At 56.0% G+C, this 57,671-nt stretch carries 52 protein-coding genes, 2 tRNA genes and 2 pseudogenes (2 of these 56 running past the window's edge); 30 read left to right on the plus strand and 26 right to left on the minus strand.

Annotated features, from left to right (window positions below; all coding sequences use genetic code 11):
* A protein-coding gene (locus tag ACQY4M_RS16105; protein WP_428539245.1) for an IS3 family transposase occupies positions 1-403 on the minus strand; the annotation gives its coding sequence in 2 pieces (ribosomal slippage) (positions 1-151 and positions 151-403; 1,134 coding nt in all); it reaches 730 nt to the left of the window's first position.
* Between the two features lie 108 nt (positions 404-511).
* Between ACQY4M_RS16105 and ACQY4M_RS16110 the strand changes: the two genes are divergently transcribed.
* A tRNA-Ile gene (locus ACQY4M_RS16110) sits at positions 512-588 on the plus strand.
* 200 nt (positions 589-788) lie between these two features.
* Positions 789-864, plus strand: a tRNA-Ala gene (locus ACQY4M_RS16115).
* A 542-nt stretch (positions 865-1,406) separates the two neighbouring features.
* Here ACQY4M_RS16115 and ACQY4M_RS16120 read toward each other — a convergent pair.
* The 11 genes and pseudogenes from ACQY4M_RS16120 to ACQY4M_RS16170 form a co-directional block, all read right to left on the minus strand.
* A complete protein-coding gene (locus ACQY4M_RS16120; protein ID WP_428539582.1) occupies positions 1,407-2,633 on the minus strand; it encodes an IS256 family transposase in 1,227 nt (408 codons plus the stop codon).
* A gap of 94 nt (positions 2,634-2,727) precedes the next feature.
* A pseudogene (locus ACQY4M_RS16125) lies at positions 2,728-3,359 on the minus strand (triose-phosphate isomerase).
* A gap of 11 nt (positions 3,360-3,370) precedes the next feature.
* Positions 3,371-4,303, minus strand: coding sequence for a sugar phosphate isomerase/epimerase family protein (locus ACQY4M_RS16130; protein ID WP_428546164.1), 933 nt, complete (start codon positions 4,301-4,303; stop codon positions 3,371-3,373).
* A gap of 126 nt (positions 4,304-4,429) precedes the next feature.
* Entirely contained in the window at positions 4,430-5,512 is a 1,083-nt protein-coding gene (locus ACQY4M_RS16135; RefSeq protein WP_428546167.1) for an FGGY-family carbohydrate kinase, read from the minus strand.
* Entirely contained in the window at positions 5,505-6,548 is a 1,044-nt protein-coding gene (locus ACQY4M_RS16140) for a class II aldolase/adducin family protein (RefSeq protein ID WP_428546170.1), read from the minus strand. Before ACQY4M_RS16140 ends, ACQY4M_RS16135 begins: the two co-directional genes overlap by 8 nt.
* Before the next feature lie 79 nt (positions 6,549-6,627).
* Positions 6,628-7,317 (minus strand): MBL fold metallo-hydrolase, encoded by a 690-nt coding sequence (locus ACQY4M_RS16145; RefSeq protein WP_428546173.1) that lies wholly within the window; start codon positions 7,315-7,317, stop codon positions 6,628-6,630.
* Positions 7,318-7,463: 146 nt separating this feature from the next.
* Positions 7,464-8,480 (minus strand): IS110 family transposase, encoded by a 1,017-nt coding sequence (locus tag ACQY4M_RS16150; protein ID WP_428542502.1) that lies wholly within the window; start codon positions 8,478-8,480, stop codon positions 7,464-7,466.
* Positions 8,481-8,652: 172 nt separating this feature from the next.
* Positions 8,653-9,057 carry a hypothetical protein gene (locus ACQY4M_RS16155; protein WP_428546176.1) on the minus strand — a complete coding sequence of 135 codons (405 nt, stop codon included), beginning with the start codon at positions 9,055-9,057 and terminating at the stop codon, positions 8,653-8,655.
* Complete coding sequence (locus ACQY4M_RS16160; protein ID WP_428546179.1) at positions 9,054-11,051, minus strand: FAD-dependent oxidoreductase; 1,998 nt, start codon at positions 11,049-11,051, stop codon at positions 9,054-9,056. Before ACQY4M_RS16160 ends, ACQY4M_RS16155 begins: the two co-directional genes overlap by 4 nt.
* A gap of 62 nt (positions 11,052-11,113) precedes the next feature.
* The gene (locus ACQY4M_RS16165; RefSeq protein ID WP_428546182.1) at positions 11,114-11,668 is read right to left on the minus strand and encodes an ActR/PrrA/RegA family redox response regulator transcription factor; all 555 of its coding nucleotides are present in this window, start codon (positions 11,666-11,668) and stop codon (positions 11,114-11,116) included.
* A gap of 60 nt (positions 11,669-11,728) precedes the next feature.
* Positions 11,729-12,361, minus strand: coding sequence for an SCO family protein (locus ACQY4M_RS16170; protein WP_428546185.1), 633 nt, complete (start codon positions 12,359-12,361; stop codon positions 11,729-11,731).
* Between the two features lie 99 nt (positions 12,362-12,460).
* Between ACQY4M_RS16170 and regB the strand changes: the two genes are divergently transcribed.
* The 13 genes from regB (at position 12,461) to ACQY4M_RS16235 (ending at position 29,932) form a co-directional block, all read left to right on the plus strand.
* The gene (gene regB / locus ACQY4M_RS16175; protein WP_428546188.1) at positions 12,461-13,861 is read left to right on the plus strand and encodes a sensor histidine kinase RegB; all 1,401 of its coding nucleotides are present in this window, start codon (positions 12,461-12,463) and stop codon (positions 13,859-13,861) included.
* A gap of 216 nt (positions 13,862-14,077) precedes the next feature.
* On the plus strand, positions 14,078-15,304 hold the full coding sequence (locus ACQY4M_RS16180) for an IS256 family transposase (RefSeq protein WP_428539582.1): 1,227 nt from the start codon (positions 14,078-14,080) through the stop codon (positions 15,302-15,304).
* 353 nt (positions 15,305-15,657) lie between these two features.
* Positions 15,658-16,935 carry a PAS-domain containing protein gene (locus tag ACQY4M_RS16185; RefSeq protein ID WP_428546191.1) on the plus strand — a complete coding sequence of 426 codons (1,278 nt, stop codon included), beginning with the start codon at positions 15,658-15,660 and terminating at the stop codon, positions 16,933-16,935.
* Positions 16,936-16,975: 40 nt separating this feature from the next.
* Complete coding sequence (gene tsaE / locus ACQY4M_RS16190; protein ID WP_428546194.1) at positions 16,976-17,449, plus strand: tRNA (adenosine(37)-N6)-threonylcarbamoyltransferase complex ATPase subunit type 1 TsaE; 474 nt, start codon at positions 16,976-16,978, stop codon at positions 17,447-17,449.
* Positions 17,442-18,440 (plus strand): aminoglycoside phosphotransferase family protein, encoded by a 999-nt coding sequence (locus ACQY4M_RS16195; protein ID WP_428546197.1) that lies wholly within the window; start codon positions 17,442-17,444, stop codon positions 18,438-18,440. The genes tsaE and ACQY4M_RS16195 overlap by 8 nt, the downstream gene beginning before the upstream one ends.
* Positions 18,416-19,105 carry a nucleotidyltransferase family protein gene (locus ACQY4M_RS16200; protein ID WP_428546200.1) on the plus strand — a complete coding sequence of 230 codons (690 nt, stop codon included), beginning with the start codon at positions 18,416-18,418 and terminating at the stop codon, positions 19,103-19,105. The genes ACQY4M_RS16195 and ACQY4M_RS16200 overlap by 25 nt, the downstream gene beginning before the upstream one ends.
* Positions 19,098-22,043: a double-strand break repair protein AddB gene (addB, locus tag ACQY4M_RS16205; protein ID WP_428546203.1), complete on the plus strand. Its 2,946-nt coding sequence runs from the start codon at positions 19,098-19,100 to the stop codon at positions 22,041-22,043. Before ACQY4M_RS16200 ends, addB begins: the two co-directional genes overlap by 8 nt.
* A complete protein-coding gene (gene addA, locus ACQY4M_RS16210; protein ID WP_428546206.1) occupies positions 22,040-25,396 on the plus strand; it encodes a double-strand break repair helicase AddA in 3,357 nt (1,118 codons plus the stop codon). Before addB ends, addA begins: the two co-directional genes overlap by 4 nt.
* Positions 25,397-25,453: 57 nt before the next feature.
* Positions 25,454-25,774, plus strand: coding sequence for a thioredoxin (gene trxA / locus ACQY4M_RS16215; RefSeq protein WP_428546209.1), 321 nt, complete (start codon positions 25,454-25,456; stop codon positions 25,772-25,774).
* Positions 25,775-25,884: 110 nt separating this feature from the next.
* Positions 25,885-26,442 carry an ATP-dependent protease subunit HslV gene (hslV, locus tag ACQY4M_RS16220; RefSeq protein ID WP_428546212.1) on the plus strand — a complete coding sequence of 186 codons (558 nt, stop codon included), beginning with the start codon at positions 25,885-25,887 and terminating at the stop codon, positions 26,440-26,442.
* Positions 26,443-26,448: 6 nt separating this feature from the next.
* A complete protein-coding gene (locus ACQY4M_RS16225) occupies positions 26,449-27,513 on the plus strand; it encodes a hypothetical protein (RefSeq protein ID WP_428546215.1) in 1,065 nt (354 codons plus the stop codon).
* Positions 27,506-28,813, plus strand: a complete 1,308-nt coding sequence (gene hslU / locus ACQY4M_RS16230) for an ATP-dependent protease ATPase subunit HslU (RefSeq protein ID WP_428546218.1) — start codon at positions 27,506-27,508, stop codon at positions 28,811-28,813. The genes ACQY4M_RS16225 and hslU overlap by 8 nt, the downstream gene beginning before the upstream one ends.
* Before the next feature lie 126 nt (positions 28,814-28,939).
* Complete coding sequence (locus tag ACQY4M_RS16235; RefSeq protein ID WP_428546221.1) at positions 28,940-29,932, plus strand: alpha/beta hydrolase; 993 nt, start codon at positions 28,940-28,942, stop codon at positions 29,930-29,932.
* Positions 29,933-29,937: 5 nt separating this feature from the next.
* On the opposite strand, the gene ACQY4M_RS16240 is transcribed toward ACQY4M_RS16235, so the two are convergent.
* From ACQY4M_RS16240 to ACQY4M_RS16250, 3 genes are read right to left on the minus strand one after another with little or no spacing between them, the layout of a single operon-like run.
* Positions 29,938-30,528, minus strand: coding sequence for a Smr/MutS family protein (locus ACQY4M_RS16240; RefSeq protein ID WP_428546224.1), 591 nt, complete (start codon positions 30,526-30,528; stop codon positions 29,938-29,940).
* Positions 30,525-31,565, minus strand: coding sequence for a murein transglycosylase A (gene mltA, locus ACQY4M_RS16245; protein WP_428546227.1), 1,041 nt, complete (start codon positions 31,563-31,565; stop codon positions 30,525-30,527). Before mltA ends, ACQY4M_RS16240 begins: the two co-directional genes overlap by 4 nt.
* Positions 31,562-32,224: a Tim44/TimA family putative adaptor protein gene (locus tag ACQY4M_RS16250; RefSeq protein WP_428546230.1), complete on the minus strand. Its 663-nt coding sequence runs from the start codon at positions 32,222-32,224 to the stop codon at positions 31,562-31,564. Before ACQY4M_RS16250 ends, mltA begins: the two co-directional genes overlap by 4 nt.
* Before the next feature lie 108 nt (positions 32,225-32,332).
* Here ACQY4M_RS16250 and ACQY4M_RS16255 point away from each other — a divergent pair, with 108 nt between their 5' ends.
* Together ACQY4M_RS16255 and secB are read left to right on the plus strand one after the other, a co-directional pair.
* Positions 32,333-32,800 carry an FxsA family protein gene (locus tag ACQY4M_RS16255; RefSeq protein ID WP_428546233.1) on the plus strand — a complete coding sequence of 156 codons (468 nt, stop codon included), beginning with the start codon at positions 32,333-32,335 and terminating at the stop codon, positions 32,798-32,800.
* A 59-nt stretch (positions 32,801-32,859) separates the two neighbouring features.
* The gene (gene secB, locus ACQY4M_RS16260; protein WP_428546236.1) at positions 32,860-33,351 is read left to right on the plus strand and encodes a protein-export chaperone SecB; all 492 of its coding nucleotides are present in this window, start codon (positions 32,860-32,862) and stop codon (positions 33,349-33,351) included.
* Here secB and dnaQ read toward each other — a convergent pair.
* The 4 genes from dnaQ to ACQY4M_RS16280 are packed head-to-tail and all read right to left on the minus strand — an operon-like array spanning position 33,348 to position 36,046.
* The gene (dnaQ, locus tag ACQY4M_RS16265) at positions 33,348-34,037 is read right to left on the minus strand and encodes a DNA polymerase III subunit epsilon (protein WP_428546239.1); all 690 of its coding nucleotides are present in this window, start codon (positions 34,035-34,037) and stop codon (positions 33,348-33,350) included. The genes secB and dnaQ overlap by 4 nt on opposite strands.
* Positions 34,030-34,617 (minus strand): dephospho-CoA kinase, encoded by a 588-nt coding sequence (gene coaE, locus ACQY4M_RS16270; protein ID WP_428546242.1) that lies wholly within the window; start codon positions 34,615-34,617, stop codon positions 34,030-34,032. Before coaE ends, dnaQ begins: the two co-directional genes overlap by 8 nt.
* Positions 34,614-35,450, minus strand: coding sequence for a shikimate dehydrogenase (locus tag ACQY4M_RS16275; RefSeq protein WP_428546245.1), 837 nt, complete (start codon positions 35,448-35,450; stop codon positions 34,614-34,616). Before ACQY4M_RS16275 ends, coaE begins: the two co-directional genes overlap by 4 nt.
* Positions 35,447-36,046 (minus strand): Maf family protein, encoded by a 600-nt coding sequence (locus ACQY4M_RS16280; protein WP_428546248.1) that lies wholly within the window; start codon positions 36,044-36,046, stop codon positions 35,447-35,449. Before ACQY4M_RS16280 ends, ACQY4M_RS16275 begins: the two co-directional genes overlap by 4 nt.
* Before the next feature lie 372 nt (positions 36,047-36,418).
* Here ACQY4M_RS16280 and ACQY4M_RS16285 point away from each other — a divergent pair, with 372 nt between their 5' ends.
* The 7 genes from ACQY4M_RS16285 to ACQY4M_RS16315 all read left to right on the plus strand — a co-directional run bounded on the left by ACQY4M_RS16285 (position 36,419) and on the right by ACQY4M_RS16315 (position 43,820).
* Positions 36,419-36,880 (plus strand): CopD family protein, encoded by a 462-nt coding sequence (locus ACQY4M_RS16285; RefSeq protein WP_428546251.1) that lies wholly within the window; start codon positions 36,419-36,421, stop codon positions 36,878-36,880.
* 120 nt (positions 36,881-37,000) lie between these two features.
* Positions 37,001-38,272 (plus strand): transcription termination factor Rho, encoded by a 1,272-nt coding sequence (rho, locus tag ACQY4M_RS16290; RefSeq protein WP_428546254.1) that lies wholly within the window; start codon positions 37,001-37,003, stop codon positions 38,270-38,272.
* 33 nt (positions 38,273-38,305) lie between these two features.
* A complete protein-coding gene (mnmE, locus tag ACQY4M_RS16295; RefSeq protein WP_428546257.1) occupies positions 38,306-39,595 on the plus strand; it encodes a tRNA uridine-5-carboxymethylaminomethyl(34) synthesis GTPase MnmE in 1,290 nt (429 codons plus the stop codon).
* Positions 39,596-39,598: 3 nt separating this feature from the next.
* Positions 39,599-41,488, plus strand: a complete 1,890-nt coding sequence (gene mnmG, locus ACQY4M_RS16300) for a tRNA uridine-5-carboxymethylaminomethyl(34) synthesis enzyme MnmG (protein ID WP_428546260.1) — start codon at positions 39,599-39,601, stop codon at positions 41,486-41,488.
* Positions 41,489-41,493: 5 nt separating this feature from the next.
* A complete protein-coding gene (rsmG, locus tag ACQY4M_RS16305) occupies positions 41,494-42,117 on the plus strand; it encodes a 16S rRNA (guanine(527)-N(7))-methyltransferase RsmG (RefSeq protein ID WP_428546263.1) in 624 nt (207 codons plus the stop codon).
* On the plus strand, positions 42,110-42,931 hold the full coding sequence (locus ACQY4M_RS16310) for a ParA family protein (RefSeq protein WP_428546266.1): 822 nt from the start codon (positions 42,110-42,112) through the stop codon (positions 42,929-42,931). The genes rsmG and ACQY4M_RS16310 overlap by 8 nt, the downstream gene beginning before the upstream one ends.
* Position 42,932: 1 nt before the next feature.
* Positions 42,933-43,820 (plus strand): ParB/RepB/Spo0J family partition protein, encoded by an 888-nt coding sequence (locus tag ACQY4M_RS16315; protein WP_428546269.1) that lies wholly within the window; start codon positions 42,933-42,935, stop codon positions 43,818-43,820.
* Here the strand turns inward: ACQY4M_RS16315 and ACQY4M_RS16320 are convergent.
* The 4 genes from ACQY4M_RS16320 to rph are packed head-to-tail and all read right to left on the minus strand — an operon-like array spanning position 43,810 to position 46,641.
* Complete coding sequence (locus tag ACQY4M_RS16320; protein WP_428546272.1) at positions 43,810-44,163, minus strand: YbaN family protein; 354 nt, start codon at positions 44,161-44,163, stop codon at positions 43,810-43,812. The genes ACQY4M_RS16315 and ACQY4M_RS16320 overlap by 11 nt on opposite strands.
* Positions 44,164-44,167: 4 nt before the next feature.
* Positions 44,168-45,358 (minus strand): radical SAM family heme chaperone HemW, encoded by a 1,191-nt coding sequence (gene hemW / locus ACQY4M_RS16325; protein ID WP_428546275.1) that lies wholly within the window; start codon positions 45,356-45,358, stop codon positions 44,168-44,170.
* Positions 45,321-45,929, minus strand: a complete 609-nt coding sequence (rdgB, locus tag ACQY4M_RS16330) for an RdgB/HAM1 family non-canonical purine NTP pyrophosphatase (RefSeq protein ID WP_428548220.1) — start codon at positions 45,927-45,929, stop codon at positions 45,321-45,323. Before rdgB ends, hemW begins: the two co-directional genes overlap by 38 nt.
* Position 45,930: 1 nt before the next feature.
* Positions 45,931-46,641, minus strand: a complete 711-nt coding sequence (gene rph / locus ACQY4M_RS16335; protein WP_118944187.1) for a ribonuclease PH — start codon at positions 46,639-46,641, stop codon at positions 45,931-45,933.
* A 72-nt stretch (positions 46,642-46,713) separates the two neighbouring features.
* On the opposite strand from rph, the gene hrcA reads away from it, so the two are divergent.
* Positions 46,714-47,772 (plus strand): heat-inducible transcriptional repressor HrcA, encoded by a 1,059-nt coding sequence (gene hrcA / locus ACQY4M_RS16340; protein ID WP_428546278.1) that lies wholly within the window; start codon positions 46,714-46,716, stop codon positions 47,770-47,772.
* A gap of 10 nt (positions 47,773-47,782) precedes the next feature.
* On the plus strand, positions 47,783-48,346 hold the full coding sequence (locus tag ACQY4M_RS16345; RefSeq protein ID WP_428546281.1) for a nucleotide exchange factor GrpE: 564 nt from the start codon (positions 47,783-47,785) through the stop codon (positions 48,344-48,346).
* Here the strand turns inward: ACQY4M_RS16345 and mutS are convergent.
* Positions 48,343-50,994, minus strand: coding sequence for a DNA mismatch repair protein MutS (gene mutS, locus ACQY4M_RS16350; protein ID WP_428546284.1), 2,652 nt, complete (start codon positions 50,992-50,994; stop codon positions 48,343-48,345). The genes ACQY4M_RS16345 and mutS overlap by 4 nt on opposite strands.
* A 129-nt stretch (positions 50,995-51,123) precedes the next feature.
* On the opposite strand from mutS, the gene ACQY4M_RS16355 reads away from it, so the two are divergent.
* Positions 51,124-53,382 (plus strand): NADP-dependent malic enzyme, encoded by a 2,259-nt coding sequence (locus tag ACQY4M_RS16355; RefSeq protein ID WP_428546287.1) that lies wholly within the window; start codon positions 51,124-51,126, stop codon positions 53,380-53,382.
* Positions 53,383-54,267, plus strand: coding sequence for a ribokinase (locus ACQY4M_RS16360; RefSeq protein WP_428546290.1), 885 nt, complete (start codon positions 53,383-53,385; stop codon positions 54,265-54,267). It abuts the gene before it with no gap.
* Here the strand turns inward: ACQY4M_RS16360 and msrA are convergent.
* On the minus strand, positions 54,254-54,919 hold the full coding sequence (gene msrA / locus ACQY4M_RS16365) for a peptide-methionine (S)-S-oxide reductase MsrA (RefSeq protein ID WP_428546293.1): 666 nt from the start codon (positions 54,917-54,919) through the stop codon (positions 54,254-54,256). The two genes, ACQY4M_RS16360 and msrA, sit on opposite strands and share 14 nt — an antisense overlap.
* 138 nt (positions 54,920-55,057) lie before the next feature.
* Here msrA and ACQY4M_RS16370 point away from each other — a divergent pair.
* Both ACQY4M_RS16370 and ACQY4M_RS16375 read left to right on the plus strand, forming a co-directional pair.
* A pseudogene (locus ACQY4M_RS16370) lies at positions 55,058-55,950 on the plus strand (aminotransferase class IV).
* A complete protein-coding gene (locus ACQY4M_RS16375) occupies positions 55,947-56,654 on the plus strand; it encodes an HAD family hydrolase (protein WP_428546296.1) in 708 nt (235 codons plus the stop codon). The pseudogene ACQY4M_RS16370 and the gene ACQY4M_RS16375 overlap by 4 nt, the downstream one beginning before the upstream one ends.
* Here the strand turns inward: ACQY4M_RS16375 and ACQY4M_RS16380 are convergent.
* Positions 56,644-57,671, minus strand: the 3' portion of a protein-coding gene (locus tag ACQY4M_RS16380) for an argininosuccinate synthase (RefSeq protein ID WP_428546299.1). 199 nt of this gene lie beyond the right edge of the window; the window shows 1,028 of its 1,227 coding nt (coding positions 200-1,227); its start codon lies beyond the right edge, outside the window; it ends in the stop codon at positions 56,644-56,646. The genes ACQY4M_RS16375 and ACQY4M_RS16380 overlap by 11 nt on opposite strands.

A 57,671-nucleotide genomic window follows, 5' to 3' on the forward strand; every position in this document is an offset into this window, starting at 1 on the left:
TCAGCACTTTCGCCTTTTGGCTGGTAATACAGGTTCGAGCGCGCCAGAGAAAGTAGCCCGCATTGTCGTCGCACACTCAGATCATGCTCACGGCTCACCATTTTTTGCCTCGCTTCCCGAGCAACTGTTGCGAGGCGTTGGCTAAAAAATCCCGTTCCACGACCAGCTGACCAATCTTGGAGTGCAGCTTCTCAATCTGGGCTTCATCAACCCGATCAGGATCACGGCCCCGTCTGGAAAATGCCGTGGCCATGTTTTCAATCGCTGCTCGTTTCCATGTGCCAATCTGGGTTGGATGCACACCATACTTCTTCGACAGCTCCGCCATCGTCATTTCCTCGCGGATTGCTTCAAGCGCAACGCGGGCTTTGAATTCGGGAGAATGGTTCTTTCGTTTCGTCATTTTGAATCGTCTTTCTCATAAGTCGATCCACCTTAACAACTGGTCCGAATTTCCGCGACCACCTCTCCCTGCCAGCGCGACGTCGATTTTGCGTATGCAAAATCAACTGGGTCGGTAGCTCAGGTGGTTAGAGCGCACGCCTGATAAGCGTGAGGTCGGAGGTTCAAGTCCTCCTCGACCCACCATCGTCCTCTTTGCGCAAGCAAAGATGACGGAGGCACGCACAATATTTGCAGAGCGGCAGTTGTTTTTGCGCAAGCAAAAGCAATGAGAGCGTGAACGCCAATATGGACGCCAAGCCTTACTAAGTGCCTTTCGGTAACTTTCCTTCGGAAAGTGACCTTGCGGCGCAACCCGCCAGTTTTTGCTTTGCAAAAACTCGCTCGGGGCGTTAGCTCAGCTGGGAGAGCACCTGCTTTGCAAGCAGGGGGTCATCGGTTCGATCCCGATACGCTCCACCATCGTTCTATTCACTTGCGAATTGAACGTCCGCGACAGCGATTGGCGCAGCCAATTGCGTGCGGTTCTGCCTGCAAAAGCAATGAGAGCGCACACCAAGCCTTTTCGATTAGATCGCTAAGCACTGTCAGTGTTTAGCCGTCCAATCGGACGAACTCCGCAAATTCCCTTCGGGAATGCGCGGGAATTGACATCGTATAGAGAGATACAAACATCAGTTTTTATGCTGATTACCCGAGTAAGGGTAATCTTGGGCCTTGAGCCTAAAGCATGAAAAACTACAAGTATGTTGTATGGGTTTTGGTCTTCCCGACTAAAATCCACAGGTTCAATCCTGAAATACAACCTACAATCCAAGTCAAGTACACTAACCCGGTTCAGTTCTAGCGAATTGAACCAACATGTTCCAAATCCGCACGGGTTTGGAGCGGGAAAAATAGTATGCTTTGATCTCAGAAGAAGGCCCTATCGCTGGGGCGGTTGTGTCTCGAAAGTGGTGGAAATTGATTTCAGGCACCTCCGAGCGGGTTGAGTTATGCGCCGGTCAGGCGGCTTGGTCAAGGGTTGCGTCGGCGACGGGCTGAGCGAGCGTTTCCCAGCCATCGACCTTTCGCATGACGATCTGCCCCGAGGCCATCAGAGCCCAAAGCAGCATCGGCACGGTCTCGGCGCATGGCAGCACGGTCTGGGTCTTGATGCGGCGGCGGAATTCCTCGTTCAGGCGTTCGATCGCATTTGTCGTTCTGGCCGATTTCCACTGGCCTTGTGGCAGACGCGTGAAGGTGAAAAGCTTATCTCCTGCTTCTTCCAAGCTGTCAGCGACGGCCTTGCATTTCAGCCGCCATTTTCGCAGAAATGCCTTGCGGCGGGTGGCGATTTCCTCGGGTGTTTTGGCGTAGATCATGTCGCGGTAATCTTCTGTCAACTCATCATGCATACGCTTGGGTGCCTTGGCCAGAAGGTTGCGGTGCTTGTGCACCGTGCACCTCTGGATCGGCAGATCTTCACCCCAGAGGGCAATGAGAGCGACCTCAAGTCCCGGTGCCCCGTCCACGATGACAAATTCGGGCCGTTTCAACCCGCGCGCATCCAGATCGTTGATGAACTGACGCCAGGCGGAGGTGCTTTCGCCGCCCATGTTCATCAGTGATAACAAGACCTTCTGCCCATCCCGGCGCACGCCAATCGCGGCCAGAACCGAGATATTGGTGGCCTTCCTGTCAATCCGCGTTTTGATCACGGTGCCGTCCAGGATCAGCCGCACGATGTCTTCATCCGCAAGGCTGCGGGCGCACCACGCCTGCCAGTCCACCTTCACCTTGCGCCAGGCGCGGCTCACCACATCCTTGCTGACCGCCCCCTGAAACAGGCCGAACAGGGCGCGTTTTACCCGCCGTGTGTTGGTGCCCGAAAGGTAGACAGCAGCGATCAGCGCCTCGGCCTTCTTCGTCAGCCGCTGGTAGCGGGGCAATGCCTTCGAGCGCCATTCTCTGGCCTTGCCGGCCTCGCCTGTGATCCGCGCACGCGGCACGCGCACCGTTTCGGTTCCAAATGTTCCGACCAGTTGCCGCTCGCGATGCCCGTGGCGGTATCCGGCCTTTGCCCCGCCGCTGCGGCCATACCGGCAACGGCCCAGAAACTGCTCCAGCTCCTCTTCGAAAACCGCCTCGATCGTCGCGCGGATGTTCTGGCGCAGCCGGTCTTCAATCGGGTCATAGCCTGCTTCATTGGCCAGTAGCGCGGATGTCGATGTTGCTGTATTCTTTGTCATGGCGTGATCTCCTTGGCGGTTCCAGCCGCCGGTTGGGTGGCTTCGATGCACCCGGAGATTACGCCGTCCTCGAATTTCCACCAAACTCGCGACACTACCCGCTGCCGCCGTACAGGCACAGTGTGCGCTGGCCCAGAATGTCGCTGGCCTGTTCAATGATTTTGGCGTGGCGCGCGTCGGCGTAATTCGAACTGGCAGGGGTGCCGCCCGCGCCAATTGCCCAGACGGGCTCATAGGCCAGCAATACGGTTGCGGATTTCTGATTGCCGGTCAGCCGGCCCAATGCGCCAGCACTGCGTCTGCTTGCCCCGCGTCGCGTTGCTCGCGGGTTTCGCCGATGCAGATCAGCGGGATCAACCTGTGCCGCACCGCAGATTCAACCTTTAGCCCCACCGTTTCATCGGTTTCGCCAAAATGCGCACGGCGTTCCGAATGACCCAGTTCAACCAGATCCAGCCCGCAATCGGTCAGCATCGGTGCCGAGATTTCGCCGGTCCACGCGCCTGCGTCCTCCCAATGCATATTCTGCGCACCCACCTTGACCGAGGTTCCTGCCAGCACCTCCTTGACCTGCCGTGTGGCGGTAAACGGAGGCACGACAAAGCGCTGGATGCGGGCGTCCGCGCCACTATCGGCTGCCGCCAGCGCATTGGCAAATTCCAGCGCCTCGGGCAGGGTCTTGTTCATCTTCCAACTGGTGCCAATCCAGAAATCCGCAGTGCCCATTGTGTTACTCCCTATATGTTCAGATCGGCCGCGCCGGTGTCGATATGCGGCGCCCAGAAGGCCACGGATTCCGCGATATGCGACACCACCTGACGGTCATTCGGCTCGCGTTCCTTGAACGACAGTTCCAGACAGATTTCGTTATCGGTTCCCCCACCCTGCCGGATCGCGGCCAGCAGGGGTTCAGGCTGAATTTTACCCACCTCGTTAAACTCGGCGATGAAGGGGCGGTGGCCGCCCTTGTCCATCAAGGATTGCTTGATATGGATGATCGGCGAATATTTCGGAACCGCACGGGCCCATGCGTAGGGGTCGTAATCATCGGGGTTCGGGCTGGCGACATCGCCGTGGTCAATATCGGCCATCATCCACATCGGGATCGCCATTTTGCGGGCCGTAATCCGTTCCTGCAGGGCCAACGCCCCGTCGATGGTTTCGCCAAATTCGCGACCCACCGACATCGGTTCCCAGAACAGGAATTGCAACCCCGCCGCCTTGGCGTGTTCGGCCACTTCGGCCCAACAATCCAGCGCGATGTCGATCAGTTCCTCGCGGCGCTGCAGATCGTCAAAATCCTTTAGGGTAAAGATGGCAAACTGCGTCCCCACGGTGCGTGCGCCCAAATCCCCCACAATATCGGCAAAAGTTTTGAACCAGTCGACATAATAGCGCCGCACATCGCGGTCCGGATGGCCAAAATGGTTCAGCCGCCCATAAGGCCCCGTCATCCCCGAGGTAATCCGCACACCTGTCCGCGTGCAGGCCGCCTGCATCTGCCGCGTCATCCGGCGGATCAATTGCGCGGGCCAACTTGGATTGATAAACTCGTGCGTCAACTGCACATCCCGCAGCTTTATATCGTGCGCGATGGTGTCGATCAGATCGTCAGGTTCGGCAAAGCGGTTCACAAGCGGGTTTGTGTTTAGCGACAGGGTAAAGGGCATATTCCGGCCTCCTGTTCTTCAAATACGATTGCGGGCAAAGGTGATCTCATCTTCCCACCCCGTAACGTGCCAGCCGCGCCGCGCCATATGCGGCCTGATTATGGGCGGGAGGTTGCATATCGGTGTTCAGATAACGATTGCGGATGCGGCTCCAGACAGGGTTGTTCGCCCCGCCGCCAACCGTGCGCGGTCATCCGGTACGGGTATCATGACGGGGGGGCGATCAGGATCGGCAACAGGAAAGCGTTCGCCGGGTTTGGTCAGAGGGTAATAATCCAGTCCGCTGTCCTGAGTCGGATCAATGCAGTTTGATAGCTCTACAAGTTCCTCATTGGTGAAATACGCTGCCAGAACCTTGCCACCGGTATTTGACGCGCCACCAGCCAGCCATTTACCCAGTATGTGGTGACTGTAAACACCGCTGGCCGGATCAAACACCGGCACATCCGACAGGATTTTCAGCGTCAGCGTGGTTCCTAGCGCGGTAACGCCGTCGCCCACCTGCTCGGCCCCCGTTGCCAGAAACGATGCGCAGCCATCCGTAGTTCCTGCCACGATCTGCACGGCTTCGGGCAGGTCAAATTCTGCGGCAATTGCAGGCTGCAGGCGGCCCACCGGCGTGCCTGGCTGGTGCACAACGGGCAATAGCGCCATATCCAGACCGGTGTTTGCCATCCAGTCGGGCCAGCGTCCGGCCACCGGATCATATCCGGTTTTCAGCGCGTTGTTGTCATCGCTGGAATAGATGCCGCACAGGTTTCCCGCCAGCCAATCGGCCTGATGCACCACCTTATACGGGGCATAATCACGTTGGAATATCAGCGCTTTGGCCAATCCGCTACTGGCCCCGTGCGCAGCACTTTCCTGCGGGGCGTGGCGGGCAATGATGTCCAGCAGTGCAGCATCCTCGCAAGCATCATTATACATACGCCCCTGCGCCAGCGGGGTGCCGGATGCATCTATCGGCAACATGGTGCCCGAGGTGCCGTCAATGCAAATGGCCACCACATTTTCGCGATCAATCTGTGCCAGAACGCCCATAAGGGCCGCATCTGTAACCTGTTTCCAGACGGCGGGGTCGCGGTGGTTGCTGCCAAAACCGGCCATCACAAATGCGGCCTCGCCCGCGACAATGCCATCCCCGTCCATCGCGATTGCGCGCGCGCCCGATGTGCCCAGATCGATCCCGATATAAAGCGGCTCAGCCATTCAGCGTGCTCCGGTACTTTTCGGCGTCCCAGTTCAACAATTCGAAATTCTGCGCGTCCGACAGGTAATTCAGTTCGGCATTGGCAGGCACCCGCAACAAGACATCCACCAGACAGCGCATAAGGGCATGATTGGCCTTGGTGGCATCACGGCGCACCACAACGCCTTTGCCCGGCACGATCAGAAATGCAGGGGCGGGGGCGCCAGCATTTTTCAGTTTGGCCGCTGCCTTATCAGGGGTTTCACCGTCTTGCAGGGCGGTCGCACCGATGCCGCAGAAGATTACATGGTCGGGATAGAGGCTCCCTCCGGTGACCTGTTTCAGTCGCGTATTGTCCAATGCCAATTGGTGCAGCAGCGCGTAATCCGGCAGGGTGTAGTCGCTGCCCATAGTCAGTGCTGCAAGCGCGGTAAGGTCGGGCGCCACAGTTGCCGCCGGATCAACCCGCAACCGTTCATGTACATCCATCATAAGGGCATGGGTTTGCGTAACAGTATCACCCGCCACAATGACCCCGTGGTTTTGCAACACCACCACGTTGACCGGCCCTTTGGCTACGGCCAAAACCAGGCGCGCCAGATTGGCGCCCGGTTTAACATAATCGACAATACCCCAGTTCAACCCGTCAAGCGGCACCTGCATCAGCGCCTTGCAATCCTTGCGAACCGCATGGGCCAGCGTGTGCACAGAATGGACGTGCATCACCACCTTTTGCCCGAACACCGCATGCAGGCTGGTTTCAATCGAGGGACGCAGGCCCCCCTGCACCAGCGCAAATTCCGCAGGCTTGTCGGCGCGGTCCTCGCCGCTAACAACCGCGCGGCGCATATCGGGCAGGTCGACCGCAACAAAGATATCCTTGTCCTGCGCATCGGCCAGCAGAGTGCCCGATGCCTTGATCCACATCACATCGCCATCCTTGATCGAGGTATTCCCCCCGGCTGCCTGAATCAGCATCGGATCCGCTCCAATTTTGGCCGAAGCACGGCACAGGGCGCCGTATTCGGGTTCTGGCGGGGACGATGGATCGGGCATATCGGATGCTCCACATCAAATATCAGGTCGTAAAGCGAAAAGGGAATGCGCCTGTAATCGGTGCACTCCCGTTTTTGTATTAGTCTTCGTGCGAGTCTTCGGACGCCCGCGCTGTGCCCGGCGGCATATCACCAAAGTAGAAGTTATACCCCGGAATAAACTTGCGCCGGTCGCGTTTTTTCATGCCGTCAAAGGGATAGACTTCGTGATCGCCACATTCGATGTCGTGGCAAGGCAGAACATAATCCGCGCGCTTGTCGATTTCCTCGACCGATTTCCAGCCCTCGTAGGAATTGACAAAACGGGCCGGAACCCAATAGCGCCATTTTTCGTCCTCGTTAGGCTCCAGATTGCGGGCCTCAAAGATCGCATCGCCGCAAATCACGATGTCGCCGCCAGTGGTGGCAACTGTCACGCACATATACCCGACGGAATGGCCGGGGGTCGGGAACATGGTGATGCCCGGCAGAACCTCTGTTTCTTTGTCGATCATCTCAAAGGCACACCCGTTATAGGCCGGCTCGATTCCCAGAACGGGGCTTTCATAGGTGCGGTAGTATAGCGGCAGCGGGTTGTAGGCCATTTCGATTTCGGCCTTGGGTGCAATGTAACGTGCGTTTTTGAATTCCTTCATGTTCTGCACATGGTCCCATGTATGGATGGCCCCTGCTGGGCAAGTACAAAATTGGTACTGCAACTGGCGTTTCGCGGCCATGTATTCGGCGTCTGTTTGCAGATGTATTTCTGCGCGCCTTGATGAAGTCCGCATGTATCAGGTCCAATCAGTGGAACGCGATCGTATCGCTTGGGGCCACACGGGGTGTCCTGATACGTTTATTGCCTTTTGCCATCACCTCACTTTGCGCCTTGCCGTCTCGGAAGCCGGGCGGGCCCGGCTATTGTGTTTTGGTCAATTTATGCGGGCCGGTAGCTTTGGCCGGATTTCAACAACGCCCAGATCGTTCGGGCCATTTTGTTCGCAATGGCAATCGCCACCACCTTCACCGGCTTTCTCTTCAGCAATTGCCAGATCCAATCATCGCCTTCCCCACGCCGGCGTCGTGTGCGGATACGCGCCAGAGCGCCAAGATAAAGTAACCGTCGAATATACCGGTCACCCATTTTCGATATGCCACCCATCCGTTCCCGACCGCCGCTTGAATTCTGTTTGGGGGTAAGGCCGATCCATGCCGCATAGTCGCGTGCTGAGCGGAACTGCGACACATCCGGCGTTGTCGCGGTAATCGCGCTGGAAGTCAGCACCCCGACACCGGGGATCGTGGTCAGGCGACGTGCAGTTGGGTCTTGCCGTTGGGAAATCTCAATTTGGCGGGTGATTTCGGCAACCCGATCACGGGTCTCATGGAACTGCCGGGAAAGGAGATCGAATGCAACGCCAGCTTGTTCTGGAAGCTCTGCGGCTGCCTCAAGCAGACGGTCGACATTTTGTACGCCAACAGGCGCAACAATTCCGAATTCAGCCAGATGCGAGCGGATGGCATTGACGATCTGCGTGACCTGCCGGACCAGAATATCGCGGGTGCGGTGTTGCATCAAGATGGCTTGGTGTTCTTCGGTCTTGGCTGGCACAAAGCGCATGGTCGGCCGGGTTACAGCCTCGCATATTGCTTCCGCATCTGCGGCATCCGTCTTTTGACGCTTGATGTAGGGCTTGACATAAGAAGGTGGCATCAGACGCACATTATGGCCCAGACGTGTCAGCTCACGCGCCCAGAAGTGGGCTCCGGCGCAGGCCTCAATGCCAATCAGACAGGAATTCAGCAGCCTAAAGAATGAAAGAACCTGGCTGCGGCGCAACTGGCGTCGGACAATCACTTGCCCTTGTATATCAATGCCGTGCACCTGAAAAACATTCTTGGCAATGTCGAGGCCGACGGTGACGATAGCCTCTGCTTGTAGTTTCTTGTTCATGATCCTCTCCTTGTGAAGCACTTCTACGGCCCTCACTTTGCCATAGTGAGTTGACGGAAGCAGGGGCCATCCACGCCATCAGTGGGGCCGCGTAAGCCTGATGAACGGCGCTGTCATTTTTGCAAAATGACGGGCAATCTGACAGCAAAATTCACCTCACTCTGCCCAGTTCCTAACCCCAACCGCAAGTATTCCCCGCCGAGCGTTTCGGCGCTGGCCATGTGGGTGGCCCCGCGATCCAGCCGACGAACGCGCCTTTGTCAAAGATCAGCGACAATCCCGTGCCCGACCAGCTTCTCAACTCGCAACCGGCGCCATCATCCACCCCGTCAATTATCCTTGGGCCAACCAGCCGGTCAATCGCCTTTTCCACGCCTTCCTGCGTACGGCCAAAGCTGATTTCCAACCCGCCGCTGTCGGCAATCTTCAGCCCGCCGGAGTAGGGGATGATCCGTTGCGGCAATGGGGCCGAAGCCGGTTGCGGTGAAACGCATCCTGACAGGGCAAATACAGTCAGCGCCAAGCCCCGTATCACCGCGGGCTGCGTTTGGCCATAATTCAGTTTGTATTTTCTCATAAATACACCGCCAAACGGTATGCCTCCAACAATGCCGCATGGATAGATCGCGATGTTACCGCGTCACCCAATCGGTGCAATGTATAACCCTGCGGTCTGGTCTGTGGCTGTGGTGCCCAGCTTGCCATCGCCTCCACATCGGTGATCCCTTTGTTGGTAGCAGCATCAGCCAGTTCATCAAACACTTCGGCAAGTGGAGCCGTGCCCGTTTCCAATACAACCTGATCAGCAATAATCTCTTGCGTCTGCCCCGTCAGATCGTGGGTTAAGGTTGCCACCAAACGATTACCATCTTTGCGTAACGTGCTGAGCTTCAGATAGGCCAGAGTATTAACACCCTGCTCCGCCAGTCGTTTGTGAAAAACAATCCGGTCGGGATAGCCCATTTCGGTGGCACTGTGGGCATCAATGGTCGCCAGTGTCACCTTGTGACCCTTCTCTGACAGCATATCAGCCGTTGCGACCGCCTCATAACGGCCGGTATGGTCGCATATCAGAACGTCCTGCTCGGCACGCACATCACCGGACAATATATCCCAACTGGATACGAGCAGTTCAGCCCCCGGCAGGGTTTGCTCGGCGGGCATACCGCCTGTCGCTACAAACACATGATCGGGGCTTTCCGCCAAAACATCCGCAGCCTCAGCATAGACATTGCAACGCACATCGATGCCCAGCTTGTCCAGTTCCGCCTCCCGCCAGTCAACAATCTGGATCAAATCCTTGCGCCAGTTGGTTTTCGCGGCCAGTTGAATCTGACCGCCCAGCTTGGGCGCGGCTTCAAATAAAACAACGTTGTGCCCGCGTTCGGCCGCCACCCGTGCGGCCTCCATTCCGGCGGGGCCACCACCAACAACAACCACCTTTTTATCCGGCGTTTCACTGGCGGGCACCTGCATTGGCAACAGCGTTTCGCGGCCAGAGGCCGGATTGTGAATGCAGTGGATTTTCTTGTAAATACAGTGTGATGCACCGATGCAGGGGCGGATGCGATCCTCTTCGCCGCGCATGATCTTGTTGACGATTTGCGGGTCCGCAATATGGGCACGTGTCATGGCGACCATATCCAGCACACCCTCGCGGATGGCATGGCGTGCGTTGGCAACGTCCGTCACCCGTGCAGCGTGGAATATCGGCACACCAATTTCGCGCCGAAAGGCTCCGACGGTCTCAAGGTAGGGAGCAAGCGGGCGGTTCATCCCCGGCATATTTTCCTCAACCAGCGTGATTTCGGTGTCCATGCGACCAACCATGCAATTGAAAAAATCAACCGCACCTTCGCGTTTGAGGATTTCAGCGATCTGCATGACCTCGTCAAAGCGCAGACCACCCGGGCCTTCGTCCAGCGTCAGGCGCATACCGACAACAAAATCATCACCCACTTGGCGGCGGATTTCCTCGTGCACCAGCAGGGCGAACCGCGTGCGGTTTTCAACGCTGCCGCCAAACCCGTCGCTGCGAAGATTGGTCATCGGTGAAAAGAATTGCCCGATCAGATGACCGCCGGCCAGTGTTTCTAACCCGTCCAAGCCGCCGTCCTTGCAGCGCCGTGCAGCCTGACCAAAAGCTTTGATAACACGGTCAATATCGTATTGATCCATTGCACGCGGGAAATTACGATGCAAATCTTCGCGCACAGCGGACGGCGCAATGGTCGGCAACCATTCTGCCGCCTGCGCATCACCACGCCGCCCCATATGGGTGATCTGGCACATCAAGGCCGTGCCATGCTGATGAATGCGTTTCGAAAATTCTTGGAAGTGGGGGATGATCGCATCGATCCCGACATTCAGCTGGTTGAATACCGATGGTGAATCCGGCGCGATATTGGAGCTACCGCCAAACATCGTCAGCGCCAGCCCGCCTTTGGCTTTTTCCTCGTGGTAGCGCTGATAGCGCAGGGCAGGCATGTTATCATCGTCCATGGCTGAAGCATGCGAGGTGCTCATGACGCGGTTTTTCAACGTCAGCCCGCGAATGGTCAGCGGCTGCAACAACGGGTCTTTGGTTATGGTTTTACACTCTGTCATATCTCACACAAAACTATGCGATTTGTTCAACGCGGGCTGCGTTTGGCCAGAATGCGTTGCAGGGTGCGGCGGTGCATGTTCAAACGGCGCGCGGTTTCGGACACGTTGCGGTCGCACAGCTCGTAAACCCGCTGGATATGTTCCCATCGCACGCGGTCCGCCGACATCGGGTTTTCCGGGGGCGGGGGCAGTTCATCGGGCTTGGCCAAAAGGGCCGCCGTAACATCATTTGCATCAGCCGGTTTGGACAGGTAATCCACCGCGCCGATTTTCACCGCGGCCACCGCCGTTGCAATCGCGCCATACCCGGTCAGAACCACAACCCGGCAATCGGGGCGCTTTTCGCGCAGCACTTCGACCACATCCAGCCCGTTGCCATCCTCGAGCCGCAGATCGACCACCGCATAGGCAGGTGGACGCGCGGTGGCAATCGCCTTGCCTGCCGCAACCGAACTGGCCATTTCCGGCGCAAAGCCACGCTTTTCCATTGCACGGGACAGTCGTTTCAGAAACGGCTCGTCGTCATCGACAAGAAGCAGCGTTTTATCTTCGCCAATCTCGCTCAGATCACCTTCGGCCATGTGTTTCCCCTTTGGATACGTTTCCCTAAGGTCCCACCCTATGCCCAATGGCAAGAATGGTCAATTTGCGTTATCGGCAGCGTCAATAAAACAGCCAACACGTTCGGCCATCTGCTCGGGCGACACATCACGCTTGAAAAACTCGACAAACCCGTATTTCGGCAGCACCAGATAGGTGAAGGTCGAATGATCCATCAGGTAATATGCCGGATCGCCATCTTCCTGCTTTTTATAGTAGGTGCGATAGGCCTGTGATGCCGCCTTGACCTGCTCCGGTGTGCCGGTCAGGCCAATCATACGCGGGTGCATGATATCGGTAAATTCGGCCATCGCTTGCGGTGTATCGCGTTCAGGGTCAATCGAGATGAAAATCGGCGTTACTATTTTCCCCTGCTCTTCCAGCAGGGTCACGGCGTCGGCGTTGCGAGTGTTGTCCAGCGGACAGACATCAGGACAGAACGTATAGCCAAAATACAGCAGCGACGGGCCGGTGATCACATCCTTGTCCGTCACGGTTTTACCGGTCTCGTCAACCAGTTCAAACGGCCCGCCAATCACGCTGGCTCCGCCAGCCACACCGTTCACACGGCACTGGGCGAATATGTCGCCAGAATTCTTGGTAGCGGTCATATACCACAACCCGCCCAACAAAGCGGCGACCACCGCAATCGCTATGGCTGAAAACATACGCATTGTTTCATGTCTCCTGATCTGGAATACCTGTGCATTGATCGCCCTATCCAACCTGACTAACAATAGCACAGGTTGCCGCATAGCAAATTCAGGAAAAACATGTCAGATTCTTCTGCCAATCCCTATATCCGCCAAAGCCGAAGTGACTGGATTCGCCTACGCACGTTCATTGTGCTGCGCTGGATTGCGATTTTTGGGCAAATTGCGGCGATCACCGTCGCGGTGCGCTATTATAACCTGCAACTGAACCTTGGGCTGTGCTTTTTGGTGATCGGCGCCTCAACCGTGGCCAATCTGGTGGCAATGGCGGTTTATCCCGAAAATAAACATCTGACCGAAACCCAGCTGTTGCTGATGTTTCTGTTCGACATCACGCAACTGGCGCTGTTGCTGTTCCTGACCGGGGGGCTGCACAATCCGTTTTCCCTGCTTGTCCTTGTGCCAGTAGCAATTTCTGCATCGATCCTACAGGCGCGCCCGACGATTATTCTGGGCCTTGTCACCATCGCCTTTACCACCCTGATCGGGTTCTACCATGTCACATTACGCACAGGTGACGGCACTGTGCTGGTTATGCCCGATGTATTCATCTTCGGATTTTGGGCCGCCATCATCATCGGCACTGTATTTCTGGGCCTCTACGAACGCCGCGTCACAACCGAGATTGACTCGATGTCCGACGCCCTGCTGGCCACGCAAATGGCCCTGTCGCGTGAACAGAAACTGACCGATCTGGGCGGAGTCGTTGCCGCTGCTGCACACGAGTTGGGCACGCCGCTGGCCACGATCAAACTGGTCAGCACCGAATTGATCGACGATCTGGCCGACATGCCCCAGCAAAAAGAAGATGTTGAACTGATCCGCGATCAAACCGACCGTTGCCGCGATATCCTGCGGTCTATGGGCCAGATCGGCAAAGACGATCTGCACTTGCGTTACGCCCCCCTGTCCGCCGTGGTGGAAGAGGCCGCAGCCCCGCATATGAACCGCGGCAAACCCGTCACCATTACCGTTCTTCCGGACGAAGGCACAGCACCAGGCGGTCAACCCGAAGTGCGCCGCCAACCCGAAATCATCCACGGGCTGCGCAACCTGATCCAGAACGCGGTGGATTTTGCCAGTACCCATGTCTGGATTGATGTCCAGTGGAGCGACAGCCGCATAGCCGTTAAAATCATCGACGATGGCAGCGGTTTTCCCCCGCACCTGATCCGACGCATTGGCGACCCTTTCGTCCACACCCGTCGCCCCTCGGAAAACCAGCATAAGCGTCCTGGATACGAGGGAATGGGGCTGGGCCTGTTTATCGCCAAAACCCTGCTGGAGCGATCCGGCGCGGACCTTAGTTTTGCCAACGGTTGTGATCCATTCCTCAGCAAAAGTGAACGTCCCGAACGCTGTGGTGCGATCGTGCAGGTGGTCTGGCCCCGCCCCGTCATCAGCCGCAGCAAATCGCAGGCCAAACGCGATGTCGGGGAAAACCAGCCTATGCAGGTCTGATTTCCAGTTAACCTTAACGGGCCGTTAACTATTTTACGATCTATCTGTCCGCAGGTCATTCAACCACAGCGGGCAAGGTAAATGCACGGTATAGAACCAACCACCTTATTGGTGATTGGTAGTGTCGCGAGTTTGGTGGAAATTCGAGGACGGCGTAATCTCCGGGTGCATCGAAGCCACCCAACCGGCGGCTGGAACCGCCAAGGAGATCACGCCATGACAAAGAATACAGCAACATCGACATCCGCGCTACTGGCCAATGAAGCAGGCTATGACCCGATTGAAGACCGGCTGCGCCAGAACATCCGCGCGACGATCGAGGCGGTTTTCGAAGAGGAGCTGGAGCAGTTTCTGGGCCGTTGCCGGTATGGCCGCAGCGGCGGGGCAAAGGCCGGATACCGCCACGGGCATCGCGAGCGGCAACTGGTCGGAACATTTGGAACCGAAACGGTGCGCGTGCCGCGTGCGCGGATCACAGGCGAGGCCGGCAAGGCCAGAGAATGGCGCTCGAAGGCATTGCCCCGCTACCAGCGGCTGACGAAGAAGGCCGAGGCGCTGATCGCTGCTGTCTACCTTTCGGGCACCAACACACGGCGGGTAAAACGCGCCCTGTTCGGCCTGTTTCAGGGGGCGGTCAGCAAGGATGTGGTGAGCCGCGCCTGGCGCAAGGTGAAGGTGGACTGGCAGGCGTGGTGCGCCCGCAGCCTTGCGGATGAAGACATCGTGCGGCTGATCCTGGACGGCACCGTGATCAAAACGCGGATTGACAGGAAGGCCACCAATATCTCGGTTCTGGCCGCGATTGGCGTGCGCCGGGATGGGCAGAAGGTCTTGTTATCACTGATGAACATGGGCGGCGAAAGCACCTCCGCCTGGCGTCAGTTCATCAACGATCTGGATGCGCGCGGGTTGAAACGGCCCGAATTTGTCATCGTGGACGGGGCACCGGGACTTGAGGTCGCTCTCATTGCCCTCTGGGGTGAAGATCTGCCGATCCAGAGGTGCACGGTGCACAAGCACCGCAACCTTCTGGCCAAGGCACCCAAGCGTATGCATGATGAGTTGACAGAAGATTACCGCGACATGATCTACGCCAAAACACCCGAGGAAATCGCCACCCGCCGCAAGGCATTTCTGCGAAAATGGCGGCTGAAATGCAAGGCCGTCGCTGACAGCTTGGAAGAAGCAGGAGATAAGCTTTTCACCTTCACGCGTCTGCCACAAGGCCAGTGGAAATCGGCCAGAACGACAAATGCGATCGAACGCCTGAACGAGGAATTCCGCCGCCGCATCAAGACCCAGACCGTGCTGCCATGCGCCGAGACCGTGCCGATGCTGCTTTGGGCTCTGATGGCCTCGGGGCAGATCGTCATGCGAAAGGTCGATGGCTGGGAAACGCTCGCTCAGCCCGTCGCCGACGCAACCCTTGACCAAGCCGCCTGACCGGCGCATAACTCAACCCGCTCGGAGGTGCCTGAAATCAATTTCCACCACTTTCGAGACACAACCTGGTGATTATCATAACATCACTGATCGCAGCGGGGTTTGCATACTGGTTTTTATTGCGGGGTATGGCGACACAGCAAAAGAGTAGCCACGCTATCATGCCGGTGGATGATACCGAAACCACCTATCTGTTTGACGACACCACATTGATTGACGCTTCGCCCAGCGCACGAAAACAATTGCCTCGTCAAACCGCTGACGAAACAGATTGGCAACGATTTATCACTGCCTTCTCTCCACGGTTTTCAACACTTGCAAATGACCTAAGGACGCTCGCTGAATCCGGATCAATGACCATCCTGCCCGATGATCCGGATGACCCAACCCGCATCAACGCCGAATGGCAGGATGGTTTTGCCCGCCTTAGCATCTTCGAAACCGGTCCCTCCCCTGAAAAACCGCTGATTGATCCGGTCAACCTGTCCGCACTGGAATCCGAACTGGAAACCCTGCGCAATACCGCCAGATTTGCCCCTTATCTGGTCTGGAGGGAAACCCGTGATGGTCAAATCAACTGGGCCAACACCGCCTATCTGGATCTGGCCACCACCCTGCACCCCGAAAATGCCAACAGTTGGCCGCCCAAACGCCTGTTCACCCTTTTGGCCGAGGCCAGCTCATCCCCGCAGCCGGAAATGAAACGGGTCTCTATCAAAGGCCGCAAACCGGACGAGGTGCTGTGGTTTGATCTGCTCTGCAAAAAGACCAACGGAACAACCCTGTGTTTTGCCACCCCTGCAGATGCAATCGTGCAGGCAGAAACCTCGCTAAAGGGGTTTGTGCAAACCCTGACCAAAACCTTTGCGCATCTGTCCATCGGGCTGGCCGTGTTTGACAAAAACCGCCAGTTGGCCCTGTTCAATCCGGCCCTGACCGACCTGACCCGCCTGCCAATTGATTTCCTCAGCATCCGCCCGACGCTTTTTGCATTCCTTGACCGGCTGCGCGAAAACCAGATGATGCCGGAGCCCAAGGATTACAAAAGCTGGCGCCACCAGATGCTGGCGCTGGAAGAAGCCGCCGCCGATGGCACTTACGAGGAAACATGGACATTGCCCGGCGGCCAGACCTACCGCGTCAACGGGCGACCGCATCCGGACGGGGCTGTGGCCCTGCTGTTTGAAGACATCAGCGCCGAAATATCCCTGACCCGCAATTTCCGCGAGGAACTGGAGGTCGGACAGGCCGTTCTGGACGCGCTGGATGACGCCGTAGTGGTGTTTTCCCAGACCGGTATGATCACCATATCCAACGCCGCCTATGCCAGCCTGTGGGGGGTCGACCCCGGCACATCCTTTGCCGAGATGAGCATCACAGACGCCACCCGCAGCTGGCAGGATATTTGCGATCCGACCCCGCTGTGGGGCCACCTGCGCGATTTCGTCGGTGATCCGGATGATCGGCGCAACTGGTTCGGTGATGCCACGCTTGATGATGGCAGGCAGTTGGAATGCCAGATCAGCCCGCTGGCCGGTGGCGCAACGATGGTTAAATTCCACGTTAAGCCAGCCCCGAAAAAGCCCGCAAAAAAACGCAACACCCCACGAAAAACCTCTGCCAAGACATGAACGGGTTTTCGCCGCGCGCTTGGCAGGCTAAGGTCGCGCCATGTGCAGTCGTTCCGTTTCCCTTACCCTGTCCTCCAGCGACGAAACCGCCAATCTGGCCCGCCATATCGCACCGCGTCTGACGGCAGGTGATGTGCTGTTGCTGGACGGGCCGATCGGGGCCGGCAAAAGCTTTTTCGCCCGCACCCTGATCCTTGATCTGCTGCCTGTTCCCGAGGACATCCCGTCACCCACTTTCACGCTGGTGCAAACCTATGACACCCCCGATTTCGAGATCTGGCATTGCGACCTTTACCGCCTGTCCACCCCTTACGAGGTGCAGGAACTGGGAATCGAGGATGCGTTTCAAGACGCCGTTTGCCTGATTGAATGGCCCGACCGTCTGGGCGATCTGACCCCGCCAGATGCACTCACCCTAACCCTGTCCCTGACCGACACACCCGATGAACGCCATGCCGTCCTGACCGCCACCGATCCCAAATGGCTCCCCCTGCTGGAGTCGCTGGATGCCTGACCGCCCCATTCTGATTACCCAATTTCTAGCCGATTCCGGCTGGGGCAATGCCACCCGCAGCCACCTTGCAGGTGATGCCTCGAACCGCAGCTATCAGCGTCTGCAAATGAATGGCAAAACCGCCGTTCTGATGGACGCCCCGCCCGACCACGGCGAAGACATCCGCCCGTTTGCCACCATCACCAACCACCTGCTGACCCTCGGCTTCACCGCCCCCCGCATCCTTGCGCTGGACCCGCAAAACGGTTTCCTGCTGATCGAAGACCTTGGCGATGCCCTGTTTGCCAAGCTGATCCAGACCAGCCCTGATATGGAACAGCCACTTTATTCCGCTGCCACAGATGTGCTAATCCGGCTGCACAAATCCCCGCCGCCCGATCACCTGCTGGATTATAACCCCGCCGTGATGGCCGACTATATCGCGCCACTTTTCGAATGGTATCACCCCGCTAACGCCACCCCGATCCAGCATGAATTGCAAACGGTGCTGACCAAATATTGCACCGCACCTCCAGTGATGAGTTTGCGCGATTACCACGCCGAAAACCTGCTGTGGCTGCCGGATCGGGACGGGATCAAACGGGTCGGCCTGCTCGACTATCAGGACGCGGTCAAAACCCATCCCGCCTATGATCTGGTGTCACTGCTAAAGGACGCCCGCCGCGATGTGCCCGCCACAATCGAAGCCGCAATGATCACCCGCTACATCACCGCCACGGGCATTGACCCCGAAACCTTTCGCGCTGCCTATGCCGCGCTGGGCGTGCAGCGCAACCTGCGTATCCTCGGTATCTTTGCCCGCCTCTGCGCCGTTGCGGGCAAGCCGCATTACATCGACCTGATCCCGCGCGTCTGGGCACAGTTGAACCAGATGCTGACCCACCCTGCATTAGCCACACTACAAACGCTGGTGCAAAACACCCTTCCAAAACCCACACCGGACCACTTACAAAGGTTAAAAAGCCAATGCGCCAAATCCCGAACGCCCTGATGCTGTTTGCGGCCGGTTTCGGAACCCGTATGGGCGCCCTGACCGCCAGCTGCCCGAAACCGTTGATCTCTGTCGCAGGCAAACCGCTGATCGACCACGCGCTGGACATTGCCACGGATGCGGGCATCGGCAATATCGTGGTAAACACCCACTACCTGCCCGACATGATGCAGACCCACCTTGCCGGACGCAATGTCACCCTGTCGCACGAGGACGAAATCCTGGAAACCGGCGGCGGATTGCGCCACGCCCTACCGTTGCTTGGTCCCGACCCCGTGTTCACTCTGAACACCGATGCCGTCTGGACCGGTCCCAACCCGTTGCAAACCCTTGCCGCCGTGTGGGATCCTGCCAAAATGGATGCGCTTTTGCTGCTGATCCCGCTGGCGCAGGCCAAAGGGCACAAAGGCAAAGGCGATTTTATCCCCGATGCAAACGGCACCCTGAGCCGTGGCACGGGCCTGATCTATTCCGGCGCGCAGATCATCAAAACCGATGCACTGCCCGCCATCCCGCAGACAAAATTTTCTCTGAACCTGCTGTGGGACGAGATGATCAATTCCCGCCGCCTGTTCGGCATCCCTTACAGCGGCAACTGGTGCGATGTCGGCACGCTCCAAGGCATAAAAATTGCCGAAACCATGATCGGAACCCGAGATGTTTGAGCCCACCGGCGCCCCCCGCGTTTTCGGCCTGCCTTCGGGTGTGGATTTCCCAAAGGCCCTGATCGACGGCGTGCTGGAGCGCTGCAAAACCCGCCCGCCCGAATTTCTGACCAGCGTGGAAATCTACGTCAACACCCGCCGTATGCAACGCCGCATCCGCGAGATTTTCGACGCAGGCCCCCCCCGTCTGTTGCCCAGCGTCAACCTGATCACCGACCTCGGAAAAATCGCGGCCTTGGGCCACCTACCCCCTGCGGTGCCCAAACTTCAACGGCGGCTAGAACTGGCGCAACTGGTCGCCAAACTGGTTGACCGGCAACCCGATCTTGCCCCGCGCGCTTCGGTCTATGATCTGGCCGACAGCCTTGCCAGCCTGATGGACGAAATGCAAAGCGAAGGTGTGCCGCCCGAGGTGATCGAGACCCTCGATATTTCGGATCAGTCCGGCCATTGGGAACGGGCCTTGCGGTTTGTCAAACTGACACAGGCCTATTTTGGTGAAACCGCCAATGAACACCCCGACAGCGAGGCCCGACAGCGGCTAGTGGTAGAGCGATTAACGGCAAAATGGGTCTCTAACCCACCGCATAACCCGATTATCATCGCCGGTTCAACCGGTTCGCGCGGGGCCACGCATATGCTGATGCAGGCGGTTGCCAAGCTGCCCCAAGGGGCGCTGGTTCTGCCCGGATACGACTTTGATCTGCCCGATCATGTGTGGGCCGCAATGGATGATGCGATGAGCGCGGCGGACCATCCGCAATTCCGGTTCCGCGCCTTGCAAAACTCGCTGGGGATCAGCAGCGAGGATATTAGCGAATGGGTAAAAACCGCCCCGCCCAGCGCTGCGCGCAACCGGCTGGTTTCCCTTGCCCTGCGCCCCGCCCCCGTCACCGATCAATGGATGGCCGAGGGGCCAAAGCTGACCGATCTACAGGCGGCCAGTGAAAACATGACATTGGTGCAGGCCCCTTCAGCCCGTATCGAGGCCCTGACAATTGCGCTAAAACTGCGACAGGCCGCCGAAATCGGCCAGACCGCCGCCCTGATCACACCCGACCGTATCCTGACCAGACAGGTCACCGCCGCACTGGATCAATGGGGGATTGAGCCGGACGACAGCGCTGGCCTTCCCTTGCCCATGTCCGCACCGGGGCGGTTCCTGTTGCAGATTGCGGGGCTGTTCGGACAGGTTCTAACTTCGGAAACCCTGTTGGCGCTGTTGAAACACCCACTAACCCATTCCGGCGACGCGGGACGGGGTGATCACCTGCGCTGGGCCCGAGATCTGGAACTGCATATTCGCAAAAACGGCCCGCCCTTTCCGACCAAAGACAGCCTGAGCACATGGGCCAATGCGCAGGCCGATGACGGCAGGCGCGAATGGGCGGCGTGGCTGGGCGATCTGCTGGACAGGCTGGATACCGTTTCCACCCGTCCGCTGACCGACCATCTGGAGCAGCACCTTGCCCTTGCCCGCGCGCTGGCCGCCGGCCCTGCCGATGACGGCAGCGGCGAGTTGTGGGAAAAGCCCGCCGGCCAAAAGGCGCTGGAGCAGGTGAATGAACTGCAACACAGCGCCTGTCATGGCGGTGTGCTGGCCCCGTTCGATTACAACAACCTGTTTCGCAACCTGCTGAATCAGGCCGAGGTCCACGACCCGACCCGCCCGCACCCCAACATTATGATCTGGGGCACGCTCGAGGCTCGCGTTCAGGGGGCCGATCTGGTGATCCTTGGCGGATTGAATGACGGCATTTGGCCCAGCGCACCCAACCCCGACCCGTGGATGAACCGCGCCATGCGGCAAAAGGCGGGGCTGTTGTTGCCCGAACGCCAGATCGGCCTTTCGGCACATGATTTCCAGCAGGCAATTGCGGCGAAAGAAGTCTGGCTGACCCGCGCCGTACGCGATGCCGAAGCCCAGACGGTGCCGTCCCGTTGGCTGAACCGGCTGACCAATCTGTTGGGCGGGTTAAAGGGAACCGGCGGTGCCGATGCGTTAAAAGCCATGCACGCGCGGGGTAATGCCTGGCTGGATATGGTGGCCAAGATGGAGCACATATCAGTCTCTATTCCACCTGAAACCCGCCCGTCCCCCATCCCGCCGACAAACGCACAACCCAAATCCCTGTCGGTCACCGGCATCACCAAACTGATCCGCGACCCCTATGCGGTTTATGCAGGCAAGGTGTTGCGCCTTTACCCGCTTGACCCGATCCGCCAGCAACCCGATGCGCCGGTGGCAGGCACTGTGATTCATAAAATCCTTGAACGCTTTATTGATGAGCGGGCTGATGAAACCCGCGATCAGGCCAAGGCGCGATTGATGCAGATTGCCGACGACGTGCTTGCGGCTGATGCGCCGTGGCCCGCCGCGCGCCGTGTCTGGCGGGCGAAACTGGCGCGGGTTGCGGACTGGTTTTTGCAGGGGGAAGTGGATCGCGCCAAACTGGCCAAGGTTTTCAAACTGGAACAGACGGGTGCCGCAAAACTTGGCGCGCTGGATTTCACCCTGACCGCGCGGGCCGACCGGCTGGACCGCTCTGACAACGGGCTGACCTATATCTATGATTACAAAACCGGCAAGCCGCCGACCGAAAAGCAACAGATCGAGTTTGACAAACAGCTGTTGCTAACAGCTGCGATGGTGGAACGGGCCGGCTTTAAAGGGTTGGCTGACACCCGTGTTGGCGGGGCTGCTTTCATCGGGCTGGGGGCCAGTCCCGAGGTGGTGCCCGCCCCGCTGGAAAAAACCGACCTGAACACGATTTGGGCAGATTTAGAGACGCTTATCACTGCCTACACCGCTGGTAAAAAGGGTTATACATCCCGCCGCGCGATGGAGAAAACCAGCTATTCCTACGACTATGACCATCTGGCCCGTTACGGCGAATGGGACGAAAGCGATTTACCCAAGCAGGAGACGCTGACATGACCCGCCGCGATGAAGCCACCGAACGGCAGGTACAGGCCGCCGCGCCCACGTCCTCGACCTGGTTGTCGGCCAACGCGGGGTCAGGCAAAACGCGGGTGCTGACCGACCGCGTGGCGCGGTTGTTGTTGGAAGGGGTGTCGCCGCAGCATATCCTGTGTCTGACCTACACCAAAGCCGCTGCCAGCGAAATGCAGAATCGCCTGTTCAAGCGGCTGGGCGCATGGGCGATGCAGGACGGCGAAACTCTGGCAAAGGAATTGCGCGATCTGGGGGTCGAACGGCGGATTGATGCGGATGAGTTGAACAACGCCCGCACCCTGTTTGCCCGCGCAATCGAAACACCCGGCGGGTTGAAGATACAAACGATCCATTCGTTCTGTGCCTCGATCCTGCGGCGTTTTCCGCTAGAGGCGGGCGTGTCGCCGCAATTCACCGAAATGGACGACCGCGCAGCGAAATTACTGCGGGCCGAGATTGTCGAGGAAATGGCAGACGGGCCGGATGTAGATGCAATCGACGCGCTGGCAGCACATTATTCGGATAGTGATTTCGAACGGTTGACCGGTGAGGTGACAAAACGCGCGGCGCAATTTGCGGTGAAGAAAGACAAGGCCGAGATTTGGCAAATGTTCGGGCTAAAGCCGGATATTTCCGAACAGGACATTCTGGCAGATGTCGTTCAGGGCAGCGAGGCGGATTTGTTCGCTGTCCTAATGCCTGCATTGCTGTCCGGTTCTGCCAATGATGTCAAAGCGCACACTAAACTGACCGCGCTGGACCCCGCCAATATAGGCATTGCCGATCTTGAGATTCTGGAATCGGCTTTCCTGACCGGCAGCGGGGCCAAAGAACCATTCAGCGCCAAAATCGGGAGTTTCCCGACCAAAGCCACTCAAAAAGTTTTAGGCACACATCTGGAGGATCTGAACAGCCTGATAGCACGGGTGGAAACAGCGCGCGAGGCCAGGATCAGTCTCTATTCCGCTGAAAAAACCCTTGCATTGCATCAATTCTCCGCTGAATTCCTGCCCCGTTACGAGCAGCAAAAACAGTTGCGCGGCTGGCTGGATTTTGACGATCTGATCAACCTGACGGCCAAACTGTTGCATGACCCGCAGGTCGCGTCATGGGTGCTGTACCGGCTGGATGGCGGCATTGATCATATCCTTGTGGACGAAGCCCAAGACACCAGCCCGCAACAATGGGACGTTATCGAACGGCTGGCGCAGGAATTTACCTCGGGCGAAGGCGCAATGCCCGACAGGGTGCGCACGATTTTCGTGGTCGGGGATCGCAAACAGTCGATCTATTCCTTTCAGGGGGCCGACCCCGAGGAATTCGAACGAATGAAGCTGGAGTTTCAGGCCAGACTAGAGGCCGCAAATTTACCGTTCCAGTCGCTGCAACTGGAATATTCCTTTCGCTCGGCCGAGCCGATCATGCGGCTAGTGGATTGCACCCTTCAGGATCGCGCCGATCAGGGGCTGGGCGACAGCATCAAGCACCTTGCCTTTAAAACCGGCATGCCCGGACGGGTGGACCTGTGGCCGATCATCCCGAAAACCGAGGCGCCGGAGCAAAAGGATTGGCATGATCCGACCGACAAGATTGCCAAGAACCACGAAACCATTTTACTGGCCGACAGGATTGCCGACAGGATTGCCGAAATGTGCAACGGTTCGGTGATTCCGCAAGAGGTGAAGAATACCGGCACCTATAAAATGTGCCCCGTGACCGAGGGTGATTTCCTGATATTGGTGCAACGCCGCTCTGCCCTGTTTCACGAAATCATCCGCGCCTGCAAATCCCGCGATCTTGCGATTGCCGGCGCGGACCGGTTAAAGATCGGCGGCGAACTGGCGGTCAAGGATCTGACGGCGTTACTGGCCTTTCTGGCCACGCCCGAGGATGATCTGTCACTGGCCGCCGCCCTGCGCTCGCCTCTGTTCGGATGGAGTGAACAGGACCTGTTCGATTTGGCGCATAAGCGGCCCGCAAAAACCTTTCTCTGGTCGGCTTTGCGCAATGTTAGAGACACATATCCCGATACTTTGCCTATGCTGGACGCCCTTCGCAAGGACGCCGATTTCCTGCGGCCCTATGAATTGCTGGAACGTATCCTGACCCGCTTTCATGGCCGCAAAAACCTGTTGGCGCGTCTGGGGGACGAGGCCGAGGATGGCATTGATGCCCTGCTAAATCAGGCGATGAATTACGAGCGGATGGATGTGCCGAGCCTGACGGGGTTCATCACTTGGCTGCAGGCCGAAGAGGTCGAGATCAAGCGCCAGATGGACGGCGAAAGCGACCGGATCAGGGTGATGACGGTGCATGGCGCCAAGGGGCTGGAAGCGCCGATTGTGATTTTGCCCGATACGGTGGGCCGTGGCAGTGCTCCAAGGGATGAACTGTATCTAACCGACAGCGATGATGTGATGTGGAAGGTTAAAGCGGATGCCAGCCCCAAGGTGATGAGCGTCGCACGCGAGCGGTTGAAGCTGTCGCAGGAGCAGGAACGCTTGCGGCTGCTTTATGTTGCGATGACGCGGGCGGAAAAATGGCTGATCGTTTGTGGCGCGGGGGATCCGGGGAAGGATGGCAAAAGCTGGCATGCGATGATCGAGGCTGGGATGAAAACCGCCGGAGCGGTGCCATATGGCGACTGGCTGCGATTGGAATATGGCGATTGGGGCGGAGAGGTTAAGGCCAATAAGCCGGATAACAAACCTGACGTCACCTTGCCGGACTGGGCCAAAACGGATGCCGAAATCCCTGACCGGCCTGCGCAAACGCTGTCGCCATCACAACTGGGTGGCGCCAAGGTGCTGGCGGGGGATGGTGACGGATTAAGCGAGGATGCGGCCAAACAACGGGGCAGCGATATTCACCTGTTGCTGGAACACCTGCCCACCCATCCGCAAGCCGAATGGCCAAGCGTTGCGGCAATGCTGTTGCCCGAAGCCGCACCCGATATTCTGGCCGAAGTCACTGCCATTCTGGCCAACCCAGATCTGGCCTTTCTGTTTGACGACAGCACGCTGGCCGAGGTTCCGATTACCGCCAACCTGCCTGATCTTGGCAACAAGCGTATACATGGTGAAATTGACCGGCTAATTATTTCACCGAAAAAAATTCTGGCAGTCGATTTTAAATCCAACGCTATTGTGCCGGGTAACCCGGCCGGAATTCCGGACGGATTGTTGCGGCAAATGGGGGCTTATCAGGCGGCATTAGAGATGGTTTACCCTGACCGCAAGGTCGAAACCGCCATCCTGTGGACCCGCACGGGATCCCTTATGTATCTGGAACAAAACGCCGTTACTGCGGCATTGCGCACCACCGCGATACCTTGACGGCAAAGGGGTGGCTGCATAGGTTCAGCCCAACGTATTCGCCATAGGAGAATAATCATGGCCACAACAGCAGTAACAGACGCAACATTTGACGCCGAAGTCCTGAAATCCGACCTGCCGGTCGTGGTTGATTTCTGGGCCGAATGGTGCGGGCCTTGCAAAATGATCGGCCCCTCGCTGGAAGAGCTGTCCGAGGAAATGGGCGACAAAGTCAAGATCGTTAAGGTTAACGTCGACGAAAACCCCAGCACCCCTGCGCAAATGGGCGTGCGCGGTATTCCTTCGATGTTCCTGTTCAAGGACGGTCAGGTTGTTTCCAATAAGGTTGGCGCAGCCCCCAAGGCCGCATTGCAAAGCTGGATCGAAGAATCCATCTGATCACGGATTATACCAATTGAATCAGGGGTGCTTTGGCGCCCCTTTTTCTTTGAAACTTGTGCAACGAGGTTTGCACCTCCATATAGAACAGAACCAGTCAGGAGAGCATGATGGCCGACGATCAATTTCCAGGATGGCACGGCACCACGATTATCGGAGTGCGTAAAGGTGGCGAGGTTGTCATCGCCGGTGACGGGCAGGTCAGTATTGGCCAGACCGTGATGAAGGGCACCGCCAAAAAGGTGCGGCGCCTGTCGCCCGGCGGGTTTGACGTGGTGGCCGGTTTTGCCGGATCAACCGCCGATACCTTTACCCTGCTGGAACGGCTCGAGGCGAAACTCGAGGCGACACCGGGACAGTTGGCGCGGGCATCCGTTGAATTGGCCAAGGACTGGCGCACGGACAAATATCTGCAAAAACTGGAAGCGATGCTGATTGTATCGGACGGTAAGGATATTTTCGTGATCACCGGCGCCGGCGATGTGCTGGAGCCGGAACATGACGTGACGGCGATTGGATCGGGCGGGAATTACGCACTGGCCGCGGCGCGCGCCTTAATGGACAGCAAACTTTCCGCCGAAGAAATTGCCCGCAAAGCAATGGCGATTGCTGCCGATATTTGTGTTTACACCAACGGCAATCTGACTGTTGAAACGATTAAAGGGTAATCCGGTTTGAGCGATTTTTCCAAAGAGGACATTCGCGCTGCCGTTGCGGCCGGCGTTCTGAATGAACAACAGGCGGTTGGCCTGTTAACGTTGGCGCAGGAACGGCTGGGCATCCGCGACCATCTGATAGACGAGGATGAACCGTTCGAGTTTTTCAAAGGGTTCAGCGAAATCTTTGTTACTGTTGGTCTGTGGCTGTTGCTGTCGGGTGTTATCGGTCTGGGTGCCGTATTAAAGGGCGGTGTCGGGATTGGTGTTCTGGGCATGGTCCTGACGTGGGTTTTTGCCCTGTATTTCACCAAAAAGCGCCGGATGAACCTGCCCAGCATGTCGCTGGCAGCGGGATTCGGGGTGTTTCTGGCGGGCACTGTTCTTAGTGTTATCGGAATGGATAAGGACCTGACAGAAATCCATGTCATCATCATGGCGTTGATCGGGATGTTGATTTATTACCGTGTGTTCAAACTGCCGTTCACCATGTTCGTTTTTGGGATATTCGGGCTGATCATGGTCTATGCCATCATGGGCATGCAGGGCGCGACAATTTCGATATTCGATTTTCCAGATGGCCTGTTTGATCTTAGCAATAATTCCGGCTTCGCCATTGGCTCGCTTATCTTCGGTTTTGCCGCTTTTGCGTTGGGCATCTGGTTTGACACCAAAGATCCCCACCGCATCAGCCGCTATTCCGCCACCGGTTTCTGGCTGCATATTCTGGCCGCACCGGCGATCGTGAACACCATTGCCTTAACGCTGGTGAACAGTGGCGGCACCAAAGGGTATCTGCTGACCGCGCTGTTGCTGGTTGTGGTGACGATCCTGTCGCTGGTGATTGACCGGCGTTCATTCCTGACGGCAGGCATTGGCTATTTTGCGGTGCTTATTCCGTGGATGACGCCGGATTATGCCAGCGGCGAATCCAGCATGGTTTATACCCTGCTGATCCTTGGTATCCTGATCACGGCGCTTGGCACATGGTGGGTGCAAATCCGTTCATGGCTGATGCGCCTGTTGCCCGACTTCCCTTTCAAAGACCGTTTCCCTCCTTATATCCGAGGCCAAAATGACTGATCTAACCCCCCGCGAAATCGTATCCGAACTGGACCGTTTTATCATTGGCCAGAACGACGCCAAACGCGCCGTGGCCGTGGCCCTGCGCAACCGTTGGCGGCGCAAACAACTGGGCGATGATCTGCGTGACGAGGTGTATCCGAAAAACATCCTGATGATCGGGCCGACCGGTGTGGGCAAAACCGAAATCAGCCGCCGTTTGGCCAAACTGGCCCACGCGCCGTTTATCAAGGTCGAAGCAACCAAGTTTACCGAGGTTGGCTATGTTGGCCGCGATGTGGAACAGATCATCCGCGATCTAGTGGACAGCGCCATCACCATGACCCGCGAACACATGCGAGAAGAGGTCAAGGCAAACGCCCGCGACGCCGCCGAGGAACGGGTGATCGAAGCCATCGCCGGTGAAGATGCCCGTGATGCCACCCGCGAGATGTTTCGCAAAAAACTGAAGTCGGGCGAGTTGGACAACACAATGATCGAACTCGAGGTTGCCGATACATCCAACCCGATGCCGATGTTCGACATCCCCGGCCAGCCGGGCCAAAGCATGGGCATGATGAACCTTGGCGATATTTTCGGCAAAGCCATGGGCGGACGCACCGTGCGACGCAAAATGACGGTTGCCGAAAGTTATGAATTGTTAGTTGGCGAAGAAGCCGACAAACTGCTGGATGACGAGATTGTCACCCGCAAGGCGCTAAGCGAAGTGCAGGAAAACGGCATCGTATTTCTGGATGAAATCGACAAGGTTTGCGCCCGCAAAAACGCCAGTGGCGCCGATGTTTCCCGCGAAGGGGTGCAGCGCGATTTGCTGCCGCTGATCGAAGGCACAACTGTTTCTACCAAACACGGCCCCGTTAAAACCGACCACATTCTATTCATCGCATCAGGCGCATTCCACGTTGCCAAACCGTCCGATCTGTTGCCCGAGCTTCAGGGGCGTTTGCCGATCCGGGTCGAGTTGCGCGCCCTGACCGAAGAAGATTTCGTGCGCATCCTGACCGAAACCGACAATGCCCTGACCCGCCAGTATACGGCACTGATGGCAACCGAAGAAGTCACTGTTGAATTTACCGATAACGGCATTGCTGCGCTGGCAAAGATTGCCGCAGATGTGAACCAGTCAGTCGAAAACATCGGCGCGCGGCGTCTGTATACCGTAATCGAACGGGTGTTCGAGCAACTGTCATTCACCGCCCCCGACAGGGCGGGCGAGGCGATAAAGGTCGATGCGGACTTTGTCGAAAAGAATCTGGGTGAGCTTTCCCGCTCAATGGACGTTAGTCGCTATGTGCTTTAGCATCAGCGAATGACTCGTTACTTACGCCTGTTCTCCATCACTGTTTTCGTTTCGCTTGCGGCTTGCACTCCGCGCGGCATACTTACGCTATATCCAGCAGCTGAATCGGTTGGGAAAATCCAGACAGTGTTTGTTTCGACCACGCGACAGGTTGAGCCGGATGGACAAATCAGCCGCAAACGCGCGACCAAGGCCAGCTTTTTTCGTTACGATATTTCCGTCCCGCCACAGCACGAGGTTGGCGAGGTCGATTGGCCCCGCGGTAAGCCCGATCCACAACGCGATTTCCTGACAACCGATTTCACCCGCTTTACCGATGGTGGCGGTTTCACCTCCAATCTGGCCAAAGCCCTGCGCACCCATCCAAAAGGCCATCGCGAAGTTGTGGTGTTCGTCCACGGTTTCAACAACAACTTTGCCGAAGGCCTGTACCGACTGGCGCAGCTGTCCAACGATATGGATTTGCAAAACCCGACGGTGCATTATTCATGGCTAAGCGCGGGCAATCCACTTGGATATGCCTATGACCGCGACAGCGCGTTGTTTGCGCGGGACGGGCTGGAAAACCTGTTGCATATGGTGCGCGATGCGGGGGCGGACCAGATTTTACTGGTGGGTCATTCGATGGGGGCATTTCTAACGGTGGAGACCCTGCGGCAAATGTCAATTTCCGATAATGCCGAAATGCGGCGATTGATCAGCGGGGTGATCCTGATTTCCCCTGATATTGACGTTGATCTGTTCCGCCAGCAAGCCACACGGATTGAACCGTTGCCACAGCCGTTCGTGATATTTACCTCGAAAAAGGACCGCGCCTTGCGACTGGCCGCACGTTTGTCTGGAAGACATGAACGGCTGGGCAATGTTCAGGATATTACCGAGCTGGCCGATCTAAAAGTCACCCTGTTTGATGTGACGCAATTTTCCAACAGCGTTACCGGCCATTTCAACGCGGCCACGTCGCCTGCCCTGTTGAAAATTCTGAAACGGATGCACAATCTGGATGCAGCATTTCGTAATGATCAGGCGGGGCGGACGGGTTTGATACCGGGCACGATATTAACCGTGCAAAAAGCCACGCAGATTATTCTGTCGCCCGCTTCCGCCCTGTCGCAATAAACAGCCTAACGGGCGCGGCGTAGATAAACGTAATAGGCCCCGTCACCGCCGTGTTTCAAATGCGCAGGTGTGATTTGCAGCACCATTGCCGCCAGTGGGGCCGAGGTCAGCCAATGCGGCACTTGCCGGCGCAACACCCCGCGATGTTCGGGCATCGGGCCGGTGCCGGTGGCTTCGCGTTTGCCTTTGCCGGTGATCACCAGAACCAGCCGTTTTCCCTCTGAATAGGACGACTGGATAAACCCGTTCAGCGCCAGATGGGCGCGGGCCATTGTCATACCGTGCAGGTCAATCCGCGCCTCGATTCCCAGTTTACCGCGTTTCATTTTGCCGAATGCCTTGCGGTCCATTTGCACCGGTGCATTGCGCAGATGGTCGGTGATATGCGGGGCCAGATCATGCGATGGCGGGGCCACACGCGCGCCCTGCCCGATGCGAAAATCCTGCACGCGGGGTTTGGCGGGTTTGCTGTTGATCCGCTCAACCGCCTGTTTCACCGGATGTGATCGTTCGGGGTGTAACGGCATTGATTGCGCCGCCACCCTTTGCCACAACTCGCGCTCGTCAGGGCGTAATCCACGGGGCTTTTTGCTCACTCTTCGCCCTCCGGCACCAGGGCAAATGCCGTCTGGATCGGCAGTAAAACCACCATCCGCCCCGGGTCGCGCACCCGTCCGGCCATACGGCCAGCATCATCGCCGGTGCCAAAGAATATATCGGCCCGTTGTGCGCCCTTGATTGCCGATCCGGTATCCTGTGCCACCATCAAACGGCGCAAGGCGTCTGAGCCTTCTTTTTCCAGCCAGACCGGCGCACCCAAAGGGGTGTAGCGTGGGTCAACCGCCAGTGTGCGCAGTGTCGTAACCGACCGGTTCATCGCCCCGATTGGCCCTTTTTCGGGTGGCACTTTGGTTATCTTGCGAAAGAATACAAAGGATGGATTGTGCCGCAGCAGTTCCGCCCCCTGCATGGGATTGCGACGCACCCAGTTCTGGATCACCTGCGCCGACACCTGATGTTTGGAATAAATCCCGCGCCGGATCAGTTCCTGCCCGATCGAGCGGTAATTGCGCCCGTTCGATCCGCCATAGCCCACGCGCATCATCTGCCCGTTGGTCAGCCGTATCCGGCCCGACCCCTGAATTTGCAAAAAGAAAACCTCGACTGGATCATCAACCCAGCATAGCTCCAGACCACGCCCGCTTAAGGCATCGGTTTCTTCGATCTCGCGACGGGTCAGCCAAGGCTGTCCGTCCTTGACCTCGGGTGGTTTGCGATACAGCGGGTAGCGATAACGCGGGGTTGGAACAAGCGAGCCGTTCAGCTCGGGTTCGAAATAGCCGGTGAACAGTGCAGGTTTGCCGTCTTCCACCAACACGGGACGAAAGAACATTTCGAAATAGGTTTTTGCGCTGGGGTGGGTTTTGGCCAACCCGCACAACGCCGACCAATCACCGCGTTTCAGTTGTGAACAGGTTTCCAGAAAGGTATCCAGCGCGGCGGCGTGATCATCATTATGCCAGCCGGCCAGATCTTCGAAATGTAACAGCTTGTATTCGGCCGCAGGGGCATCGGTGGGATGGGTCATAACCATCGCTGCCAATACCGCAAACGCCCGAGACACACGTCTCATCCCCCGGTTGCCACCAGTTTCCAGTTCGGATCATCCGACCCCATTGTGCGGGCAAAGGTCCAGACATCTTTTTGACGCTTCACTTCGTTTTTACCACCTTCGACAATATCCCCCGCACGATCACGCACAGTTGAGTTTAATTCGCCAATGAATTTCACCGTAACTTCGCCCAATCTGGTCGACTCGTCAAATTCGGCATCGACCAGCGCAATTTCCCGAACCCCGATAAAATTCGCCTCGACTGTCAGTCCCTTTGCCTCGCGGGCATCGACCACTTCGGAAAAGGCCTCGAACACATCTTCTGACAGGAAGGGCACGATTGAATCCAGCTGACCACGTTCAAATGCCATCAGGATCATTTCATAAGCGCCGCGCGCCCCTTGCAGGAATTCACTGACCGAAAAGCTGGGGTCGGCCTTTTTCATCGCCGCCAATGCTTTGGCCGCATCGCTGCCTTCTTCTACATGATCCGTGATATCGCGATCCGGCCCGCCTTCGATCACTTCCAGTTGCGGACGTGATTTTCGGGGAAGAATATCCGGCGCCTGTGTTGGGGGTTTTTCAAACCCCTGACGTGTGCCCAAAACGTTTTTCAGCTTAATAATCAGGAATAGGGCAATTCCGGCCAAAACAAGTAGTTGGATCGTGGGGCTGTTCATCAAAACCTCTATTCAGACAGAAAACATGGAAACCAGACGTGTTCGCCCCTATGTAAGGGCTGGGTGCGTTCAAGTCTACTGCACCCTTAACGTCTATATGAGGATGCCATGTGGTTATTTCTACTATTTGTCGCAGTTCCGTTGATTGAAATCGGACTATTTATCAAAGTCGGCAATTTTATAGGCCTTTGGCCGACCCTTGGCATCGTGATTGCCACCGCGTTTCTGGGCACTTGGCTGGTCCGCACCCAAGGGGCAGCGGCAATGAATCGCCTGCGGGGGTCATTTTCGCAATTGCAGGATCCAACCCAGCCATTGGCGGATGGTGCGATGATCCTTTTTGCCGGGGCGTTGTTGCTGACACCAGGGTTTTTCACCGATGCAATCGGCTTTTTGCTGTTGTTCCCGCCGTTCCGTGCAGCGGCGTTTCAATACTTCAAAAAGCGCGTGAAAGTGCAGACATTTACCACCGGTGCCCCGCCACCACATCAACCGCGCCAGCCGGATAACGTAATTGACGGGGAATTCACCGAAATTAATCCAAATGACAAGCCTTCAGGCTGGACCAAGGATTGAGGACCGTTAACAGACCTGCTAAACCACCCGCGACGTAAATTCCTTTCAGGAGAGTTAATATGGCCGAAACCGGCAATGGTGCCCAAGCAGAAGCACCCCAAATCAAAATGCAAATTCTGGCGCAGTTTATCAAAGACCTGTCTTTTGAAAACGCTGTCGCCCAGAAAGGTGTCGAAGGCGAAGTTCAGCCCGACATTCAGGTTCAGGTCAATCTGGACGCCAAAAAACGCGGCGTTGATAACCAGTATGAAGTGATCACAAAGTTCAATATCACTTCGAAAAACAAATCAGGTGGCGAACCGCTGTTCCTGCTGGAACTGGAATACGGCGGCATTTTCCTTATTGAAAATGTACCAGAAGACCAGCTGCACCCGTTCCTGTTGATCGAATGCCCGCGGATGTTGTTCCCTTACGTTCGCCGGATCGTTAGCGATGTGACCCGTGACGGTGGTTTCCCGCCGCTGAATCTGGAAAACATCGATTTCCTGGCGCTGTATCGTTCGGAACTGTCCCGCCGCGCCGAGAGCGAGCAACCTCAGGGCACTGCCTAGCCTTTAATCCAAAGCGCGCCGTCGCCCATGTCTTTAACAAAAGCATCATGGGCGGCGGCTTCTTCTTTTGTTAGTTTCGGGGCCAATGCGTTTGGTCGTGGACGTGGCCGCCAATCGCTGCCAACGTCTGTTCCGTCCGAATTTCTGGCCGTGCTGGACAATTCCAGCCCCGATTGCCGCCCCCCCAGCAATTCCAGATAAACCTCGGCCAGAATTTCCGAGTCCAGCAACGCGCCGTGCAGGGTGCGCGATGAATTATCAATCCCGAACCGACGACAAAGCGCATCCAGCGAGGCTTGCGCGCCGGGGAATTTTTTACGGGCAAGTGCCAGCGTATCCAGCGCCTGTTCCATCGGAATCAGCGGGAAATTGATCCAGCCCAGTTCGGCATTCAGGAATTTCATGTCAAACGCCGCGTTGTGGATCACCAGTGGGGAATCACCGATAAAATCCATGAAATCCTGTGCGATCAATTTAAACACCGGTTTATCTGACAGAAACTCATCCCCCAATCCGTGCACCTTAAAGGCATCTTCGGGCATGGAGCGTTCGGGATTTATATATTGGTGATAATGGTTGCCGGTCGGCATGTGGTTGAACAGTTCCACCGCCCCGATTTCGACAATCCGGTCGCCCTGTTCCGGTTTAAAACCGGTGGTTTCCGTATCCAGCACGATTTCACGCATTTATCTGCTCCAACACCGATTTAACCTGCGCCCGCGCATCGGCAAGCGTGGTGGTTTCTATCACATAATCCGCCCGTGCACGTTTTTCCGCATCAGGCAGTTGTTTGTCCAGTATGACCTGAAACTGATCGTCCGTCATGCCCGCACGCTCCAGAACCCGCTGGCGCTGAATTTCCGGCGGGGCGGAAACCACAACAACGGCATCCATCATTTCATTCGCACCCGTTTCAAACAGCAAAGGGATGTCCAGCAGAACCACATCCACATCGGCATTATCAATAAATGCAGCGCGATCTGCGGCGACCAGCGGGTGAACCACCTGTTCAATCCGGCGCAGTGCATCGGGATCATTGGCAATCCATTGTTTCAAAGCCTCACGACCAACCGCACCATTCTGCACCGCATCAGGATAAAGCGCGCGGATCGGTTCAACCGCAGCACCATTCACATCGTATAACCGATGCACAGCCGCATCCGCATCCCAGACCGGCACACCCAAGTCGGCGAACATCGCCGCCGTGGTGGATTTCCCCATACCGATAGAACCGGTCAGGCCGATAAGGAACGGCTTGCTGCTCATCCTGCCAGCACCGCGTTGCGTAAATCGTCGTCGACTTCGGGGCGCTGGCCAAACCAGCGTTCAAACCCCGGCACCGCCTGATGCAACAACATGCCCAAACCATCGACCGTGACACAGCCCTTTTCCCGTGCTTTGACCAAAAACGCGGTATCCAAAGGCGCATAGACCAGATCAGTCACCACGGCGTCTGGTGACAAAGCGTCTAATGGAATGCGGAATTCCGGCTTGCCGACCATACCCAGCGATGTGGTGTTCACCACCGTTGCCGCGCCTTCCATCATGTTTCCGGCCTTGACCCAGTCAAAAACTTTCACCCTGGCCCCGAATTCCCGCTTTAGAATATCCGCGCGGTTTCGGGTGCGGTTGGACAGGCGGATTTCCTTGACCCCGACCTCAAGCAACGACGCGACCACAGCGCGGCAGGCGCCGCCAGCGCCAATCACCGCTGCCGATCCAGACGCTGGATCCCAGTTCGGCGCACCCTGCCGCAGGTTTTCGATAAAACCATAGCCGTCGGTATTATCTGCATGGATTTTACCATCCTTGCGAAAGATCAGCGTATTCGCCGCCCCGATTAATGCGGCGCGGTCGGTTACGATATCGGCCAGCTCCAGCACGCTTTCCTTATGCGGAATGGTTACATTCACCCCGACAAAGCCCATCAAAGGCAAGGTGCGGATCACCTCGGCCAGATCATCTTGCGCCACGTCCATCGGAATGTAATACCCTTCGATTCCGTAGCGTTTTAACCAATGCCCGTGCAGCACCGGTGATTTACTATGTGCAATCGGCGAACCAATCACGCCCGCCAATGGAATTCTGTGGTCACTCATGTTTCCAATACCCCTCGCGTTGAAAGATACGACAACAATTCCAGCAAAGGCAGCCCCAGAACGACAAAATAATCACCTGTGATCTTTGCGAACAGGCGCGCGCCTTCTTCTTCCAGTTTATAGCCACCGACGGAATGGCGGATACTGTCCCAGTTGCGCAACAGGTAACTGTCCAGATAGGCATCGGAAAAATTGCGCATTTGCAAGCGGACCTCGCCGACATGTCGCCAGACGGGTTTGCCGTGATGGTAAACAACAGCGGCAGAATACAACCGGTGCTCCTTGCCGCGCAATGCCTGCAACTGTTCCTTTGCATCCGTCTGATCCACAGGCTTTGCCAATATCCGCCCGTTGAAATCCAGCACCTGATCGCACCCGATCACCAGCGCCTCTGCTTCTTTCATCGCCACCTTCTGCGCCTTGAATTCAGCCAGGGCATCGGCAACATCCCGTGGCTGCGCCCCGTCGGCCTGCATGGACTCGCGGATTGTTGCCTCGTCAATCCGTGCAACGGCAGTTTTAAACACCACACCGGCATTACGCAGCAACGTCTGGCGGATGTCTGATTGCGAGGCCAGAATAATTCGATCACTCATCGGCATATCCCTGTGGGTAACTCATGGGGTTAAAACTGTGCGGACTAAGGGATAACCCCTTGCCCTGCCCGAACGGTTGATAACATGGCAGTTACCCACCTATTCACCATAGTTGCCCACGGTGGAAAAGGATAAATATCTGCTGTGGGTAAACTGACATCAAAGATTTTATCCATAGAACAGGTATACCGGATACCTCTGTTATTGCGCCCCTTCCGGATTCAATCCACGCATTTATCAACAGTTTTGCAACTTGCGGATAAACCGGCAGATAACAATTTAATCCACAGAAACCGTTCCCCCAACAAAAACATCATCTTTTCTTTTCTATATATATTATTAGAAAGGCCCACCTAGATATGAGGAAAACCCATGTGGGATATGATAACGGATCTGCTTAGCGATTATTATCTGTGGACCAAGACCCTGCATATCATTTCGGTGATTACATGGATGGCGGGAATATTCTATTTGCCACGCTTGTTCGTTTATCACACGGAATCCGTAGAAGCAGAATCTGAAACGGATCTGCTGTTTCAAACCATGGAGCAAAAGCTGCTTCATGTGATCATGCGCTCTGCAATGTATTCGACATGGACCTTTGGCCTGCTGCTTGTATTCACCCCCGGGATTGTTGACTGGTCGGAAATCTGGCCCTGGGTTAAGGCGGTATCGGTTCTGATCATGACCTGGTTCCATTTCTGGCTGGCTGCGCGACGTATTGATTTTATCAAAGGGCGCAACACCAGAACCGGCAAACAATTCCGCATGATGAACGAAGTGCCAACGCTGTTGATGTTTCTGATCGTTTTTTCGGTGGTGCTGAAATACTAGCAATTGTTGACTCCTGCACAACACATCCTTATTTAGCCCGTAACCCCGCCGTCCGGTGGGTGGTTTTTCACATTATAAAATGACCGCGCGCCAGTTCTTGGCGCCCAAGGATTCGTTCCCATGACCCAAGAAACGCTGAACCTTGCCGATTTGAAGGCAAAAACACCCAAAGACTTGCTGGAATTAGCAGAAGAACTGGAAATCGAAAACGCTTCGACCATGCGCAAAGGCGAGATTATGTACTCGATCCTGAAAGAGCGGGCCGAGGAAGGTTGGGAAATTTCCGGCGATGGTGTGTTGGAAGTGTTACAAGATGGCTTTGGCTTTTTACGCTCGACCGAGGCAAACTATCTTCCAGGCCCGGATGACATTTATATTTCCCCTGAAATGATCCGCCAAATGTCATTGCGAACCGGCGACACGATCGAAGGTGTGATACGCGCACCCGATGATAACGAGCGCTATTTCGCGATGACCAAAGTGACCAAGATCAACTTTGAGGAACCGGAAAAGAACAAACACAAGATAAACTTTGATAACCTGACACCGCTTTATCCGGACGAACGTTTCAATCTGGAACTGGCCGACCCCACCGTAAAAGACAAATCCGCCCGCATCATTGATCTGGTCGCGCCCATCGGTAAAGGCCAGCGTTGCCTGATCGTGGCCCCGCCCCGCACTGGTAAAACAGTTCTATTGCAAAATATCGCGACTTCGATTGCTGCGAACCATCCTGAATGCTACCTGATTGTGCTGCTGATTGACGAACGGCCAGAAGAAGTTACCGACATGCAACGCAGCGTTAAGGGCGAGGTTGTGTCCTCGACCTTTGACGAACCGGCCTCGCGTCACGTTGCCGTTTCTGAAATGGTGATCGAAAAAGCCAAGCGTCTGGTCGAACACAAACGCGATGTTGTTATCCTGCTGGATTCAATCACCCGTCTGGGTCGCGCCTTTAACACGGTTGTGCCCTCCTCTGGCAAGGTCCTGACAGGCGGTGTTGACGCAAATGCCCTACAGCGCCCTAAACGCTTTTTTGGCGCTGCACGGAATATCGAGGAAGGTGGCTCGCTTACCATCATTTCAACCGCGCTAATTGATACCGGCAGCCGGATGGACGAGGTGATCTTTGAAGAATTCAAAGGCACGGGCAACTCGGAAATCGTGCTGGACCGCAAGGTGGCCGATAAACGTGTGTTCCCGGCGATGGACATCCTGAAATCCGGCACCCGGAAAGAGGAACTGTTGGTCAACGCAAAAGACCTGCAAAAAACCTATGTCCTGCGCCGCATCCTGAACCCGATGGGCACAACAGATGCAATCGAATTCCTGATGTCGAAGCTGAAGCAAACCAAATCAAATGCCGAATTCTTCGATTCAATGAATACATAACTTTATGTTTAATAAAAAATAGTTGGATGAAATATGAACACAATTTATGCCTTGGCAACGGCGCTTGGGAAATCCGGTGTGGCCGTCATACGCCTGTCCGGTCCCCGCGCGCTGATGGCGGCGAAAACCCTTGCGGGATCGCTGCCTGAACCGCGTGTCGCCGGCCTGCGGGTGCTGAAGGATTCCGAGGGTGTGTTGCTGGATCAGGCGCTGGTTCTGACGTTTATGGCGGGCCACAGTTTCACTGGCGAAGACGTCGCCGAACTGCACATGCACGGCGGCCCTGCAACGATCAAAGCTGTGCTGCAAACGCTGGGTGATATTAACGGTTTACGTATGGCCGAGCCGGGCGAATTCACGCGCCGCGCCTTGGAGAACGGGTGTTTGGATCTGGCCCAGATTGAAGGGCTGTCCGACCTGCTTGAAGCTGAAACAGAAGCCCAACGCAAACAGGCGCTGCGGGTGTTTTCCGGTGCGCTGGGCGACAAGGCCGAAAGCTGGCGCAGCCAGTTGATCCGTGCCGCTGCCCTGTTGGAAGCCACGATAGATTTCGCAGACGAGGATGTACCGGTGGATGTAACACCGGAAGTAAAAGAGCTGCTGGATTCTGTCATGATTGCACTGGCGTCCGAAGCCAGTGGTGTGCAGATTTCCGAACGTATCCGCAATGGATTCGAGGTGGCTATTGTAGGCGCCCCGAATGTCGGCAAGTCGTCATTGCTGAACCGGTTGGCTGGCCGTGATGCGGCAATCACCTCGGAAATTGCGGGAACCACCCGCGATGTGATCGAAGTGCGGATGGACCTGAATGGTCTGCCGGTCACAATTCTGGACACCGCAGGACTGCGGGATACAGATGACGCTGTTGAAGAGATTGGCATAGAACGCGCTTTGGAACGTGCCAAAAATGCCGATTTGCTTGTATTTCTGTATGATGCTGAGCCGCTGAACCTGCCTTTGCAACCTGAAAATGATGATATCGTGCTGCGTAGCAAAGCAGATTTATACGAGGGAGAAGCGGATTCCGTATCGGGTAAAACGGGCCAAGGCCTGTCCGAACTGACCACTCGCATCGCTGAAATCCTGCAAAACCGCGCCGCCGGGGCCAGCACTGCAATCCGAGAACGGCATAGAACCGCCATTCTGACTGCCCTCGCCGCATTGGAATCAGCGAAAAATGAACTGGAATATGGTATGGATCGTTCCGAACTGGCCGCCGAAGAACTGCGCACCGCCATCCGTGCCCTTGATTCATTGGTCGGTCGTGTCGATGTAGAGCATATTCTGGACGAAATATTCGCCAGTTTTTGCTTGGGTAAATAAGGATTGTTTCACGTGAAACACAGAAACGCACCCTGTGATTTTGAAGTAATTGTCGTTGGCGGAGGCCACGCAGGTAGTGATGCCGCCCACGCCGCGGCCCGTATGGGTGCGCGAACGGCGCTGATTACCCTCTCAAAATCCGGTATCGGTGTGATGTCCTGTAACCCCGCGATTGGCGGTTTGGGTAAAGGCCACCTTGTCCGTGAAATAGATGCGCTGGATGGTGTAATGGGCCGTGTAGCTGACAAGGCTGGCATCCAGTTTCGTTTGTTGAACCGCCGCAAAGGCCCCGCCGTCCAAGGCCCTCGCGCCCAAGCTGACAGGAAAATCTACCGCCAAACGATGCTGGCCGAGATTGAAGCGCAAGAAAATTTGTATGTCATTGAAGGCGAAGTTACAGACCTTTTGATGAATAATGCCGTTATTTCAGGTGTTTCCCTTGATGATGGGTCCGAAATCACAGCCCCTTCTGTTATTCTGACCACCGGCACCTTCCTGCGCGGCATCATCCATATCGGTGACATTTCCCGCCCCGGCGGACGTATGGGCGATAAACCCTCGGTTAAACTGGCGCAACGTCTGGACAGTTTTGACCTTGCCCTTGGGCGCTTGAAAACCGGCACCCCGCCCCGTCTGGACGGACGCACGATCAACTGGGATATTCTAGAAAGCCAGCCGGGCGATGATGATCCGGTTATGTTTTCTTTTCTGTCGGACAAACCAGCTGTGCGGCAGGTTTCATGCGGAATCACTCATACAAACGAGGGAACACACGATATTATCCGTGAAAACCTTGGCAAATCAGCGATGTATGGTGGAAGGATTGACGGTGTTGGCCCGCGCTATTGCCCCTCGATCGAAGATAAAATCGTGCGATTTGCCGATAAAACCTCGCATCAGATATTTCTGGAACCTGAAGGATTGGATGATCACACAGTTTATCCTAACGGCATTTCAACCTCTTTGCCTGAATCTGTGCAGGAGGAATACGTTCATTCCATTGTCGGGCTTGAAAACACAACGATCCTGCAACCTGGGTATGCCATTGAATATGACTATGTAGACCCGCGCGCACTGGGTCCAACATTGGAAGTAAAGAACGTGCCTGGTCTATATCTAGCGGGTCAGATCAACGGAACCACAGGATATGAGGAGGCCGCGGCGCAAGGGTTGGTTGCGGGTCTGAATGCTGCGCGGAATGCGCTAGATGGTGAACCGGTATTGTTTAGCCGATCAGATTCATACATTGGCGTGATGATTGATGACCTGATCACCCGTGGCGTATCCGAGCCTTACCGCATGTTTACATCCCGTGCAGAATTTCGGCTTTCTTTGCGGGCTGATAATGCGGATCAACGCCTAACGCCTATTGGTTTAGAGGCGGGGTGTGTTGGTGAGAAACGCAAAAAATCATTTGAAAACAAGATGCACGCTATTAATGGTGCTCTTTCGAACCTAAAGCAGATGACATTTACACCCAAAGAAGTTGCCGCACATGGCATCAAAATTAATCAGGATGGTAAACGCCGCGATGGCTATGCTTTATTGACCTTTCAGGGAGTCGATTTCCCCAATCTGGTGATAATGCGACCCGAACTTGATACTGTTCCATCCGAGATTGGGCAGCAAATCAAACGACAAGCCACATATGCACATTATATTGTTCGCCAAGGTAAGGACGTCCAGGCAATCAAACGCGACGAGGCCCATAATATACCGCGGGATTTTGATTATACAGCTGTAGCCGGACTGTCGAATGAACTTCAATCAAAGCTAATAACCATACGCCCTACAACACTTGGGCAAGCCGGTCGTATAGACGGAATGACACCCGCTGCTCTGACTTTGATATTGGCGACGTTGAAACAAGCAAACAGAAAGAAAAAGGCCTGATAAGGATGGACCACCGCGATGCCTTTCAAGCCGAATTTGATGTTTCACGTGAAACAATGACCCTTCTGGATGATTATGCCACCCTGCTTCAAAAATGGAATCCGGCAATTAATCTGGTGTCTAAAAGCACGGTTGACGTCTTATGGCAGCGCCATTTCCACGATTCAGCGCAAATTTACCAATTTCAACCAGAGAATCCTTGCCATTGGGTTGATTTGGGCAGCGGTGGCGGATTTCCAGCATTGGTTTTGGCGATAATCGCTAAGAAGGATTCGCCAGAAACACGGTTTACCCTTGTTGAAAGTGACATAAGAAAATGCACTTTCTTGCGCACTGTAATTCGTGATCTGGAGCTGAACGCAAATGTCATTACGCAAAGAATTGAAGAAACCAATGGGCTTGAGGCTGATATCCTGACCGCACGGGCATTGGCCTCCCTGGATCGTTTGCTGGAATTTGCAAGCATGCATCTAAGCCCTTCTGGCACTGCAATTTTTCCAAAAGGCGACCGGTTTCTGCAGGAAATCACCGAGGCCAAGGCGAATTGGCGCTTTGATCTTGAGGAAATCCCCAGTAAAACGAATCCTACCGGCGCAATTCTGAAAATTGGAGGCATATCGCGTGTCTGATCTGACTCGCCCTAAAGGGCCACGCATTATCGCAATCGCAAACCAGAAAGGCGGGGTTGGAAAAACCACGACCACTATCAATTTGGGGGCCGCCTTGGCCGCCGAAGGTTTCAATGTCTTGTTGGTGGATCTTGATCCGCAAGGAAATGCCTCGACCGGATTGGGTATTGAAAACGAACAGCGTGACTACAATACCTATGACTTGTTGATAGGTGATGTGCCCCTACAAGATATTGTGCAGGAAACCGAAGTTGAAGGGCTTTTGATTGTTCCGGCCACGACGGACCTTAGTTCGGCAGATATTGAATTGATGGCGAATGAGAAACGTAGTTTCCTTTTGCACAAAGCATTGCGACAATCTGATATAGATAAACTTGACCTCGATTTTATCCTGATTGACTGCCCCCCTTCCCTGAACCTTTTGACTGTAAATGCGATGGTTTCGGCCCATTCGGTTCTGGTCCCGTTGCAAAGTGAATTTTTTGCACTGGAAGGTCTGTCGCAACTGGTTCTTTCCGTGCGTGAGGTTCGGCAAACCGCCAACGAAAATTTACGGATCGAAGGGATTGTGTTGACGATGTATGACAGCCGCAACCGTTTGTCGCAGCAGGTTGAAAAAGATGCGCGCGATAATCTGGGTGAGCTGGTTTTCAAAACAATCATTCCCCGCAATGTCCGCGTGTCCGAGGCACCATCATTCGGAATGCCTGTCATCGAATATGATCCGACAACAAAAGGCGCGATGGCCTATGTTGAACTGGCGCATGAACTGGCGCTGAAAAATACCGTAACCCCAAGCAGAAAAGGAAGCTGAGATGGCGAGCAAAAGACATGAACGGCGCGGCTTGGGGCGCGGGCTTTCGGCGCTGATGTCGGATGTGGCGGCGGATACGGCACAGGCATCCGAAGGCGGTTCTGCAACGCGGGCAGAACAGATTATACCGATCGAAAAGATTGCCCCGAACCCTGATCAGCCGCGGCGGGATTTTCCAATGCAGGATATGGATGATCTGGCCGCATCTATTAAGGAAAAAGGTGTTATTCAGCCATTGATTGTTCGTGAAAAATCAAATGGTTACGAGATTGTGGCAGGCGAACGTCGTTGGCGTGCCGCGCAGATGGCGCAGCTGCATGAATTGCCGGTTATTATCCGCGATTATACTGATACAGAAGTGCTGGAAATCGCAATTATCGAAAACATCCAGCGCGCCGATCTAAACCCGGTGGAAGAGGCAGCAGGCTATCAGCAGCTGATGGATAAATTCGGTCATACACAGGAAAAACTGGCCGCCGCATTGGGGAAAAGCCGCAGTCACATTGCAAATCTAATGCGCCTGTTGCAACTGCCCAAAGAAGTGCTGGATTTACTGAAAGAAAGCAAGCTGACAGCGGGCCACGCGCGGGCGTTGATTACAACGGAAAACCCCGTTGCACTGGCGCGACAGGTGGTCAAGCAGGGGCTTTCGGTGCGCGAAACAGAACGGCTTGCGAAAGGTCCTAAAACCCGTCCGGAAAAGGTGAAATTGCAACCTGCCGGTAAGGATGCTGATACCCGCGCTCTGGAAGGTGATTTGTCGGCAAATCTGGGGATGAAGGTTTCGGTGGATCACAAGCCGGGCAAGGAATCGGGTAAGGTGACTATCAGCTATAAAACACTGGAAGAACTGGACGATCTGTGCCGCCTGTTGTCGGCTACGTCGTAGGGCGCGTCCAGATATATAGCAACACGCCGGATAAAACGACGCCTTGAATGACAATAATATAAGCTTTCAGCCCAATGATGAACGGAATCGCAAAGGCGACAAGGATTGACGCGGTGGCGTAAATCTTGACTCGCTTGCTCATCCCGCCGTTTTCGCGCCAGTCATGGATCCACGGGCCGAATACAGCGTGATCCAGCATCCAGTCATGCAGTCTGTCGGATGATTTAGAAAAGAAAAACGCCGAAAGCAGCACCAGCGGCACCGTAGGTAACAGGGGCAGAAACGCACCGATGATGCCCAGTGCAATCGAGGCAAGCCCAAGTAGCAACCAAACTAGTTTCATGCGCTTACTCCGTTAACAGTTCTTTGATGATGGCATTCAGAACGGGACGGCCTTGCGGGGTTGCGATCAGGCGGTTGTCTTGCAGGGCGACAAGACCGTAATCTGATAACATATTGATATTATTAATATTTATAGGTTTCTCGGCCAGCTTTTCATATCGCAACAGGTCAATTCCGTCCGTCACCCGCAGCCCCATCATCAGATATTCGTCGGCGCGTTCATTAGGACTCTGGGCTTGCCGTGGCAGTTCCCCGTTGCCGGTTTTCAGAACGGACTCCAACAAGATCTGCGGTGATTTCGGGCATTCGGTGGCATAACGCACCCCGTCCAAAGTCAGCCGTCCATGCGCCCCCGGTCCGATACCGGCGTAATCGCCCGCTTGCCAATAAATCAGGTTGTGGCGCGATTGCGAGCCGGTTTTGGCGTGGTTTGAAATTTCGTAGGCGTTAAAACCGGCGGCCGAGGTCAATTCCTGCGTCAGCTCGTACATATCCGCCGCCAGATCCTCTTGCGGTAGGCCATGCAAACCTCCGGCGGCATGACGGGCGCCAAAGGCGGTGCCGGATTCGATGGTCAGTTGGTATAGCGATAGGTGATCGGCGGCCATGTTCAATGCTTCGGTCAGTTCCGCCCGCCATTGCGGCAAGGTTTGGTCCTGACGCGCATAGATCAGGTCGAAATTGATCCGGTCAAACAGGCTTGCGGCGGTGTCAAAGGCCGCGCGGGCCTCGGCCACGGTATGCAGACGGCCAAGACGACGAAGATCGACATCATTCAGCGCCTGAATACCAATGGAAACACGGTTTACACCTGCGTCTTTGTAACCGGCAAACCGGCTGGCCTCGACCGAGGTCGGGTTGGCTTCGAGCGTAATTTCAATATTGTTGCTTAACGTCCAGCATTCCCGCACTTTGGACAGGATGGCACCCACTGTTTCGGGCAACATCAGGCTGGGTGTGCCGCCGCCAATAAACACGCTTTTTAGCGGTTTAGAGCCTGTTTCTATCGCGGTCCGGTCAATTTCGGAAACATAGGCCTGCACCCATTTCTGCTGATCTATTTCCGCCGCTACATGGGAATTGAAATCGCAATAGGGGCATTTTGACAGACAAAATGGCCAGTGGATATAGAGGCCAAAGCCCCCCTGTTGCCAATCCTCAGGCAAAACAGCCCTGAACCAGTTTGGCGAAGGCATCGGCGCGGTGGCTGATCGCCTTTTTGTCCGCGGGGTTCATTTCGCCAAAGGTCAGGTCATGGCCAATGGGCAGGAATATCGGATCAAACCCGAAACCGTTCTCCCCGCGCATCGGCCAGACCAGCCGCCCTTCAACGCGGCCCTCAAATATTTCGTCGTGACCGTCCGGCCATGCCAAACAAAGGGTGCAGTTAAAGGCTACGGTGCGGGGCTCAGAAGCGTTTTTAGCTTCCAGCAGATCCCAGACCTTTTTCATCGCCATCGGAAAATCGCGCCCTGTGGGGGTTTCGGCCCAATTGGCGGTATAAACACCCGGCGCGCCATCCAGTGCATCAACCGTTATGCCGCTATCGTCCGACAAAGCGGGCAAACCGCTGGCTTTGGCCGCGAAATGCGCTTTGATACGGGCATTTCCTGCGAATGTGTCTTCGGTTTCCTCGGGTTCTTCCAATCCCAGCTCGCCCGCCGAAGTTACCGAAATCCCGAAGGGTTTCAGCAACTCGGCAATTTCCACCAGTTTTCCGGCGTTATGTGTGGCGATTACCAGCTTATCCCCGTCAAACCGGCGCATATCAGGCAACTGCCGCCTGTTGCGCGGCCATCAGTTCGGCGACACCTTTGTCAGCCAAATCCAACAGCGTGTTCATCTGGTCGCGGGAATAGGTCGATCCCTCGGCCGACATCTGCACCTCGATCATCTGGCCATTGCCAAGCAAAACAAAGTTGCCATCCACACCCGCTTCGGAATCCTCGGGGTAATCCAGATCCAGCACCGGCTGGCCCGCGTAAATGCCACAGCTAACAGCGGCAACCGGATCAACCAGTGGATCGGAAATCACATCGCCCGCTTTCATTAGTTTGTTCACCGCCAAACGCAGTGCCACCCAGCCGCCGGTGATCGAGGCACAACGCGTGCCGCCGTCGGCCTGAATTACATCGCAATCCACGGTGATCTGACGCTCACCCAAAGCAACCCGATCAACACCGGCGCGCAAGGACCGGCCAATAAGGCGCTGGATTTCCTGCGTGCGCCCGGATTGCCCGTTCTTGGCCTCGCGGCGCATCCGAGTATTGGTGGCGCGGGGCAACATGCCGTATTCCGCCGTGACCCATCCCAGACCCGAGCCTTTCAAAAACCGCGGCACGCCAGGGTCAATTGTGGCAGTGCACAAAACATGGGTATCGCCGCATTTTATCAGGCATGACCCTTCGGCGTGTTTTGTGATGCCGGTCTCGATTGAAATCGGGCGCATTTCGTCTACATTTCTACCAGAGGGGCGCATGGTGTGTCCTTTATCTATGAGCTATGCTGAGATACCTGTGCTAAAGGCGCAAAAGCAACCTGAAAGTGGCCAATGTGTGATGGCAGCGAAATTTTCGGCGAAATGAACGCCCGCAGTCGCGAGGTGTTCCGTCTGGTGGTGGAAAGCTATCTGGAAACAGGTGGCCCGATTGGTTCACGCACGCTTACCCGTTCACTAAGCGAAAAGGTAAGTGCGGCGACCATTCGCAATGTGATGCAGGATCTGGAGCATCTTGGTCTGCTGGATTCACCGCATGTTTCGGCGGGGCGTATTCCGACGCAGCACGGTTTACGGATGTTTGTGGACGGTTTGCTGGAAGTGGGTGATTTGCAATCGGACGACCGCCAGAAGATCGACGCAACCGTTGGTGAGGCCAGCGATGTCAACTCCTTGCTGGATCGGGTTGGTTCGGCCCTGTCCGGCATGACGCATGGCGCATCGCTGGTTCTGGCCCCCAAACACGAAGCGCCGATCAAGCATATCGAATTTGTCAGCCTTGCCACCGACCGTGCCCTTGTGGTTTTGGTGTTTGCCGATGGCAACGTGGAAAACCGCGTGTTTACCCCGCCGGTCGGTCAAACCCCGTCATCCCTGCGCGAGGCGGCGAATTTCCTGAATGCCTTGGCCGAGGGGCGCACCCTGTCCGAACTGCGCCAAACCATCGGGCGGGAAATCCAGAACCGCCGTCAGGAAATTGACACCCTTGCCCGCGCGCTGGTCGAAACCGGGTTTGCCCTGTGGGACAATGATGATGACAGCTATGAACGGCTGCTTGTTCGCGGGCGATCAAACCTGCTGGACGATGCCGAATCTGTTGATCTGGAACGCATCCGGTCCCTGTTTGACGACCTTGAGCGCAAACGCGACATTGCCGAATTTCTGGAATTGACCGAAGAAGGCGAAGGCGTGCGCATATTTATTGGCTCCGAGAACAAATTATTCTCACTTTCGGGTTCATCTTTGGTGGTTTCCCCTTATATGAATTCTGACCGAAAGATTATCGGTGCGGTCGGGGTCATTGGCCCCACGCGTCTGAATTATGGACGGATCGTGCCGATTGTCGATTATACAGCACAACTGGTTGGAAAACTGATTTCGGATCAGGGCTAAGGAAAAGAAAATGGCAAACGAGAACAAAGACGAATTTCTGGACGATATCGAGTCGCTCGAAGCCGAGCAGGACCGGATCGCAGAAGAAGACGAGGCTGCCGAGGTAGACGAGCTGGAGCAAATGCGCGCCGAACGGGATGAGATGAAAGACCGTTTCATGCGGGCGCTGGCGGATGCTGAAAATTCGCGCAAACGCAGCGAGCGTGATAGGCGCGAGGCCGAGCAATACGGCGGATCCAAGATGGCCCGCGATATGCTGCCGGTTTATGACAGCCTGAAGCGGGCGTTGGAAACTGTGACGGATGAGCAGCGCGCAACATCGGGCGCATTGATCGAAGGGATCGAGCTGACCATGCGCGAATTGCTTCATGTGTTTGAAAAGCACGGGATTGTGCGGATTGCGCCTAAGGTTGGTGACCGGTTCGACCCGAATTTCCACGAATCCATGTTCGAGGCACCCCTGCCTGATACCAAAGCCGGCGATATCATTCAGGTGTCGGCCGAAGGCTTCATGCTGCACGACCGCCTGCTGCGCCCGGCGCAAGTTGGCGTTTCGTCCACGCCTAAGGGCTAGGATTCCAGCTCTTTCAATTCATATAGCAGGGCGAGCGCCTCTTTCGGGGTCAGCTCGTCCGGCAGTATGTCCTTCAAACGGCTTTCGATTTCCGATTCTTTCGCTTGCATTGGCGCTGCCTGTGCGGGTGTTGCGGAAAAAAGGGGCAAATCGTCGATCAAAGCTTTTTGCCCGACTTTACCTTCGCGCTCGCCCTTCTCTAACATTTCTAGAACAACCCGCGCACGGGCCACCACGGTTTCCGGCAATCCGGCCAATCGTGCCACCTGCACCCCGTATGACCGATCCGCCGCACCTTTTTTTACTTCGTGCAGAAAAATCACATCACCTTCCCACTCCTTGACCGTCACTGTGGCGTTATCCACCCCGTCCAGTTTGTCGGACAGGGCGGTTATTTCGTGGTAATGCGTGGCGAACAACGCGCGGCTTTGGTTTACATCGTGCAAATGTTCCAGCGTGGCCCATGCGATGGACAACCCGTCATAGGTGGCTGTTCCCCGTCCAATTTCATCCAGAATAACCAGCGCGCGGTCGTCTGCCTGATTAAGGATCGCGGCGGTTTCGACCATTTCTACCATAAATGTCGATCGCCCCCGCGCCAGATCATCCGAAGCCCCAACGCGGCTGAACAATTGCGAAACCAGCCCGATATGGGCGCGATCTGCCGGAACATAGGACCCGATCTGCGCCAGCAGGGCAATCAACGCATTCTGGCGCAAAAATGTCGATTTACCCGACATATTCGGACCGGTTAGCAGCCATATATCCGCCCCGTCCGAGCCATCGGCCAGATCGCAGTCATTGGCAATAAACGGTGCACCCCCCTGTTGGCGCAAGGCTCGTTCCACCACCGGATGCCGCCCACCAGTAATTTCAAAGGCTCGGCTGTCATCGACAACAGGTTTGCACCAGTTTTCACCTGTTGCCAGATCGGCAAAGGCACAGGCCAGATCAATTTCCGCCAGCGCGGCAGCGGCCAGATTAACGGGGCCGGATTGGGCCAGAATGGCGTCTTTTAGCGTGGAATAGAGCCGCTTTTCAATTTCCAACGCTCTGTTGCCCGCGTTCAGGATTTTGGTTTCCATCTCTGACAATGGTACCGTGGTGAACCGCACCGCATTGGCTGTGGTTTGTCGGTGGATGAATGTCTCGGACAGGGGGGCGGACAGCATGGCATCGGCATGTTTCGCCGTGGTTTCGATGAAATAGCCCAGCACATTGTTATGCTTGACCTTCAGTGCCTGAATGCCGGTTTTCTCGATATATTCGGCCTGCATTGCGGCAATCACGCTGCGCCCTTCATCGCGCAGGGTTCGGGCCTCGTCCAGATCGGCGTTATAGCCGGGTGCGATGAACCCGCCATCGCGGGCCAGCAAGGGTGGATCGGCAACCAGTGCCTGTTCCAGTAGGTTCAGCAATTCGTCGTGTCCGCGCAGGGCATCCACCGCATCGGCCAGAATTTCGGGCAATTCCAACCCGCCCGCCCGCACCGCAATGCTGCCGGCCTGCGTTAGACCATCGCGCACGGCCGTCAAATCCCGTGGCCCGCCCCGATCCAGACCCAGACGCGAAACCGCGCGGTCCATATCGGGGGCTTTGCGCAGATCATCGCGCAGGGCATCGGCCAATGCGCTGTTTTCGATCATAAAGGAAACCGCATCCAGCCGCGCATGGATGGCTGACAGGTTTCGCGATGGGCTGGACAACCGCCGTTCCAGCAACCGCCCGCCGCCCGCCGTGATGGTCCGGTCAATCACCGCAATCAGGCTTCCGTCACGCCCGCCGCTTAAGCTGCGGGTCAGTTCCAGATTCCGCCTCGTCGCCGCATCGATCTGCATCGCCCCGTCCGCACTTTCACGCACCGGTGGGCGCAATAAGGGCAACTGCCCCTTTTGCGTAATGTCCAGCCATTCGACAATCGCCCCCATTGCCGAATTTTCCGCACGGGAAAACTGTCCAAAAGCCTCCATCGTGCCGATCTTGAACAGTCCGGTCAGCCGCTTTTCCGCCGCTGTGCTGTCAAAACTGGCTGGGGATAAGGCGGTTAGGGATGCCCCAATATCAGTCACTAACTCGGCTAAATCCGCTTCCATTTGCTCGGACACCACCAGTTCACGCGGGGACAGCCGTGCCAGTTCCGGACCCAGTTTTACCCGTGGGCAAGGCATCACATGAAACACGCCGGTGGATATATCGACCCACGCCAATGCCCCTTCGCCGCGCACCTCGGAATAGGCCGCCAGAAAATTATGCCGTCGCGCGTCCAGCAATGAATCCTCGGTCAATGTGCCCGGCGTGACCAGCCGCACAACCTCGCGTTTGACCACTGCCTTGTAGCCGCGTTTTTTGGCTTCGGCGGGGTCTTCCATCTGTTCGCAAACCGCAACGCGGAACCCTTTGCGGATCAGCGTCAGGAAATACCCCTCGGCCGCGCGTACGGGGACGCCGCACATCGGTATGTCCTGCCCCAGATGTTTGCCCCGTTTGGTCAGGGCAATATCCAGCGCCTCGGCTGCCGCGACCGCATCGTCAAAGAACATCTCGTAAAAATCGCCCATCCGGTAAAACAAAAGCGCATCCTGATGATCGGCTTTTATTTCCAGAAACTGTGCCATCATTGGCGTGACGGATGTTTTGGCGATATTCATCTAACCCCCCGGTTCAAACTGCCGCGATACTACAAATTCGCCGCCCGATGTGGAACCCGCAAAAGGCCGATGTTGTGACCGGCCCAATTCGGCGTTATTGGGGTATAAACGAAAACAGAAAGTTCGACGATGTCCAACAATAACAAATTCACTGATGCAGAGGCGCTCGCCTATCACCTGAAGCCTGTTCCCGGCAAATACGAAGTGACACCGACCAAACCAATGACTACCCAGCGTGACCTATCGCTGGCGTATAGCCCCGGTGTGGCAGTTCCGGTCGAAGCCATCGCGGAAAACCCAGAAACGGCGTATGATTATACAAATAAAGGTAATATGGTCGCGGTAATCACCAATGGCTCGGCCATTCTGGGCATGGGAAATCTGGGTGCGCTTGCGTCCAAACCGGTTATGGAGGGCAAGGCGGTTCTGTTCAAACGCTTTGCCGATGTAAACTCGATTGATCTTGAGCTGGATACAGAAGACCCCGAAGAAATCATCAATGCCGTGCGCCTGATGGGGCCTGCCTTTGGCGGGATCAACCTTGAGGATATCAAAGCACCGGAATGTTTTATCATCGAACAGCGTTTGAAAGAGGAAATGGACATTCCCGTCTTTCACGATGATCAGCACGGAACAGCAGTGATTTGCACCGCCGGGCTAATCAACGCGTTACATCTGTCAGGCAAAAAGATCGAAGATTGCCGCATCGTGGTGAACGGGGCGGGGGCTGCGGGGATTGCCTGTATCGAGCTGATAAAATCGATCGGGGCCAAACATGATAATTGCCTTCTGTGTGATACCAAAGGCGTGATTTATCAGGGCCGTAAAGAGGGTATGAACCAGTGGAAATCGGCCCATGCCGCCAACACCGACTTGCGTACACTGGATGAAGCCATGAAGGGTGCTGACGTGTTTCTGGGCGTGTCTGCCAAAGGCGCAGTAACACAGGAAATGGTCTCTAACATGGCCAAAGACCCGGTTATTTTTGCAATGGCAAACCCTGATCCGGAAATTACGCCGGAAGAGGCCCACGCGGTGCGCGAGGATGCCATCGTTGCCACGGGCCGTTCGGATTACCCCAATCAGGTGAACAACGTGCTGGGCTTTCCCTACCTGTTCCGTGGGGCGCTGGATATTCACGCCCGCGCTATCAATGACGAGATGAAAATCGCTTGCGCCCATGCCCTGGCCGAACTGGCGCGCGAGGATGTGCCGGACGAAGTGGCGATGGCTTATGGCCGTGCGCTGAGTTTTGGTCGTGATTACATTATCCCCGCCCCGTTTGATCCGCGCTTGATATATACAATTCCGCCTGCCGTGGCCAAGGCAGGCATGGACACCGGCGTCGCCCGTCGTCCGATTGTCGATATGGAAGGTTATCGGGAATCATTGAAAGAACGGCTTGATCCTACAGCGTCGATTCTGCGCGGCATCCACGCCCGCGCTAAAGCGGCGCAACGGCGGATGATTTTTGCTGAAGGTGACGACATTCGTGTGTTGCGGGCTGCGGTAGCATATCAGCGGGCCGGTCTGGGCCATGCTTTGGTTGTTGGTCGAGAAAATGACGTTAAGTCCAAGCTGGAAGCAATCGGCATGGCAGATGCAGTTGACGAGCTGGAGGTGGTAAACGCCGCCAATACGCAGCATCTTACGACGTATAAGGATTTTTTATATCGGCGGCTGCAACGCAAAGGATTTGACCGTTTCGATGTGCATAAGCTCGCCGCGCGGGACCGGCATGTGTTTGCAGCGCTGATGCTGGCACATGGACATGGCGACGGGTTGGTGACAGGGGCAACGCGTAAATCGGCACATGTGCTGCAACTGATCAACCATGTGTTTGATGCCACTGCCGCAGACGGGGCTGTCGGGGTAACCGCAGTGTTGCAAGGCGGGAAAATCGTGTTGATTGCCGATACGCTGGTGCATGAATGGCCCGATGAAGAAGATCTGGCCACGATTGCCGAACGTGGTGCGGATGTGGCCAAATCCCTCGGGTTAGAACCGCGTGTGGCCTTTGTCAGCTTTTCGACTTTCGGCTATCCGGTGTCCGAACGGGCCGAAAAAATGCACCTTGCGCCGAATGTGTTGGAAAAACGCGGTGTTTCTTTCGAGTTTGAGGGTGAAATGACCGTAGATGTGGCCCTGAATGCCAAGGCGATGGCGCAATATCCGTTCAGCCGCCTGACCGGCCCCGCGAATGTTCTGGTGGTTCCGGCGCGACATTCGGCTTCGATCTCGGTCAAGCTGATGCAGGAAATGGCGGGGGCAACGGTGATCGGACCAATCCTGACCGGGATTGATAAATCGATCCAGATATGTTCCACCGTGTCGACCTCGAACGACATTCTGAACATGGCCATTCTGGCGGCCTGCAAGGTGGGTTAGATGACGATCTATAACCTTGGTTCGATCAACGCCGATCATTTCTATCAGGTGCCGCATTTACCCCGGGCGGGGGAAACGCTGGCGGCGGATGCGTTTTCGACTGGGTTGGGCGGCAAGGGGATCAATCAATCGGTTGCCGCTGCGCTAGCGGGTTCAAAGGTGGTTCATATCGGTGCTGTCGGACCGGATGGGCAATGGGCCGTTGACCGGATTACCGGTTTCGGGGTGGATACGCAGCATATACAAACGGTAAAAACACCAACGGGCCATGCGATTATAAACGTGGATACGGGCGGGGAAAACGAGATTGTGATTTTTTCCGGTGCGAACAATTGCCAGTCAGTGACACAGATCGAACAGGTTCTGGGTGGGGCTGACAGGGGCGACATCCTGCTTTTGCAAAACGAAACTACGCTTCAGGTCGAGGCCGCGAAGATTGCCCATGATCGCGGCTTGAAGGTGATCTATTCTGCTGCACCATTTTCAGTGGAGGCGGTTAAGAATGTGATGGAATACGTCACGATCCTGATGATGAATCAGGTTGAATCAGAGCAGCTTTGCGCAGGATTAGAGACTGATCTGGCCTCACTTCCGATTTCCGAAATTATCGTCACAAAAGGGTCAAACGGGGCGATGTGGTTGCAGCCCGAAACCGGCGAAACCAGCTATACCCCTTCGTTCCCCGTCAAATCTGTCGATACCACGGCCGCAGGCGATACCTTTGCCGGTTATGTTGCGGCGGGGCTGGACCAGGGGATGAACGTGCAGGACACAATGCGCCGCGCGTCGGCGGCTGCGGCATTGAAGGTGACGCGCAAGGGGACGGCGGACGTGATTCCGTCATCAGATGAAGTTGCGGAATTTTTGACCGTTAATGATGGATAAACGGAGCATTTGCACCCCATAGGCGCTGTACTCGTGCATCACGACCACAAGCCTTGCGATAGGCTTGGTAGGTTTGGGATTGCTTCTTTATCCCGAACCGTGTCAGAACCCGCCGTGTTCCCCTATAGTAATTCTGATGCGGCGGACCAGCGACGTAAAACCGGTCAGCCGGTAATATCTGGGTGCGTATCCTACGATGTAAAGCACGTTTGGCATATCGAATAGTTGCTTCAGCTATGGCCTTTTCCCTTGGATTAGAGACGAATATAGCTGTGCGATAACTATCTCCACGATCACAAAATTGTCCCCCGCCGTCAGTTGGATCAATTGACATGATGAACAGTTTCAGCAGCGTTTCATAACTGATCTTGTCTGGATCATAGGTAATCTGCACGGCCTCGAAATGGCCGGTCCCACCAGCTTTTACCTGTTTGTAGGTCGGGTTTTTCGTGTGCCCGCCAGTGAAACCCGAAACAGCTTTGACCACCCCGCGCACCCGCTCAAAATCGGATTCAACACACCAGAAGCAGCCGCCTGCCACCACCATTGTTTTCGTCTGCGCTGCATAGGCGCGTGAATGGTTCAAAACGACACCTGCCAGTATGGCGATAAACAGTATGATGCTTTTGAGCGAATACTTCCTGAGGCTCATGCTTGGTCTCCTTGGGTTTTCCACAGCTTGTTTTATGCGCAGCCTCTGCACAACCCGCCTCACGCCACAGTGAACAGGATTTACCACTTGCGATGTGACTGATCTGCGCTAACGTCTGGGCAGATAAGGAGTCCGAAAATGTCCGATCACGTCACCACCCATCAGGCGCAAGAAGATGCGCGCAATGAATCGCTGCTGATTTACGTTGATGGCAAAATGAAGCCTCGGGCCGAGGCGATGGTCAGCGTTTACGACAGCGGTTTCATGCTGGGTGACGGTGTGTGGGAAGGGCTGCGTCTATATGACGGGTGCTGGGCCTTTGCGGACGAGCATCTGGACCGGCTGTTCGAGGCTGCCAAGGCGATTGATCTGGATATCGGCATGACACGGGATCAGGTTTTTGCAGCACTTGAGCAAACCCGCGCCGCCAATGACATGCACACCGATGTCCACGCCCGTCTGATGGTGACGCGCGGGGTGAAACGGCTGCCGTTCCAGCATCCCAGTCTGTCGGTCTCCGGTCCGACCATGGTAATCATCATGGAACATTCCAAACCCAAAGCCCCGCGCCCGATCCGGCTGGCCACCGTGCCGCACCAGCGCGGCTTGCCGATGACGCAGGATCCCAAGCTGAACTGCATTCTGGCCTGTATCGCCGCCGAAAAGGCCGGCGCGGACGAGGCCTTGATGCTGGATGTGCATGGATTTGTGAACACCACCAACGCCTGCAACTTTTTCATCGTGCGCAAGGGGCAGGTCTGGACCAGCACCGGCGACTATTGCATGAACGGCATCACCCGCCAAAAGGTGATCGACCTGTGCCGCGCCAATGATATTGAGGTGTTCGAGCGCAACTATTCGCTGGTCGATACTTACGGTGCGGACGAGGCCTTTCTGACAGGCACCTTTGGTGCGCAATCCCCTATCAGCGAAATTGACGGGCGGGTGATTGGCAGCGGCGAATTGGGGCCGGTGACGGAACGTATCAGGGGCTGTATAAGGCTCTAATCCAGCAGGAAATAGCAAAATGAAGATTGCAATGTGGTCCGGCCCGCGGAACCTTTCAACGGCAATGATGTATTCTTTTGGTGCGCGTGCGGATTGCGCCGTGTGGGACGAGCCGTTCTATGCGGCCTATCTGGATATGACGGGGCTAAAGCATCCGATGCGTGATGAAATTCTGGCCGCAGGGGAAACGGATGCGGATAAGGTGGCGGCGCGTCTGGTTGGGCCGCACCCTGAGGGTAAGCCGCACTTCTATCAAAAACACATGACCCAGCATATGATTGACGGGGTGGATCGAGGCTGGATGAAACAGGTGAAAAACGTGTTCCTGATCCGCCATCCGGCCCGCGTGATTGCCAGCTATGCCGCCAAACGCGATAACCCGACGCTGGATGATATCGGGTTCTGGCAACAGGCGGAATTGTTCGACGCCTGCGATGATCCGATCGTGATTGATTCCCATGACATCCGCGAAAACCCCGAAGGGATGTTGCGCGCCCTGTGCGATGCGCTGGATTTGCCGTTTGATCCGGCGATGTTGTCGTGGTCTGCAGGGGGTCACAAGGACGATGGCGCATGGGCGCCGCATTGGTATGGCGCTGTGCATAACAGCACGGGGTTTGCGGGGGTCGAGGGGCCGTTGCCGGATATGAAAGGGGCCTATTCGGAACTAACCGAACACGCCCTACCATTTTACCGGAGATTGGAAGCGGCTAAAATCAGCCTTTAACCCGCTTGTCCCGTGCCGCCAGCAGTTTCAGGCGCAGCGCGTTGATCTTGATGAAACCGGCGGCGTCTTTTTGATCATAGGCACCGGCGTCATCCTCGAATGTCACATGCTCTTCGGAATAAAGCGAATGATCCGACCAGCGGCCAACGGTTTGTACCATGCCTTTGTACAGCTTCAGCCGCACGGTGCCCATGACGTGTTCTTGTGACTGGTCAATCAGCGCCTGCAGCATTTCACGTTCGGGGCTGAACCAGAATCCGTTGTAGATCAGCTCGGCGTATTTCGGCATCAGTTCGTCTTTCAGATGCGCCGCACCACGGTCCAGCGTGATGCTTTCGATGCCGCGGTGTGCTTCCAGCATGATAGTGCCGCCGGGTGTTTCGTAAATGCCGCGTGATTTCATGCCGACGAACCGGCCTTCGACCAGATCAAGGCGGCCGATGCCGTGCTTGCCGCCCAACTCGTTCAGCGCGGTCAGCATTTCGGCAGGCGTCAGGGGCTTGCCGTCCAGCGCAACGGGGTCGCCCTTTTCATAGGTGATCTCGATGAATTCCGGCTGATCGGGCGCGTCTTCGGGATTGACCGTGCGCTGGTAAACGTAATCGGGGGCCTCAATGGCGGGGTCTTCCAGCACTTTGCCCTCGGAAGATGTGTGCAGCAGGTTGGCATCTACACTGAACGGGGCCTCGCCGCGTTTGTCTTTGGCGATCGGAATCTGGTGCGCTTCGGCGAATTCCAACAGACGGGTGCGGCTGGATAAATCCCATTCCCGCCACGGTGCGATCACCTTGATGTCCGGGTTCAGCGCATAGGCCGCCAATTCGAACCGCACCTGATCATTGCCCTTACCGGTTGCGCCATGCGCCACTGCATCCGCATTATGTTCAGCGGCAATTTCCACCAGCCGTTTGGAAATCAGCGGCCGCGCGATGGAGGTGCCCAGCAGATACAGCCCTTCGTATTGCGCATTGGCGCGGAACATCGGGAAAACGAAATCACGCACGAATTCCTCGCGCA

Source organism: Profundibacter sp., from assembly GCF_965277155.1.
In the GTDB taxonomy this organism is placed as follows: domain Bacteria; phylum Pseudomonadota; class Alphaproteobacteria; order Rhodobacterales; family Rhodobacteraceae; genus Profundibacter.

Coding starts and splice junctions, on each gene's coding strand:
- addB (WP_428546203.1), top strand. CDS start 19,098: ATGTTTGAGCCCACCGGCGCCCCCCGCGTTTTCGGCCTGCCTTCGGGT.
- hslV (WP_428546212.1), top strand. CDS start 25,885: ATGGCCGACGATCAATTTCCAGGATGGCACGGCACCACGATTATCGGA.
- ACQY4M_RS16185 (WP_428546191.1), top strand. CDS start 15,658: ATGACCATCCTGCCCGATGATCCGGATGACCCAACCCGCATCAACGCC.
- secB (WP_428546236.1), top strand. CDS start 32,860: ATGGCCGAAACCGGCAATGGTGCCCAAGCAGAAGCACCCCAAATCAAA.
- ACQY4M_RS16285 (WP_428546251.1), top strand. CDS start 36,419: ATGTGGGATATGATAACGGATCTGCTTAGCGATTATTATCTGTGGACC.
- coaE (WP_428546242.1), bottom strand. CDS start 34,617: ATGAGCAGCAAGCCGTTCCTTATCGGCCTGACCGGTTCTATCGGTATG.
- ACQY4M_RS16275 (WP_428546245.1), bottom strand. CDS start 35,450: ATGAGTGACCACAGAATTCCATTGGCGGGCGTGATTGGTTCGCCGATT.
- rph (WP_118944187.1), bottom strand. CDS start 46,641: ATGCGCCCCTCTGGTAGAAATGTAGACGAAATGCGCCCGATTTCAATC.
- ACQY4M_RS16360 (WP_428546290.1), top strand. CDS start 53,383: ATGACGATCTATAACCTTGGTTCGATCAACGCCGATCATTTCTATCAG.
- ACQY4M_RS16345 (WP_428546281.1), top strand. CDS start 47,783: ATGGCAAACGAGAACAAAGACGAATTTCTGGACGATATCGAGTCGCTC.
- ACQY4M_RS16195 (WP_428546197.1), top strand. CDS start 17,442: ATGCCTGACCGCCCCATTCTGATTACCCAATTTCTAGCCGATTCCGGC.
- ACQY4M_RS16170 (WP_428546185.1), bottom strand. CDS start 12,361: ATGCGTATGTTTTCAGCCATAGCGATTGCGGTGGTCGCCGCTTTGTTG.
- ACQY4M_RS16375 (WP_428546296.1), top strand. CDS start 55,947: ATGAAGATTGCAATGTGGTCCGGCCCGCGGAACCTTTCAACGGCAATG.
- ACQY4M_RS16280 (WP_428546248.1), bottom strand. CDS start 36,046: ATGAGTGATCGAATTATTCTGGCCTCGCAATCAGACATCCGCCAGACG.
- ACQY4M_RS16135 (WP_428546167.1), bottom strand. CDS start 5,512: ATGGCTGAGCCGCTTTATATCGGGATCGATCTGGGCACATCGGGCGCG.
- ACQY4M_RS16355 (WP_428546287.1), top strand. CDS start 51,124: ATGTCCAACAATAACAAATTCACTGATGCAGAGGCGCTCGCCTATCAC.
- ACQY4M_RS16250 (WP_428546230.1), bottom strand. CDS start 32,224: ATGAACAGCCCCACGATCCAACTACTTGTTTTGGCCGGAATTGCCCTA.
- tsaE (WP_428546194.1), top strand. CDS start 16,976: ATGTGCAGTCGTTCCGTTTCCCTTACCCTGTCCTCCAGCGACGAAACC.
- ACQY4M_RS16140 (WP_428546170.1), bottom strand. CDS start 6,548: ATGCCCGATCCATCGTCCCCGCCAGAACCCGAATACGGCGCCCTGTGC.
- ACQY4M_RS16165 (WP_428546182.1), bottom strand. CDS start 11,668: ATGGCCGAAGGTGATCTGAGCGAGATTGGCGAAGATAAAACGCTGCTT.
- msrA (WP_428546293.1), bottom strand. CDS start 54,919: ATGAGCCTCAGGAAGTATTCGCTCAAAAGCATCATACTGTTTATCGCC.
- ACQY4M_RS16150 (WP_428542502.1), bottom strand. CDS start 8,480: ATGAACAAGAAACTACAAGCAGAGGCTATCGTCACCGTCGGCCTCGAC.
- ACQY4M_RS16180 (WP_428539582.1), top strand. CDS start 14,078: ATGACAAAGAATACAGCAACATCGACATCCGCGCTACTGGCCAATGAA.
- hrcA (WP_428546278.1), top strand. CDS start 46,714: ATGTGTGATGGCAGCGAAATTTTCGGCGAAATGAACGCCCGCAGTCGC.
- mutS (WP_428546284.1), bottom strand. CDS start 50,994: ATGAATATCGCCAAAACATCCGTCACGCCAATGATGGCACAGTTTCTG.
- regB (WP_428546188.1), top strand. CDS start 12,461: ATGTCAGATTCTTCTGCCAATCCCTATATCCGCCAAAGCCGAAGTGAC.
- rho (WP_428546254.1), top strand. CDS start 37,001: ATGACCCAAGAAACGCTGAACCTTGCCGATTTGAAGGCAAAAACACCC.
- rsmG (WP_428546263.1), top strand. CDS start 41,494: ATGGACCACCGCGATGCCTTTCAAGCCGAATTTGATGTTTCACGTGAA.
- ACQY4M_RS16120 (WP_428539582.1), bottom strand. CDS start 2,633: ATGACAAAGAATACAGCAACATCGACATCCGCGCTACTGGCCAATGAA.
- mnmE (WP_428546257.1), top strand. CDS start 38,306: ATGAACACAATTTATGCCTTGGCAACGGCGCTTGGGAAATCCGGTGTG.
- ACQY4M_RS16145 (WP_428546173.1), bottom strand. CDS start 7,317: ATGCGGACTTCATCAAGGCGCGCAGAAATACATCTGCAAACAGACGCC.
- ACQY4M_RS16155 (WP_428546176.1), bottom strand. CDS start 9,057: ATGAGAAAATACAAACTGAATTATGGCCAAACGCAGCCCGCGGTGATA.
- dnaQ (WP_428546239.1), bottom strand. CDS start 34,037: ATGCGTGAAATCGTGCTGGATACGGAAACCACCGGTTTTAAACCGGAA.
- hslU (WP_428546218.1), top strand. CDS start 27,506: ATGACTGATCTAACCCCCCGCGAAATCGTATCCGAACTGGACCGTTTT.
- rdgB (WP_428548220.1), bottom strand. CDS start 45,929: ATGCGCCGGTTTGACGGGGATAAGCTGGTAATCGCCACACATAACGCC.
- ACQY4M_RS16200 (WP_428546200.1), top strand. CDS start 18,416: ATGCGCCAAATCCCGAACGCCCTGATGCTGTTTGCGGCCGGTTTCGGA.
- ACQY4M_RS16315 (WP_428546269.1), top strand. CDS start 42,933: ATGGCGAGCAAAAGACATGAACGGCGCGGCTTGGGGCGCGGGCTTTCG.
- trxA (WP_428546209.1), top strand. CDS start 25,454: ATGGCCACAACAGCAGTAACAGACGCAACATTTGACGCCGAAGTCCTG.
- hemW (WP_428546275.1), bottom strand. CDS start 45,358: ATGCCTTCGCCAAACTGGTTCAGGGCTGTTTTGCCTGAGGATTGGCAA.
- addA (WP_428546206.1), top strand. CDS start 22,040: ATGACCCGCCGCGATGAAGCCACCGAACGGCAGGTACAGGCCGCCGCG.
- mltA (WP_428546227.1), bottom strand. CDS start 31,565: ATGAGACGTGTGTCTCGGGCGTTTGCGGTATTGGCAGCGATGGTTATG.
- ACQY4M_RS16255 (WP_428546233.1), top strand. CDS start 32,333: ATGTGGTTATTTCTACTATTTGTCGCAGTTCCGTTGATTGAAATCGGA.
- ACQY4M_RS16130 (WP_428546164.1), bottom strand. CDS start 4,303: ATGCCCTTTACCCTGTCGCTAAACACAAACCCGCTTGTGAACCGCTTT.
- ACQY4M_RS16320 (WP_428546272.1), bottom strand. CDS start 44,163: ATGAAACTAGTTTGGTTGCTACTTGGGCTTGCCTCGATTGCACTGGGC.